Below are 57,671 nucleotides of genomic sequence, written 5' to 3' on the forward strand. Positions count from 1 at the left end.
CGGCTGTGGGGCCACTGCTCATTGTGCGTGACAGCGGGCACCGCGGGCATGCCCATCATGCGCTGGGCCGCCGGGTTGAGGTACTCGAAGCGGAAGTCCACGATGTCGCCCGAGCCCTGCGGGTCGTAAATGGGCGTGTAATAGATAACGCCGGTCATCGACACCGCCAGCAGGTCGCCCAGCAGGGCATCGGCAGGCAAGGAGCGAAGCGGAGCAGGTACCGGCGAAGCAGGCATAGGGGACAAACTGGAAATCGGTAAACCTGTGAAAAACTTGAGCCGGCGGAGGCGGCTGCACAACCCGTGGTACGTAAGGCGCGGCGGAGTGGGCGAGCCAGCCGCTACGCCACCACGCCAGGCTTATTCGTAAAAAGCCGGCTCCGGGTCAGCCTCGTTAGGCCGACCCTAACCGAATCCGGAAGGTAGCACCCTCGTCCGGCTGGCTGTTTACCTCGATTGAGCCGCCGCTAGCTTCCACGATGCGGTTAACCAAATAGAGCCCGACACCGGTTCCAACCGTGTGCGTGTGCAGCCGTCGGAAGAGCTGAAACAACTCCGCGCCGTGCTTAGCGGCATCGAAGCCCAGGCCGTTGTCCTTAACCTCCAGCACAGACTGGCCCCGTTCCACCCACACCGAAACGTGGATGCGCGCCGGCCGCGCCGGGTTGGCGTACTTAAGCGAGTTGCCCAGCAGGTTGAGCAGGATGGTGCGCAGGTTGGCGCGGGCAAAAGACAGGGCTGGCCGCGCCTGAAAGTCGGTGGTGATGAGCGCCTGGGCCGCCTGTATCTGCGGTTCCAGCGTTCCTATCACTTCTTCCGTGAGGTCGGCCAGGGAGACAAGCTCCTCGGGTGCCTGGCTCAGTTGCTGGGCCTGGCCCAGTGCAGCCAGGTCGTCGATGGTGACGCTCAGCTGTTGCAAGGCCTCCTGCACCATGGGCACGAGCAGCTGCTCTTCTTCCGGAGCGACAAAGGTGGCACTGCGGCGTACCTCCTGGAATAAACCGGCCAGGTTGTTGACGGGCTGCTTCAGGTCGTGGGAGGCGGCGTACACGAAGTTGTCCAGGTCCTGGTTGGTGCGCGTGAGCCGCTCGTTGGCTTGCTTGAGCTCCGTGATGTCGATGGCCGAGCCCACGTAGCCGTACAGCTCGCCGTTGGGGTAGAAGCTGGGGGCTCCTTGCGCCAGCAGCCAGCGGTACTCGCCGTCGTGGCGGCGCATGCGGTGCTCCAGCGTGTACAGCGAGCGGGTGCGGATGGCCTCTGACAGGGTACGGTGGGCTAGGTCCACTTCTTCCGGAGGCAGGTAAGCCGACCAGCCCGTGGCCACGTACTGCTCCAGACTCACCCCCACAAAGTCCAGGAAAGCCTGGTTGGCGTATCGAATGGTGGTATCCGGGTTCACGGCCCACACTTGGTTGGGCGCCGCATCGGCCATGATGCGGAAGCGCGACTCACTTTCGCGCACAGCGGCAATGGCCTGCTGATGCGCCGTAACTTCGAATACAAACGCCAGAATGCCGTCTACTTCGCCTCGTTCGTCGCGGCGGGCCTGGTACACAAAGGTGAAGTAGCGGTCTTCCAGGGCCCCGTCTGTGGGCCGGGCTACCCGAATGTGCAAGGCCTGTTCTTCGTGCGTCTGCCCGGTGGCGTACACCCCGCGCAGCATCGCCGCAACGGGAGTGCCCTCGATTTCGGGCAGCGCCTCGAAGATGGGCCGCCCCAGCAGGTCCCGGCCTGGCAGCAGCAGCTGGTAGCTGGGGTTGATGAAATCAAATACTAGCTCGGGCCCGGCCAGAATGCAGATGCCGGCCGGAGCCTGCGTAAACAGGCCTAGCAACCGCTGCCGTTCCTGTTCGCGGGCTTGCCGGGCCAGTACCTGATCCGTGACTTCAAAGGCAAAAATGGTAACCCCGGCAACGGCCCCGTTTTCCTGGTACGTTTGGTAGGTGAAGGTGAAGTACAGGTCCCGGTCGGGCTGGCCATCGGCTTGCGCAACGGTTAAGCGCAACTCATTGCCGTAGAAGGTTTCACCCGAGTGGTAGACGTTGTTCATGAGGGCCAGAAAGCCTTGCTCCACGGTTTCGGGCAGGGCCTCAGCCAAGGTCAGGCCGACGAGCTGACGCCCGGGGAACAGCGCCTGGTACGCCTGATTCACGTATTCGTAGCGGTGCTCGGGCCCACTCAGCAGCGCAATCAGGGCCGGTGTCTGCTCGAAGATCTGGTAGAAGGTTTCGCGCTCCTCGGCCCGGCGCTCAGCCGCCTCCAGCAGGGCTTCCTGCGTGCGCACCAGCTCGATGTGGTGGGCGCGCAGCTCCTCGTTGGAAGCTTCCAGCTCTTCGTTGATGGCGGCCAGTTCCTCGTTCAGGGCCTGTTCCTGCTCGCGGGCCAGCACCTGCTGCGTCACATCCGAAACCAGTGTGTAGAAGCCTATCACCTTTCCATCGCGCACGTCGGGCACGTAGCTGGTATGGATGTGCTTGGTGAAACCCTCACGGTAAGGCATTTGGGCGGTGAAATCCAGCCGCTCCCCGGCCAAGGCCCGGGCGATGTAGCGCTGGACGCCGGCGTAGGCCATTTCGCCTACTACCTCGCGCACGGGCCGTCCCAGCAAGGTTTCCGGTTCCTGATCAAACCAAGCCTTGTAGGCGTGGTTGGCAAAGCGGTACCGCTCCTCGTGGTCGAGGTAGCCGATGAGCACCGGCAGCGCGTCGGTGATAATGCGTAGCTGGTGAGCAGTGGCCGCGCTGGCCTGCTGAGAGCGTACCTGCTCGGTCACGTCGAAGGTGAACACAACCACTCCATCGATGCGGCCCTGCTCGTCGTAGCGGGCCTGCTGGATGTAGTTGAAGTAGTAATCCTGCAGCGGGGCGCCCTCATAGGGGGCCACCGGAATACGGATGCCCGTTTCCTGGTGCGTCTCGCCTGTCCGGTATACGTGCTGCAGGGTGTGCCACACGGGTTGGTCGGTGAGTTCGGGCAATGCTTCGAGTAGCGGTTTTCCTTGCAGGGCGCGGCCGGGAAACAACTGCTGGTAGCCCGGATTTACCAACTCGTACACCAGGTCCGGCCCGCTGAGCATGCAAATGGCGGCCGGAGCCTGCATAAACAGGCGCTCCAGACGCTGACGCTGCTGATCGGCCTCCTGTTGGGCCTGCGCCTGAGCCCGGGTACGCTCGACCACGCGCGCTTCAAGTTCCTGGTTGAGCTGCAGCAATTGCTGCTGGGCATTGAGCAATTGGATATTGCTGGCCTGAACCTGCTCGTTGGCAGCCAGCAGTTCATCATTCAGATCTTGCACCCGGCGCCGGGCCAGCACCTGCTCCGTAACGTCGTAAGCAAAGATGAGGATGCCCGCCACCTGGCCTGCCGCATCGCGGGTAGCCTGGAAGATAAAATTAAAATAGAAGGCTTCCCGCTTGCCTGAGTTGGTCCGGTCGATATAGGCCAACTGCTCGTTGCCGTAGTACGTCTCGCCGGTGCGGTAAACTTCGTCCAGCAGCGTGAAGAACGGCTGGTCCGCAAATTCCGGAACGACTTCCCGGTAGGGCTTACCTACCAGCGCACGGTGGCCAAGCATGCTTTGAAAGCCCTCGTTGGCCAGTTCCACTTCGAGCGTCGGCCCCACCAAGCTGGCAATGATGGCCGGCGCTTGCGTGATGAGGGCGTGCAGCCGGGCACGTTGGGCTTCGGCCTCGGCCAGCGAGCGAAGCTCGGCGCGCTGGCTGGCGCGCAGCCGAGCTTCGCCAACCACTGTTTGGGTAACATCGGTCGTTACGTGCAGAATGTGGCTTACCCGCCCCTCCTCGTCAAGTACGGGTACATTGCGCGACAGCCAGTAGCGCTCCACGAACTGATTTGGACGGGCTCGATCGGGCACGTCGTAGCGCAGCAGGGCCATCTCGTGGGGTTGCCCGGTCTCCAGCACATGCCGCAGCGAGGCCCGCAGGTTCTCAACGCCCCGGACCTCAGGAGTAGCAGGGTTATCGGGAAAGGCTTCGAATACAAGCCGACCGAGCAGGTGCTCCCGGCGGGTAAGCGTCACGGCCAGGTAAGAGTCGCTGGCCGCCTCAATGCATAGGTCCGCGGACAACAACAAGGAGGCGTCGGGCAGCGCGTGAAAGAGGGCGGTAAGGGAAGCAGTTGGGAGCACGAAGCAGGTAGCTGTTAAGCCAGGCAAGATAACCGATGGACCGCCGTGCCCTAGCCAAGTAGGGGCTTCGGTGACGGAACAAACGGGCGGAAAGAATTAAATGGAGTGCTGGCCAGGTGCTTCAACCATAGCGGCAGCTAAGTCTGCCACTGCTTTGGAGCGCACCCCGGCAAACAGCTTGCTCTTTGATACATTGGGCAGGTGTGCCAGTTTTTGCGGCTCACCGCTAGTACAGGTACCCGGTTTGCGCGTGTCGCGGGTGCCGGGCGTTTCCGGCAGCTCAGCCCGGATGGTGCCTGCACGATGGCGGATTAGGGCTAGGTGAAGGCACCGGTAGAAGCAGGCACTTTAGGCATCGAAGAAAGTCTAAAAAAGCACAGCATACGATGTGCAAGTTAGCGCTTTTACGGCTTGCCTTGCTGATGCTAAGGTCCTCGCCGGCAAAACCAGACACTGGCCTAGCCCAAGCTGGATCTTGCTGATGGACTGGCTTAAGCAAGGGCTTTTCAATCTGGGTTGATGCCCCGGCGTAGCATGGAGTTACTTCGAGCTGTCGACCGAAAGCAAAGCAGGCAAACGCAGCTTGACCTGACGCTAGTGTCGCCCCGCTGGAGTACAGCCCATCCTGTGGCCAGGCGCTGGCCGCATGTCAGGAGTTGCTGTAGTTGACCCCGAACCAGTAGGCGACTAGCTGCGCCACCGTCTCCACAAAGTGGCGGTATTCCGTAGGCTTCACAACGTAGCTGTTGGCTCCTAGTCGGTAGGCTTCCGCCACGTCGCGCTGTTCCTGCGACGAAGTAAACATGACCACTGGTAGTTGCCGGGTCCGGTCATCGGTGCGTAGGGTGGCCAGCAGCTCTAGGCCGGTGCCAGTAGCCAGGCGCAGATCCAGCAGCAGCAGGCGGGGCAGTACGGGGCGCTCGGCCAGCAGGGCCAAGGCCTGCGCGCCGTCGGGGAGGGCGTGGTAAGCAGGGGCGTGGGGCAGCCGGCGTAGCGCCCGCTGCATCAGCTCGACGCAATGCGGATCGTCTTCCACGTGCAGCAAGTCGAGGGGCGTCATGGCAGCTGGGCTGGAGCTGGGACCGGGGTGGCCGGCAGTGCAAAGTGAAAAGTGGCTCCCTGGCCGGGCGAGCCTTCGGCCCAGATGCGGCCACCGTGATTGGAGAGGATGCGGTGACAAATGGCCAGTCCCACGCCGGTGCCGGCAAACCCCGTGGCCGAAGGCAGGCGCTTGAACACCCCGAACAGTTCCCCAGCGTGGCGCGGTTCGAAACCAACGCCGTTGTCGGCTACCGAATAAATGGTTTCGACCGGCGTACGGAGGCAGAGCACCTGCAGGCGGGGCTGGGGTTGGACTGAGGCGAACTTCACGGCGTTGCCGAGCAGGTTAAACCACACTTGCCGGATGAGCTGGCGGTCGGCCCAGGCTGTACCCAGTGGGGCCAGGTCCAGCGCCGGCAGCGGGTGCGGCCCCGCTTCGAACTCGGTCAGCAGCCGTGACACCAGCTGGTCCATGTCGACCAGCTCGGGGCGCACGGCGGTACGGCCCAGCCGGGAAAACTGCAGCAAGGCTTCGATGAGCTCGTGCATGGCGCGGGCGCTGTCCAGCACGATGTCGAGCAGCCGGCGGCCCTCGGCGTCCAGGGCAGAGCCGTACTCGTCTTCCAGAATGCTGCCGAAGGAGAGCACCGAGCGTAGGGGCGACTTTAAATCGTGCGATACAGAGTACGAAAAGGCCTCCAGGTCTTCGTTTTGCTGCTCCAGCACCGCGCTGTACTGCTGAATCCGGCGGCTGGCGGCCGAAAGCTCCTCCAGCGCCGCCGACAGCTCGTCGTTGGTGGCCTGCAGGTGCTGGTTGAGCTTCTGCAACTGCTGAGCGGCTTGTTCACGGTCGGTCACGTCCATTACCGTGCCCTGGAAGTGCAGTGTGTCGCCTTCGCGCACGGGCCGGCCGCGCGCTTCCACGTGGCGCACCGCGCCGTCGGGCAGTACAATGCGGTACTGCATGAAGTAGGACGCCGGGGCGTGGGTCAGCTCTTGTATTTGTCGCTGCAGGCGGGCCCGGTCGTCGGGGTGAACGGCCACGCGGAACAGGTCGGCCATGGAGGGCTGCCCGGCCCTGACGGTGTCCCAGCCGTAGATGCGGTACAGCTCCGGAGTGCCCGCGAACTGCGTCCCATCTGCGCTCAGGTCAAAGGAGCCTACCCGGGCAATCCGCTGGGCTTCGTGCAGGCGGTCGAGCAGCCGCTGCAGCGTGGCGTTGAGCGTGCCCAGCTCCAGGTTTTTGGTGGTCAGCTCGGCCTCCAGTTCCTGCTGCCGCAGCAGGTCGCGGGCAATGGTGGTGGCGGCCAAGCCGAACAAGGCCACCAATACGGCCAAACCGGTCAGGGTGGCGACGTTATTGTGCCAGGCCCGCACCTCCACCTGCTCGAGTTGAGCGGACAGCTGCTGGCGTTCATAAGCCTGCATTTGGGCTATCAGCCGGCGCATGGCGTCCAGCAGGCGCTTGCCCTCACCCGCCGACACGCGCGCCACCACGGCGCGGTGCTGCCCCTGGCTCTCCAGGGCCACGTTTTCGCTCAGAAACTGAGCCTGCTCGGCCGCCAGGGCCCGGAACTGCCGCAGGCGCGCGGCATGAAACGGCACCCCCCCAATCAACTCATCCAGCTCGCCCAGCTCGCGCAGCAGATACATTTGGGCCAGTCGGAAGGGCTCCAAAAAGCGTTCTTGCCGCGTGATGACATAGCCTCGCTCCCCCGTTTCGGCGTCTTTGGCCAGTGAGAGTACCGTTTCGAGCTGGCGCAGGTGGGCCTGGGTACGCTCGACTTGTAGTACCGTAGCGGCGTACTGCCGTGAGCTAACCACGAAAAAAGCGCTGGTGACGGCCAGCAGCAAGGCCGCCGCCGCAAAGCTGATGTACACTCTGCGACGCAAGGACAAAGGTTTCATGCTCAATCAAGCCGGGCCAGGGAAACGGAGCGCCCATGAGTGCTGCCGCAACCCATGTACGCCCCGAAGCCGTAACGGGTGATAAATAGTTGAAGGACGCGGCAAGGAAAATACGGTCGGCCGGAATACTTGGTAGCGCGACCGATGTGATTTCCTAGTTTTGCGTGCCTCCTACTGCCCTTAATGCGTCTGCCATGGTTCCGCCCCGCCCCGAGATATTGTTGATTGAAGACAGTGAGCAAGACGCGGAACTGACCTTTCGGGCGCTACGTGCCAAAATGCCGGCCCTGCAGTGCCACCACGTCAACGACGGGGAAGAAGCCCTGGACTATCTGCTGCGCCGGGGCCGCTACCAAAACCAGTCCTACGAGCTGCCCCTGCTGATCATGCTGGATATGGACCTGCCCAAGATCAAGGGGGAGCATGTGCTGGCTACGCTCAAAACCGATCCGGTCACGCAAACTATTCCGATAGTGGTGCTTACCATATCGACTTCCATCGCCCAAATGAAGGAAGCGTACCGGCTGGGTGCCAATAGCTACATTATCAAGGCGATGAACTTCGTTAAATACTCCCTCACCATTGCTGAGGTGGTACACTACTGGCTGCTCATCAACGACCAGCCCAACCACGTCAAAGCTGAACGCTGAGTTGCCCTACCGCCGCTTCATGGCTCCCATTTCCTCTGCGGCTCCTGCCTCCCTCCCCGATGCCCATGCTTGCTGCGATGCCGAGCTGCGCCTAACCGTCGCTACTGAGGCCTTTGCGCGCCTGCTGGGGCAGCCCGGGGCGGCACTACTGGGGCAAACAGCCGCGGTGGTAGCGCAAGGCTCAGACGCCGGTGCGGTTTGGTTGGCCGCTCTGAAGCAGGTGCGCGGCTCTGGTGAGGCCACTGCGGTAGTGCTTGCCTCGTCAGATGCCGACGCTTCTGGTGCCCTGCCCCCAACGCTGGAAGTATGGCCAATGCTGGCCGAAGGGCGAATAACGGCCCTGCTCACGGTGGTGCGCCCCGCCTTACCTCCCCAGGCGGAAGCGGAGCTGGCCCGGCAGCGTGAGCAGCTTGCACGGGTCAGCGGCCACCTGGAAAACTTCTTGTACACCGCTGCGCACGACCTGCAAGGGCCGGTGGGCAACCTGAACACGCTGCTTAGGCTCGTGCACCAGTCCGCCGCCGAAGCGGAAAGAGAAGTACTGCTCCAGCACATGCACGAATCGGTGCAAAAGCTGCAAGGCACGATTGCCGACCTGGTAGAAGTGCTGGAGGTGCAGAGCACGTTCCGGGTGCGGGCCCACCGTCTGGATTTGGCACAGGCGTACGCCCAGGTACAAGCCGAGCTCAACGCCGAGTTTGCGGAAGCCGGCGCGGTCATAGAGGCCGATTTCAGCGCCTTGCCGGAACTAGTGTACGTACGCAGCTACCTGCACAGCATTCTGCGGAACCTGCTCGGCAATGCCGTGAAGTACCGTGCTGTCGGCCGGCCGCTACGCATTCAGGTGCGCAGCGGGCGCGAAGGAGACTTGGTGCTGCTGTCGGTGCAGGACAACGGGCTGGGTATCGATCTGGCAGCGCATGGACACAAGCTGTTTCGCCCGTTTTCCCGCCTCAACACCCGAGTCAGGGGCAGAGGCATGGGGCTGCATCTGGTGCAGAACATCGTGCAGCGCAACGGGGGGCATATCCGCGTCGAGAGTCAGCCTAACCAAGGCTCCACGTTTACCTGTTTGCTGCGCGAATACGAGTTGTGAGCAATGGCTCTGCGTCGGTGAAAGTTTGACCATAGCTGGCAGTAATGCGGTCCTGCCAGTACGAATGCAGCCCCGGCACTAACGCGCAGCGCTGGAAAGTCGGCTGACAACTTCAAGCGCTGTTTCGGCGCAACCTAGCCGCACCTGCTGATCATTATTTGCGCCTTGTAGAAAAACTTAAGATCTGCTCGGCTAGCCTAGGCCGTGTAGACATAAAGCCGCTAAAACTTCATGCTGAGTGCAGCCGAAGCGAAGGGAGGCGTAACCAAGCAGCTCAACCGGTTGTTTGAGGTTAGTGTACCCAGTAGAAATGACTTTTCTGCTGCTGCACACGGACCTTGGTTCAACTGAACGAAGTATTCGATTGACGGCGTCCTGTAACAGGTCGACCGTGCTAAGGCATAAGCGAACTGTTCCAGAGTAGGATACATTCGCGTGGCTGCAAACTAGCCTCTGCCTACGCTGTTCGTCATGGGCATACTGTGGCCAAATACGCCTATATTCCAGCGTAGGCTAACCTACTCCCTTGCGAAGCCGTCGTGGTCGGTGCCGGTGCGCGAGCAGCACCCCGTCGGGGGTTGGGTTTTATCTCACCTTGCTATGCCTGCTTCCCGCACATCCGTTGACTTGCCCCCTCCAGCGCCCCGCCCTGTCACGGGTGCAGCAGCTGGTTCGGCCCTGGACTGGACGCACCTGGTGCAGACCATGCCCTGGGGTGTGTTGGTGCTGACCAGCGAGGGCGTCGTAGCGCTGCTCAATGCCGAAGCCGAAGCTCTATGGGGCGTGCCCGCCGCCGCTGTCTTGCAGCGGCAGCCCGCGGCCGTGCGGCCCGCCGTGTTGCCCCCGAGCCTGCTGCAGGCCCTGGCCCACGCCACCGAGCCCGGTACCGTCGGCGGCGGCGACTACTGGCTGCCGCACACCCGGCAGTGGATCAACATGCGCACGGCGCCCGCGCCCGATGGCCACGTGTGGGTGTACTGGGAAAACGCCACGACCCGCCGGCAGGCTGAGCAGGTGGCCTGGCAGCACCAGGCCGCGCAGCAGCAAACCAGCCAGTTGCTGCTGGCGGTGGAGGAGGTAGCCCGCACCGGCAGCTACGAGGCCGAACTGGCCACGATGCGCTTTCGGTTTTCCGACGGAATGTTTCGTTTGCTCGGGGAGGAGCCGCAGGCGTTTGAGCCTACACTGGCCTTTATCGATGCCCGCTCGCACCCCGATGACGTGCCCTTGGTAAGAAAAGTGCTCGACGAAGCCGTGCGCCTCCGGCGCCCCTACCACTACCTGCGCCGCATCTACCACCCAGATGGTGCCCTGCGCATTCTGGAGGCCCACGGAACGGTCATCTGCGATGCGGCCGGCACGCCCGCGCAACTGCTGGGGCTGGTGCAGGACGTGACGGAGCGCCAGCAGGCCGAGGAGGCCATCCACGCGTCTTATCTGCAGCTGCAGCAATCCAACGCGACCATTCACCAAATGCTCAGCGGCTCCATCGCTGCCATCAGCATCGTGGAGGCGGTGCGCGACGCGCAGGGGCAGCTGGTCGACTTCGTGTACCGCGGCATCAATAAGGCGGCGGAAGCGCTGCACCAGCTCCCCGCGGAGCAGGCACGCGGCCGGCGGATGCGGGAGGTACATGCGGGCTTTGCAGAGCTGGTGTTTGCTGATTGTGCCCGCGTGGTGGAAACGGGCCAGGCCAGTCGCGTGCTGTACCGCTACCCGCACGCGAGCGAGGAGCATTGGGTAGACCTGAGCGCGGTGCGCAATGGTGACGGGCTTATCCTGACCATGCTCGACATCACTGCCCTGAAGCAGGCCGAGCAGCAAGCGCAGGAAAGCAAGCGGCTGGCCGAGCAGATTATGGAAGCCACGCCGGACTTCATCATGGTCTTCGATTTTGCCGTCAATCGCACCGTCTTCGTGAACCGCGCGGCCTACAAAGGCGACGAAGCCCGCTACCGCGAAACGTTGCAGCTCGACTACGAGCAACTTCTGGCCCGGGCCCATCCCGACGACCAGTTGGGGCTGCGGGCCTTCATCGAGGGGTTCCGGACTGCTGCCGACGACGAGGTGCGCGGCTTCGAGTATCGCGTCATCAAGGGCGAGCAAGTGCTGTGGTACCGGGCGAGCGGCAAGGTGTTTAAGCGCGACGCCCAGCAGCGGCCGCAGCAGTACATCAGCGTAGTGCAGGACATCAGCACCCGCCGGCAGGCCAAGGAGCAGCAGCGCCAGCAACAACAGGCAATGTTCAACGCCGTGCTGGCGGCGCAGGAAGCCGAACGGCGGCGCATCGCCGAAGGCCTGCACAACGGCGTGGGACAAATTCTGTACGCCACCAAGCTGCAGCTCGACCAGTTGCGGGCCATTGCGCCGGAGCCGGCCTTATCCCGCGCCCACGAGCTGCTGGCCGATGCCATTCGGCAGACCCGCGTGATTTCGCACGAGTTGGTGCCCACGGTGCTAACTGAGTTTGGCTTGGAAGCCAGCCTCTGCGACATCTGCCACAAGCTTACCGGCAAATCCTTGCATTTCGGTTGCAGCGTGGAGCTGGACGGGCAGACGTTGCCCCCGCCGCTGCAGCTGGCCTTGTACCGCATGGCGCAGGAGCTGGCGCAGAACATCGTCAAGCACGCGCAGGCTACCGAGGCGCATCTGACCGTGGAAACGGTGCCGGGCTACGTGCTGCTGCGCGCTGAGGACAACGGAGTGGGCTTCACGTCCGACCCGACGAGGGCCTCCGGCCTCGGCCTGCGCAGCATCCGCGACCATGTGGCGCTGCTCGGCGGCGGCATGGACATGGGCTCCTTTCCTACCTCCGGCGCCTACGTCCGCCTCCGCATTCCCCTCACCAACTTGGCATGGGCGGATGCTTCAAGTATGATTTTCAAAGTATAGGTTCTTAACAGCTTAGGTACCCGCCGAAGCAGAAGGCCAGGGCATCGGCCGACGCCTATGCCCTGGTAGCTGGATAATCACGCTGGGTGGTCCACACAACAATACAATTAATGGGGTGCGACAAAGCTTAAGCAGTAGGCTGCAAATGCGTGTTTGGTGCGCATTCGCACGGGCACAACTTGGGGTGTACTTCGTTTGAAGGTGTCGGCTCTCGAAAGTTTCGACTAGTGCACAAGCGCCCCTCCCGGTTTAGCTCTTTTGTTTCCAACTAGGCGCTGGCAGCGCCCAGTACCGGCCTACGCTGGTGGATACTTGAGGCGGCACCGGACCAAGTGCTGCACGCCTGGTCGCGAAGGCCGGCTGCGGAAAGGGGGCTCGGAACCCAACAAGCGCGATGCTACCCAATCGTAATGGCCACGTTGCCCTTCTTGTGGCCTTGATCCACGTACCGGTGCGCTTCAACAATGTCCTCCATCGGGTAGCGTCGGTCAATCACCGGCCGGAGGCTGCCTGCTTCCACCAAGTCTTTCAGGAAACGCAAGTCCTGCGCTGATTCGGGTACCTGTTCTCCCACCACGATGCGGCATCGGCCCCGCAGACGGGCCCACCACATCGGCAGGCTTTTGACGGGTGCCGTTACGTCCACGTACGCGCCCTGCGGGCGCAGGAGTCGGGCGCCGAAAGTGAACGAATACCGGTCAACGGCCACAAACACCACGTCGTAAGTCTTTAGGTACCGGGCGTAACCGGCGGCGGTGTAATCGATGACTGTGGCGGCGCCCAGGGCGTGTACCCACGTAGCGTTGGAGCCGCTGCACAGCCCCGTGACCTCCGCTCCGAAGTAGCGGGCAAGCTGCACCGCATACGAGCCCACGCTGCCTGCGGCCCCGCAGATTAACACATGCTGCCCCGGCTTGACTGCTGCCTGGCGCAAGTAGTGCAAAGCCGTGCGGGCGCCGATCGGCAGGGCTGCGGCCTCCTCAAAGGTGCTGTTCACCGGCATCGGGCTGATGGCCGCGCGGGCCGGCAGGCAGATGTATTCGGCGTAGGCGCCGAAACCGGGCAACGTCGAGGCGAAGACCCGGTCGCCGGGTCGGAAACCGCGCACGTCCTGGCCGACTGCGGCCACTTCGCCTGCCAGCTCCACGCCCAAAATGGGCTGGCGCGGCTTGCGCCACCCCAACGCCAGGCGAGCTGGTAACCAGTAGGCCCGCGGGACGGTAAAGCTCCGGACCCGGGAATCGGCCGCCGTGACGGTGGTTGCCCGGATCTGAATCAGGAGTTCGTCGGGCCGGGGCGTGGGCCGGGCCACCTGCGTCAGCTGCAGGACTTCGGGCGGGCCGTATTGGGGGCAGATTACCGCTTTCATCAGCGAAGGGGCGTGGGGTTTTGTTGGTGGGCCAAAACTAGGAGGCACCCTGGCCCGGGTTCGTTGACTTGGGTTAAGAACCACTCAGCGGCCGCTCCCCAGCTGCCCGCGCAGTGCTGGCTCCTGCGCGCCGCTCCCTGCTTGGCAGGGCTTCGGCAACCCGTACCTTTGGCCCAGCCCAGCTAGCTGCTTCCTTGGGCCAGCTTCGTGCCCACGCCTGCCGGCAGCTGCTCCTCGCAGCCATTCCTCCCTTGGCCATGCCGTCGATGACTGACCACGTCCTGCGCCTGCTCGCCCGCTACCTTCCCCTCACGGCGGAGGAAGCCGGTGCCGTGGTAGCGCACGGACTTATCCAGCAGTTTCCCAAGGGCGCTGTGCTGCTGCGGGAAGGCACTGTTGCCCAGGAGTGTTACTTGGTGCTGCAGGGCTACGTCCGAAGCTATTTCCTGCAGGATGGTCACGAGAAGACCGCCGCATTTTACACCGAGGGCCAGCCCATCCTGACGGTGAGCTACACCACGCGGCAGCCCGCCGCGCATTACTTGGTCTGCGAAGAGGAGTGCTGGCTGATGACCGGCAGCCCCGAACGCAACCAGGCCCTGTTCGATCAGTACCCGCGCTTTGAAACCTTGGGCCGGTTGATCAGCAGCGCGCTGCTGGCCGATACGCAAACCTTGCTGGACAGCTACCAAAACCTCTCGCCGCAGCAGCACTACCTGCGGCTGCTGAAGACCCGCCCCGATCTGGTGCAGCGCGTGCCCCAATACCAGCTGGCCAGCTACCTAGGCATCCAACCCGAATCGTTAAGCCGGATCCGCAGACGCCTCCAGCAAGAGCAGGGCTAGGCGACTCGCGGCCGGGGCTCCGTCTACCTGGCTGGGACTTTCCACCTGGTGGGCCTGAGGCGTGCGACTATTTGCTTAATGGCGGTCAGGTAGAGAAACGTAGTTCTGAAGAACTCCACCCCGACTTTTGATCATCTTGAGCATCTGCAAGGCGATGCCCTTCTAATGGGCTGGGCTGGGCACATACACCCGGAACTCGGAGCCCATGCCGGGTTCGCTCCGCACCTCGACCCGACCGCCCAGGTTCTCCGCTATTTTCTTGACCGTGTACAGCCCCAAGCCCGAGCCTTCCACGTGATTGTGGAAGCGTCGGAACAAGGCAAACAACGAGGCCTGCTGGCGGGCCTCCAGGCCTAGTCCATTGTCCTGCACCGCGAGGCACCAGTAGCCGTCTTGGGTACGGCACGTCAGGCGCACGTGCGGCGGCCGGTCGGGGTGGCGGTATTTGAGGGCATTGCTGAGCAGGTTGTAGAGCACCGAGCGCAGGCTCTTGGCGGGCACGGCCACCACGGGGCAGGCTTCGGCATCCACCTCCAGCTGGCCCCCCAGTTGCTGCAAGGCGGGCAGCAGGTCCTGGCGCACGTCCTCCACCACGGCCGCCAGTTCCACCGGTGGGGCAACCGGGTCATGGGCTTGGTGGAGCTGCAGCACCTCGCTGAGCTGCTCGAGCGTCCGCTGAAAGCGCATCACGGCCTCCTGCATCATGTGCAGCACCGCGCCGGCGGCGGGCGGGTTCGATAGCTCCTCGCGTAGTGCATCCACGAGCCCCTCCAAGTTGTTGATGGGCCCTTTCAAGTCGTGCGCGGCCATGTACACGAAGCTGTCCAGGTCGGCATTTACGCGGGTGAGCTGCTGGTTGAGGTCCTGCACCTGCTGCCGGGCCTTCACCTGCTCGCTTACGTCGAAGGCGAAGACGTACACGCCGTCCACCTGCTGGTGCTCGTTGTACCGCGCCTGAAACGTATGGTTGAAATACCCCACTTCCGGCTCGCGTTCCGCCGTAGGGGCCACGACGATCGGCACCTCTTGGTCCTGGTGGGACTGTCCCGTGCGGTACACCTCCTGCAGCCGCTCCCACACGGCGGTGTGCTGAAATTCGGGCACCGCTTCCAGCAGCGGTTTGCCCAGCAGCGTGCGGCCGGCGAACAGCTGCTGGTAGCCGGGGTTGACGAGCTCGTACACAAACGAAGGGCCCTGGAGCAGGCAGATGGCTGCCGGCGCCTGCAACACGAGCTGGCTGAGCCGCTGCCGTTCCCGCTCCGCTTCGAGCAGCGCCTCGTGCTCCCGGTCTTGTGCCTGCACCATTGCTCGCCGCGCCTGCACCTCCTCCGTCACGTTGATGGAACTGTGAATGATGTAGCAGAGCTTCCCGTGGTCGTCAAACACGGGCGTATTCCGCGGAAGCCAGTGGCGTTCCACAAAGTGGCCCGGCCGTTCCGGGTCGAGCACATCGTAATGTTGCAGGTCCATCTGGTGGGGCTGTCCCGTGGCGATGACGTGTTCGAGCGAGGCGCGCAAGTTGCGCACGGCATGGGCCTCGGGCGCGGCCGGGTTATCCGGAAAAGCGTCAAACAGGTAGCGCCCCACCAACTCGTCGCGCTGTTTTAGGGTGTCCGCCAAATAAGCGTTGCTGGCCGTGAGAATACGCAACTCGGGTGAAATCACGAGGTACGAGTCGGGTACCGTTTCCAGGGCGCGTAACGGGTCGGCAACGGGGGCGGTGGGGGCGGTCGGCTGCATAAAGCAGATTAACGTAGCCCGCGAAAAAAGGCTGGGCTTAGGCTGGTACTGGTGGAAGGCAAGCAAGCATACATAGGCAGGGGAAGAAACAGGCAGCCCTCTTTGGAGAACTTGTAGACGCTGTAGTTCACCCAGACACAATTCGAGCACCGAACCGGTATTGAGCGGTTCCAGTACTGATGCAGGGACAAGGTGCCTTTTCCGATTCGGGTTTTCTTCTTCCCGTTCGTTGTGCAGGCATCCCCGTATACGCCTATGCCGGGTTTGCGTGGACGGCTACCCGACTTGCCTTCTTCTCCCGGGCTCCGCATATGCGCGGCTGCCGGCACCCCTTATCGCCCGCAGACTTCGCCGCTGCCTTCCTGGCCACTGTTTTCTTTTGGCGCCCTTGCGCCGTTATGTCTACTTCCCCCTTCGGGCCCCCCGCTTCCCTGCCCGGTGCTGCGGGCTTCCCCGAGCAAGTACAGCAGAACCCCGGACTGGCGGCCGTCAACAGCACCGGGCAACATGCCAACCCAGACCTGTTGACTGGTAACGCTGGCCTGCAGCACGACCTGCAAAGTCTGCTTGCGCGCATCCAAGACTTGGAAGTTCAGGTGCAGACCTCGGCCCAGCTTGCCCAGGCCGCCCAAACCGAGGCAGAGCATCAACGCGCCAACCTCGAACGCTTCCTCAGCCAGACCCAGGCCGCCGTATGCATCCTGCGTGGCCCCACCCACCAGCTCGATTACGGCAACCCCGCCTTCCAACAGCTTTTCACGGACCATCCTATGCCCCTCGGCCGGTCCGTGGCCGACTGGCACCCCGGAGCTGTGGCGATGGGCCTTATTACGCAGCTCGACGGCGTGTTCCGCTCCGGCGTTTCGTATTTCGGCGTTGAGGCTCCCCTGGCATTGGTGCTACCCGCGGGGCAGGCAGCCCACACCCGGTACTTCACCTTTTCCTGTGACGCCTACCAGGAGCAGGGGCACACGGTGGGCGTGTCGCTTTTCGCCTACGACGTGACGGAGGCCGTGTTGGCCCGGCGCCTCAACGAAACCCTGCAGGCCGACGCGCTGGCCGCCACCCGGCGGCAGTTGCACGAGCGCGAAGCCTTTCACCAGGTGTTCGAGCAAACCCCGGCCCTGATTACCCTGCTGCGGGGGCCCGACCACCGATTTGACTACTTCAATGCGGCCCAGGAACGAGTGTTTCCCGGCCGTCAGCTACTGGGCTACCCCCTGGCGAGCGTGCGGCCTGATGCCGCCACGCCGGGCTTCGTGGCCTTGCTCGACCGGGTGTACGCCACCGGCGAGCCGCAGGCGGGAATCGAAGTGCCCGTTGATCTGCACCAGGCCGATGGCCTGCCCGTCAAGCGCCAGTACTTTACATTCAACTACCACCGGTTCGAGGAAGCCGGCCAGCCGGCGGGCATCTCCGTGTTCGGCATCGACGTTACCGAGCAGGTGCTGGCCCGAGAGCAACTGGCCCAGGCCAACGACGAGCTGACCGCTGCCAATGCCCAGCTCATGCGCACCAATACCGACCTGGACAATTTCGTCTACACGGCTTCACACGACCTGAAGACCCCCATTGCCAACCTCGAAGGGCTGCTCCAGGCGCTAAAGGAAGACCTGCCCGCCGCCGGGCAAGCCGACATCCTGCAGCCTCTGCTCGAGCACATGCAGCTCGCTGTCGACCGCTTTAAGCTCACCATTGCTCAGCTCACCGACGTGTCTCAGCTGCAGCGGTGCCAGGCTCACCCCCCCGAAACCGTAGACCTGGAAGCCCTTGTCGAAGACATCCGCCTGGATTTGGCCACCTTGCTGGCCGCCACCCACGCCCGTCTTACCGTGGAAGTAGCAGCCTGCCCCAGTATCTGCTTTGCCCCCCAACACCTGCGTTGCATTGTTTACAACCTGCTCAGCAACGCTGTCAAGTACCAGCGCCCAGGCTGCCCGCCCGACGTGCAGCTACGCTGCCGCCGCACCGCTACGGCCATTGTGCTGGAAGTGCAGGACAACGGCCTGGGGCTCAGCGAGGACCAGCAGGGCAAGCTGTTTGGCATGTTCCACCGCCTGCACGACCACGTCGAGGGCTCGGGTATCGGATTGTACAGGGTCAAGCGCCTGGTGGAAAACGCCGGAGGCACAATTGTGGTGCAAAGTCAACTGGGTGTGGGCTCCACCTTTATGATTACCCTACCCGCCTCTGCTGCCGGCGCCCGGGCTGCGCCCTAGTGGCCACGACCCTCGTGAACCTGGCAGGCATGGAGGAGCTAGCCCCGACGCTTGGTAGCACAAAGAAGCGGCTGCGGCAGGCGACCATTCGCCAGGTCGCGTAGTGGGCTAGGGGCACTGAAAAGGCCAGAATGAGCCTGCTTCCGCGGTTTGCGAAGGCGCGGCAGGGCGGGGGGTACGCGTTTATTGACTAGGGCTTGTTGGCCGCAATGCTCAAGAGTAGTTTCACACCTTGTTGGCCCAGCCGAAATAAGCGTCAGCGCCCGTTGGCACGCGCCTGGATGTCGATGGCAATGACCGGCCGCAAGGAGAAAATACCCATTCCGGCGAGGTCCGGTCCCTGGCCTGGCTCTTGCACTTAACAAATTGGTTAAAAGTAACCTGGGACAAGCTACTAAGAACTCAAAGGCTTATCTTTAAAGGTTAGCGGGGTGCGGTAATTGTTGTCCGAGCACCACCTGCCTTCTTCCGCTCGATTTGCTGCCGCGCCTTTCTGGTGCGGCCCCACCAACGGCTGCATGATAGATTATCCCTTACTGTTTCGCTCCCTGCTGGACCGCGGCAAGGCTGTGCATTTCGCATACCACATCACGGAACGACGCGTGGACTATGTCAGCCAGGCCTACGAACAGGTTTTCGGCAGCTCCCGGGCGCAGGTCAACGAAAACCTGCCGGGCTGGCTGGCGAGCCTGCACCCCGAGGATCTGCTGCACCTACGCCAGCGCATGCGCCACGCCATACGCGGGGAACTGGTGCAAGATGTCGAGGTGCGGGTTGGGCAGCCCAGCGGCCGTATTCAGTGGCTGTGCTTTTCGGCGGCTCTGGAGCAGCTCTCCGACGGGCAGACCTACCTGAGCGGCACCGTGCTGGACATCACCCGCAGCAAGGAGGCGGCCATCAATGCGCAGAAGTTCAACACCAAGAAAGACGCCACGCTCGAAATCCTCTCGCACGATTTGGCTTCCCCGCTCACGCTGCTGCAGCAGCTGGCCGAGGAGCTGCGCCTCGAGGCCCAGGGACGTACCACCGACACCATGCAGCACCTGCTCCAGCTTATGGAGCGCACCTGCACGCACGGAGTAAACCTGATCCGCGACTTCGTCGACAACGAATTTATGGAGTCCGTGAACGTGGAGCTCAAGCTAGAGCGCGCCAACCTGGTGGACTGGTTCGCGGCTATCATGGAAGAGTACCAGCAGGCCGAGCAGCACACGCACCTGCGCTTTGACTTCCAGGCCCCGGCGCAGCCCGTGTACGCGCTAGTGGACGTAAACAAGTTTCAGCAGGTCATCAACAACCTGATTTCAAACGCCATCAAGTTCACCCCCGACGGCGGGTGCATCACCCTGGGCTTAGAGCAGCCAACCGGACGGATTGTCATTAGCGTCGCCGACACCGGTGTGGGCATTCCCGCCGCGCTGCAGCCGTCGCTTTTCGATAAGTTCACCAAAGCAAGGCGGCCCGGCCTGCGCGGCGAGAAAACCACGGGGTTGGGCATGTCCATTATCAAGACCATTGTCGCTCTGCACGAGGGCACGATTCGCTTTACCAGCGCTGAAGGCCAGGGCACCCTGTTTGTCCTCGAACTACCCGCCTTGACGGAATAGGGCTTTCAGACCGTCGGGCCGGGTCGTTTACTACAGCTCCACCACAAAGCAGGTGCCAGCGCCCTCGCAGCTTTCCACTCGGATTTTGCCCCGGTGCAGCTGCACAATCTGCTTGGTAATAAACAAGCCCAGGCCGGTGCTGGCTTCGCCGGCCAGCCCGGGACGGGCCGCGGGACTGAACTTCTCAAACAGTTCGGCCTGCAGGTGCTCGGGAATGCCGATGCCGGTGTCCTGCACCCGCAGGCGGGCCGTGCCCGCCTGCTCCTGCAGTCCCACCGTAACGCTGCCGCCGGAAGGGGTAAATTTCAAGGCGTTGCTCACCAGGTTGTCCACCACCCGGCCAAAGGCCCCGGCGTTCAGGTTGGCCTGCACGGCGTGTTCGGGCACGTCCAGCTCCAAGGCAATGCCCCGGTCGCGAGCCACCAGGGAGTGGGCCTGCAGCCGCTCGTCCAGCAAGGCGTTGAGGTCGGTGGGCTGCTTTTTCAGGTGCGTAGCGTTGAGGGAGCCCAACAGCAGCACGTCCCGCAGCAGCTTGTCGGCTTCGCGGCACGCGCTGCGGATCAGGGTCAGGTACTGCCGCGTGTCGGCCAGGCCCTCCGGCGGCGCTACCGCCTGGCGCTCGAGCAGGTCGGCCAGCAGCTGAATGTGGGCAATGGGCGTTTTCAGGTCGTGGGTTACCAGATACAGAATGGTTTCCTGCGCGTCGTAGAGACGCTTGAGCGACAGCTCCAGGGCTTTTCGGTCGCTGATGTTCTCCAACAGGGTGTAGCCCAACACTTCGTCCCCGTCCGGAAAGCAAATCGACGTCACCTGGCACCAGAACGTCGATCCATCGCGGCGCACCAGGCAGGTTTCCAAGGTGAAGTGCGGCAGCTTGTGGGCCCACAGGCGTTGCTGCAGAAAGCGCCAGTCGGCTTGGTAGTCCGGGTGCGCAAACTCCAGAATCCGCCGGCCCACCAACTCCTCCTTGCTGGCGCAGCCCAGCATCTCCACCACCGCCGGGTTGACTTGGCGAATTATTAGGTCGGGGGTAATGATTTTCTGGCCGAAGGGGGAGTTTTCGAATACCGTTCGAAAACGACTCTGGGACTGCGTGTGCTCGTCGGAGTGGATTTGCTGCGCCTGCGCGCTGGCCAGACGGGCCCGCAACTGCTGGTTTTCTTCGCGCAGGGCCTCGTTTTGGGCTTCGAGGGAAAAAAGTTCGGTAGGGGACAGCACAGCGGAATATAACAAAAAGCGCTGACTAACAGGCTAGGCCGTGGACGCCGGATAGTTAAAGTGCTCCTGCAGAATCTGCTGGAGTTTTTCGCGCGTCAGGGGCTTGGTCAGATAGCTGCAATGGTCAAGTTCTCCATCCGCGCCACGTCGTGGGGATTAAGCGAGGTGGTGAGCATGATGACTACGGCCGGGTTTTGGTCGGGGGGCGCTGCGCGTAAGCTTTGAGAAGCTCCACGCCATTCATCAGCGGCATTTTCATGTCCAGCAGAATCAGGGCCGGGCAGGTGGGGACGGGGCGCAGTGGGTGTGGAGCAGGTCCAGCGCCTCCTGCCCGTTCACGGCCACCAGCACCGTGTCGGTGACGGCCATGCGCCGCAGCAGGGCTTGGTTGAGGTAGTTGTCGTCTTGTCGTCAACGAGCGGGAAATAGCGGCCATCAGGAGAAGACGTTAGGAGCTGGGAAAGCCCGGGCCAGGGTCGTCGTCGGCGTGGGGAAAGTGTACGAAAACGGTGGTGCCGGCGCCGGGCTGGCTGTGCACCTCGATGCGGCCGCCGGCATTCTCCACCATGCGCTTGACCATGTACAGGCCGATGCCCGAGCCTTCGACGTGGGTGTGAAAGCGCTGAAACATGTTGAACAGGCGCGGCAGTTGATGGGCATCCAGGCCGAGGCCGTTGTCGTGCACTTCGAGCACGGTGTGGCCGTCGCGCACGCGCGCCCGCACGTCGATGTGGGGCGTGCGGTCGGGCGAGCGGTACTTGAGCGCGTTGCTGAGCAGGTTGTACACCACCGAGCGTAGGTTTTTCTCCGAAAACCGGACGGGCGGCACTGCGGCCACATCGACGAATAGCTTGGCGCCGGTTTTCTGCAGCTGGGGTTCCAGGTCCAGGCGCACGTCCTCAACGGTGGCGGGCAGGCTCACCAAGGCCACGGAAGCAGCATGCTCTTTCTGCAGCTTGGACACGTCCGTCAGGTGTTCAATGGTGCGCTTGAAGCGCTCCACGGCCTGCAGCATGCGGGTCAAGGTGGGGGCCACGTATTCGCCCTGCCTCACATCGGCGGGCAGCTCCTCCTGCAGCAGGTACAGCAGGCCTTCGATGTTGGAGATGGGGGCTTTCAGGTCGTGCGAGGCGGTGTAGATGAAGTTGTCCAGGTCCACGTTGGTGCGCACCAGCTGCTCGTTGACCGCGCTGAGTTCCTGGGCCAGCGCCTGGGCTTGCTGGCCACTTTCCTCCACCACGCGCCGGGCCTGCACCTGCTCGGTGACGTCGGTGGCTACGCACACGATGCCCGTCACCTGGCCGTGGGCATCGACCAGGGGCTGGTACACGAAGTTGAAGTAGCCCGGGGCTCCCGGAAGGTGGCGGGCCAGTTGGATTTCCTGTTCCTGGGCCACGAATGGTGTGCCGGTGTGGCGCACCGTGGCCAGCAGTTCGGGCAACCCCTGGTTGCGCAGCTCCGGCAACACCTCAAAAAAAGGCTGGCCTACCAGGGCCGGCAGCGGGTGCCCCAGCATCTCGCCCATGGGCGGGTTGACGATGTCAAGTACGTAGTCTTCGCCCCGGAACAAGCACACGGCTACCGGCGCCTGCGCGAACACGGCCTGTAGTTGTTGGCGCTCGGTTTCGCGCTGCTCACGGGCCTGCACCTGCTCCGTAACATCATAGGCAAAAATGGACACGCCGGCAATCTCGCCGCCCTCGCGGTAGGCCTGGTAGGTGAAGTTGTAGTAGCGCTGCTCGGCGGACGAGTCCTGGGCTGGGAGCGGCGCGAACGGCTGCTCCGCGCCGAAGTACGTTTCGCCGGTTTGGTAGACCTGGTCAAGCAGCTGCACGTAGCCCTGCGCTTGCAGTTCCGGCACGGCCTGGGCTGCGTTAAGGCCCACGAGCTGGCGGCCGGGAAACAGCGCCTGGTAGGCGGGGTTCACGTACTCGAAGCGGTGCTCGGGCGCGCGCAGCAGGGCAATCAGGGCAGGGGCTTGCTCGAAGACGTGGTAGAAGGCCCCGCGCTCCTGCGCCTGGCGCTGGGATTCGGCCTCGGTGCGGGCCGCCTTTTCGCGGGCCTGGCTTTGGCGCAGGGCGAGTTCCACGGGGGAGCGGGGCTGGTCGGCCGTGTCGGTGAAGCTCACCCACAGGCCTTGGCCGGAGCGGCGGGCGGCCAGGCGGTAGTAGTTGTCGTAGCCGTCGGCCTGGTAGTTGACGTTGTACTGGCGCGGCTCGCCGCTGCGGTAGGCCTCGACGTGGAAGGCGAAGGTGCCGTGGGCCTGGCTGTGCGGCCACTGCTGGTTGTGGGTGACGGTGGGCACCGCGGGCATGCCCATCATGCGCTGGGCCGCCGGGTTGAGGTACTCGAAGCGGAAATCGATTATGTCGCCCGAGCCCTGCGGGTCGTAAATGGGCGTGTAGTAGATAACGCCGGTCATCGACACCGCTAGCAAGTCGCGCAGCAGCTCGTCGGGTGGGGCAACTGCGGTAAGCAGCCCTAAGGTGTCAGGCATAGGATGGAGAATAAGGCAGACCGTAGGAGTAGCTCTACGCAAGTAGCTGGGGCCGCGCTGCGTTGGATAACGATAACGACCGTCTGGATTAACAGGACAGAAGGTTATTCACGTAGTATCCAGATGGATTAGAAAAGCCACTCGCCCTAATTGCTTATGCGGTTGGGGTGTTTTGTTTAATTCCCTTGGCCGGAAAGCACCCGCGTGTAAATGAGCGGAACTCCTACCGAAGCCCCCGTCGAGTTGCAGACCAACCACCCTCACGAATCTATCTGGACTTTCCAATGGTCGCCGCCCCACCAACGCGCCTTAATGCGGGTGTTGTGGCACCGGAGGCTCCGCTTCTTGATTCAACCTAAACTCTCACCAGTGCCTTCATACGGTCGAAAACGCATGGCTGCGCTCGGCAACACGGGCACCTTGGAAAGGATCTGGGATGGGAGGCAGAAGGTGCAGCCGGTGCTTTTGCTGCTTGGTTTTTCGGCGGTGCACCTTGGATCATGTACTGGTTTGGTTACCGGCTTCTATACTGGAATAGGGAAGAATACCGATTTGACCTCCTAGATAAAGCCTATGCTCTGGGCTAAAAACACGAATACCCGCCGGTTCTCGGCGGGTATTACGGTTGTTGTGCGCTCCCTCCTGGGCTCGAACCAGGGACCCTCTGATTAACAGTCAGATGCTCTAACCGACTGAGCTAAGGAAGCGGTTGGCAATTGCTTTGTGGCTGATTGCGGGTGCAATACTACGACGGGATTTAATTTTCTGCAACCCCTAGCCGGTAAATTTTTTGAAAAAAGCTGCTAATTCGTGATATACAGCAAATTACCGCTGATGGCAGTGTTGTACTGACGCAGTGGCCGGAAGGCTGGGCCGCTGGTTACCTGGCCGCGCAGGTCAAAGCGAGAGGCGCAACAGGAGTCGATCATAAAGAACCCCGAACGGTCCACGCTGACCTTAGCGCACGGATCGTAAGGCTGGTAAGGACAGTTACGCTCGAAGGCGAGGTACTGCTGCGCGTTCTGCCGCACCACAATGATGCCGCGCACGCCGGCCCCGTTGATGTACACGTACCCGTTGTCGAAGCGCAGGGCAGCGTACTGCTGGTTGCTGAGCGGTACTACTTCGTTGACGACGGCCGACGGAATGGCCGGCTCCGCAGCGGTACCCGACGAGCCGCAACCGCTCACAGCAGCCGATAACAGCAGCCCAGCGGCAACAGGCAAACCCAGGAGCGAACGAAGCGGAGTAGTCATGCAGGTACTAACGTACGGCTGGTAGTTTTCTGTTCAGCGCGGGGCTAGTATTGGTAAAAACCGCGACCGGTTTTGCGGCCGTGGTGGCCAGCGTCCACCTTCTGCTGCTGGATGCGGCTCGGACGAAACTTCGGGTCGTAATGGAAAGACTCAAACAAGGAGCTGGTTACGGCAAAGTTGGTGTCGACGCCGATCAGGTCCATCAGTTTAAAAGGGCCCATGCGGAAGCCCGCCGACTCCAGCAGCTCGTCGATGGTTTCCAGCGGGGCCACGTTTTCCTCCAGGGCCTTCAGGCTCTCCACGTAAAAGTGACGGGCCACGCGGTTGACGATGAAGCCTGGCGCATCGGCGGCCAGTACCGGCTTTTTGCCAAGTTTCAAGGCTAACTCGCACACAGTTTCGGCCACGGTGGGCGCGGTGGCGGCGCCGCGTATCACCTCCACCAGTGGCATCAGCGGGGCCGGGTTAAAGAAGTGCATGCCCACCACGCGCTCGGGGTTGGGCACGGGGGCGGCCAACTGGGTGATGGGGAAGGTGCTGGTGTTGGAAGCCAGAATGGTTTCGGGGCCGTTAAACATGGCCAGGTCGATGAACAGCTGGTGCTTGACGTTCATCTTCTCCACCACGGCCTCGATGATGAGGTCGGCCCGCACTTCCTCCAGGTCATGCGTCAAGCGTAGGCGCTGCAGCGCGGCGTCGCGGTCGGAGGCGCTCAAGCGGCCTTTCTCCACCAGCTTGCCGAAGCCGGCTTCGATGCTTTGTTGCCCCCGCTGCAGCATGTTCTCGCTCACGTCATAGAGCAGGGTGGTGAAGCCGGCTTGCAGGCAAAGCTGCGCAATGCCAGCGCCCATGGTGCCCGCGCCTACTACGGCGATGGTGTTTAAGGTATGGTGCATAGTGGAGTGCCGAGCTAAGGTTAGTGCCGGGCGCTTGCCTCCTTAAGCGGAAGCGCCCGGCACTGAGGCCTTAGTGAATGAATTCAAACTGACGCAGGAAACGCATGTCGTTCTGCGTGAACAAGCGCAGGTCTTTGATCTGGTACTTGAGCATGGTGGGGCGTTCCAGACCCATGCCGAAGGCGAAGCCGGAATAACGCTCCGGGTCGATGCCGCAGTTGCGCAGCACGTTCGGATCGACCATGCCCGCGCCCATGATTTCCACCCAGCCGGTGTACTTGCAGATGTTGCAGCCGGCGCCTTTGCAGATCAGGCACGAAATGTCAATCTCCGTGCTGGGCTCGGTGAAGGGGAAATAGGAGGGGCGCATCCGCATCTTCACGTCGGCGCCGTAGAACTCCTGCGCGAAGTAGTAGATGGTTTGCTTTAGATCGGCGAAGCTCACGTTTTCGTCGATGTACAAGCCTTCGATCTGGTGAAACACCATGTGGGCCCGGGCCGAAATGGCCTCGTTGCGGTACACGCGGCCGGGCATGATGCTCCGGATGGGGGGCTTCTGGCTTTGCATCAGGCGCACCTGCACCGTGCTGGTGTGCGTGCGCAGCAGGTGCGAAGGTGATGAGGAGACAGGTGACAGGTCAGACGTGTTACTTGTTGCCTCATCACTTGTCACCGGAGAACCCAGGAAAAAGGTATCCTGCATTTCGCGGGCCGGGTGATTTTCGGCAAAGTTCAGGGCCGAGAAGTTATGCCAGTCGTCCTCGATTTCCGGGCCATCGGCCACGTTGAAGCCGATGCGGGAAAAGATGCGCACTACCTCGTCGCGCACCAGGCTCAAGGGGTGGCGCGTGCCCAAGGCGCCGGGCACCGGCGGCAGGGTATAGTCGTAGCCGGCATCGGCGGGTTGGCTGGCGGCTTCTTCCTCAAGCTGCTGGCGGCGCTGGTCAAACTTGTCCTGCGCCAGCTGCTTCAGGGCATTGAGCTGCTGGCCCACGGCGCGGCGCTCTTCGGCCGGCACGGTTTTGAGCTGGTCGAAAAGATCGGCAATGCGGCCTTTACGGCCGGTGTAAGCAATGCGAAACTGGTCGAGCCCGGCCGCCGTCGTGACGTCGTAGGCCTCTATTTCCTGCTGAAGCTGTTGGATCGTATCCTGCATAACAAGAGCAAAGATAGGCCTCGAAAGGGCTTTGGTGCGCCAATTGGCTTGCAAGGGGATAAATCAATTATGTATTTGAATTATTCTATGAATGTCCGTTCCTCGGGCACCTGCGTATGAGGCACAGTACTAGTTGCCCACCCACTAATCTGCCTAACTCATGCTACGCCGTCTACTGCTGCCGTCCTTGCTTACCCTGCTCTTCGTGTGGGCCGATTTGCCCGCCCAAGCCCAGCAAAAATCTCGGACCGGCCGTGGCTACCGGGCGCGTACGCAGCCTCGCTCCTCTGATGACGTAAAGCTGGCTCCCGGGATGCGCCTGGGCCGCCCGCTTGCCTTGACGACCGACTACATGGGTCGGCCGCTGAAACCGAAGCCGGCCAAAACGGCTCCGGCGCAAGGTGCCTCGTCCATGTCGGCCAAAACGACTCCGACAACTGCTGCCCCAGCCACCCCCGCCAAACCTAAAACAGCCGCGCCTGCAGCCAAGAGCAAACGGCGCTGAACTGTTTTCGGAAGCGAGCGGTTAGCGGTGGCACTTATGCTTGCCTGAAATGCCGGTAGATTACGTGTTTATCGCGTAGCTGCTGAGTGCTTTTTGGCGTACATAAATCTGATACCCTTCTCTTTAACCTCACCAAGCTTCAGACTCAGACCATGATACGGTTGGCTTTTATTGTGTTGGCGACAGGCCTGATTTCGCTCGAATCCCAGGCTCAAACGGCGCCTAAAAAATCGACTTCCAAAGCCAATGACGGCTGGGGAAGCAGCTGGGACGCCCCAGCACCTACCAAGAGCACCAAAACCAAGGCTACCAGCACGAGCTCCGGCGCCAAGGCAACTGCCTCGGAACCGGCTCCGGCTACTGCCCCCACCACTACCGACCCGGCAACTCCAGCCCAGCCGAACAATGCCGATGCGGCGGGTGGCGGTTTTGGCGGCTATGGTGGCATCGACCGCACTCCCGACCGCAGCGAAGGCATGAGCGTGGCACCGGGCCGTCCGTTGCTGCCCTCCAGCCGCACCCGCTCCGACTACATGGGCCGCCCCATTCAGCAGAAGCCCTCGATGCGTCCGCGCAGCGTGGACTATAACAAAGTAGACCTGCTGAATACAAATCCGGGCCAGCAGTAAAACTACCGGCCCGGATCAGGATTCATCCTGGCGTCAGTTCTTTAAGCCGAGGCTTCTTCAGCCTCGGCTATTTTTTTGGCTGCACGCTGGGGTAAGGCTTCGTAACGCAGCGTGGTGCTGTTGTCGGGGCGCAGCACTTCGCGGGCGGCGGCCAGTACGTCGGCAGGCGTTATGGCCTGCACGCGCTGACTTTCCTCGTTGACGAGGTTTGCATCACCGATGAGCTTATAGTACGCGAGGTTCATGGCGCGGTGCAGTAGCTCCAGCTCACTGAACACGATGCTGGCCTCAGCCTGGTTTTTCACCTTTTCCAACTCGTCGGCGGGGATTTCCTGCTGGCGCAGCTCTTCCACCACTTCGGTTACGGCGGCATCGGCTTCTTCCAGACTCACGCCTTGGTTGAGCTTGCCGCTGATGACGAGCAAGCCAGGCTCCAACGAGCCCATGGCGGAGGCTGAAATGGAGTTGAACAGCGGCCGCTCCTTTACCAGGCGCTGGTACAGGCGCGACGATTTGCCGCGGCCCAGTACGTCACCCAGCAAGTCGGCGGCCTGGTAATCGTCGTCGGCGCGACCGGGCATGTGGTACACTTTGTACAGGGCGCTCAGCGGCACATCGGCCTCTACGGTGAGCAGGCGGGCTTCGGTCTGGCGGGGCTCCTTGGGCAGCTGTCGCTCGTAGCGCGTACCGCCCGGAATCGGGCCAAACCACTTTTCAGCCAAGCGCTTCGCCTCGTCCAGGGGCACGGCGCCGGCTACTACCAGAATGGCATTGGCAGGCGAGTAGTGCTTCTGAAAAAAGTCGCGCACCTGCTGCATCGTAGCGTTTTCGATGTGGCTGATTTCCTTGCCGATGGTGGCCCAGCGGTAGGGGTGGTGCTGGTAGGCGAGGGGCCGCAGCTTCAACCACACGTCGCCGTAGGGCTGATTCAGGTAGTTCTGCTTGAACTCTTCCACCACCACCTTGCGCTGCACTTCCAGGCCGTTCTCGGAGAAGGCCAGGCTGAGCATGCGGTCTGATTCGAGCCAGAAACCGGTTTCGATGTTCTGGGCCGGCACGGTGAGGTAGTAGTTGGTAATGTCGGGGGAGGTGAAGGCATTGTTTTCGCCGCCCACGCGCTGCAAGGGCTCGTCGTAGCTCGGAATGTTGATGGAGCCCGAGAACATCAGGTGCTCAAACAAGTGCGCGAAACCGGTATGCTCCGGGTCCTCATCGCGCGAACCGACGTTGTACAGGATGTTCAACACGGCCATGGGCTGCGTGAGGTCTTCGTGCACGATGCAGCGCAGGCCGTTATCGAGGGTAAATTCCTGGAAGTTTATCATGAAAGGCAGTAGATGCTGAGTAGGATGCCAAATGAAAGCTTAACCTACGAAAAGGCTGGCAGGTTCGGCTGATGCTAGTGGGCAGCGGGCCAAAAACTGCCCATGCACGCCCAGTTGCCAGATGCGGGCCCGGAATTAGGTGCGCCGCAGAAGAGTATAACACTTTGCCCTACCGCCGCCGTCCTAGCTCAAGGGTTACGCACGAATCGGTTTGCAGCAGCACCCGGGTTTCAAACTGTTGCATCAAGGGCTTGCTCACCGCAGCGCCGCAGGCCACCACCACGCTGCCGGGCGCCAGCTTGTTCACTTCGTAGGAGGTGGCCCGGCTGATGAGGTGGCCGTGCTGCAGCTCGGCAGCTGTGCGGTAAAACTCTGGGCTGTCGTTGAATTCGCCACCCCGCACCAATGTATAGGTGTGCAAGGTAGGCAGTTGCGCCACCTGCTGGCGTAGGTGCTTTCCGTAAAGCAGGGCTGAAACCTCCCAGCGGCGCTGGTGCAGTTCGCGCAGGTGAGCTAGCCGGTCGGCGTAGGGGCCTGCCACGGCTAGCAGCACCAGCAGCAGCAATAAGCCAGACCGGGGGCGCCAACCATATGCTGTAGCAACTGCCCGGGCGGCCCAGCTCACGCCTGCGGCGGCCAGCAGCGCCAGCAGTGGGTAAATGGGAGCATCGTACCAAGAGAGCTTTGTGCGGGCCAGGGAAAGAAGCAGTAGGTGACAGCCCGCTGCGCAAGCAGCGCCTCGCACAAACAATTGCCCGGGCAGCGGCGGTGTGGAGCGGCGCCAGGCCAGTACCACCGCCAGTAGAGCTGGAGCCAGCCATGCCGAGAAGTTAAATTCGAGCAGCCGGCCCACGTACCAAAGCACATGACGGCCGTTGGATTCCAATTCTTCGGTGGCCATGTTCAACTCGAACTGCCGCACGGCGGCCAGGTAGCCCGGCGCAGCCAGCTCGCGAACCATGTACCATGCTCCGGCTGCAAGCAGAGCCAAGCCGCCAGCCAGCCAGGGTGCCGGGCGGCGCAGGCGCCCCCCGTGTCCGGTAGCCCAAGCGGCCAGCAGGAGTCCGGGCGCCGGTAGCGCGCCGGCCACGCCCTTGGTAAGCATGGCTAATGCAAAGGCCAAGCCCGCCAACCCGGCCCAACGCGTGTTGCCGCTGCGCAGGTAGGTCAGCCAAGCCAGTGTGCCCGCTGTGGTCCAGAGTGTAAGCAGCGCGTCGAAGTCGCCAGATCGGGCCACGTGCAGGGAGGTAAAGCCTCCAGCCGACACCAGAACCAGCGCGGCCAGAAGCCCGGCGGCCGGGCTGCGCAAGGCGCGGCCCGCGGCCAGATACGTTAGCAGTACCGTAGCTAGGGCGGCCAGGGCGGAGGGCAGGCGCAAAGCCAGTTCAGTAGGGCCCAACAGGGCAAAGCTCAGACTCAGCAGCCACAGGTGCAGCGGCGGCTTGGAGTTCCACAGGTCGGGCTGCCCCTGGTAGCGTATCACCAGCCAATCGCGGTGCAGCAGGGTTTCTAGAGCATTGATGCCAGTGCGGGACTCGTCCCATTGCTGTACCGGCAGGCCGTCGAGCTTCCAAAACAACAAAAAGCCAGCGGCAATCAGCGCCAGCAAGAAGGGGAGAATACGGGTAATCCAGCGCAAGGCGTGAGAATAGTAGCGGTCAAGGAGGTCGTAATGTACAATGTAAGCACGGAGTGGCCCTGCTGCGCCAAAGACTACGTCAACCTTCTACCTTTGCCATCAGCACTTTCCCGAACCCCTTCCACCCGATGAACTTCGACCGCAAAGACTACTCCAACGACGACCTGCTTCGCCTCTACGAGGGCCTGCTGAAGCCCCGCATGATTGAAGAGAAAATGCTTATCCTCTTGCGCCAAGGCAAGGTGAGCAAGTGGTTTTCGGGCATCGGGCAGGAAGCTATTTCGGTAGGTTCCACGCTGGCCCTGCAGCCCGACGAGTACATTCTGCCCTTACACCGCAACCTGGGCGTGTTTACCTGCCGGCAGCTACCGCTCGACCGCCTCTTTGCGCAGTGGCAGGGCAAGAAAACCGGCTTCACCAAGGGCCGCGACCGGTCGTTTCACTTCGGTACCAACGAGCACCACATCGTGGGCATGATCAGCCACCTGGGCCCGCAACTGGCCGTGGCCGACGGCATCGCGCTGGCCAACGTGCTCGACAACCAAGGCAAGGTGACGGTGGTGTACTCCGGCGACGGCGGCGCTTCCGAGGGTGATTTCCACGAGGGCCTGAATGTGGCCGCTGTGTGGCAGCTGCCGGTCATTTTCATCGTTGAAAACAACGGCTACGGCCTTAGCACGCCAAGCAACGAGCAGTTTCGCCACGGCTACTTCATCAACAAAGGACCGGCTTACGGCATCGAGGCCGTGCAGGTGGACGGCAACAACGTGCTGGAAGTGTACGATACCGTGCGCCGCCTCGCCGAAGACCTGCGCCAGAATCCGCGCCCCGTGCTGCTGGAGGCCCTCACGTTCCGCATGCGCGGCCACGAGGAAGCTTCGGGCACCAAGTACGTGCCGCAGGAACTGTTTGAGGAATGGAGCCGGAAAGACCCGGTCGAAAACTATGAGCGGTGGTTGATCGAGCAAGGTGTGCTCGATGATGAAGCCAAGCAGCGCTACCGCCGCACCATTAAGGACGAAATCGACGAGGCCTGGCGCCTGGTGTTCGACACGCCCGAAGTCACGCCCGACCTGGATGAGGAAGTGGCCGATATGTACCGCCCCTTCGAAGCGCCCGATCAAACGCCCGCGCCTGATGCCCCCAGCACCGAGCGCCGCTACGTAGATGCCATTTCCGATGGCCTGCGCCAAAGCATGGAGCGCTTCCCGGAGTTGGTGCTCATGGGCCAGGACATTGCCGAGTACGGCGGTGTCTTCAAGATTACCGAAGGCTTCGTGCAGCAATTTGGCAAGGGTCGCGTACGCAACACGCCGCTCTGCGAGTCGGCCATCATCGGCGCAGGACTAGGCCTGAGCATCAAGGGCAAAAAAGCCATGGTGGAAATGCAGTTCGCCGATTTCGTGACCTGCGGTTTCAACCAGATTGTAAACAACCTCGCCAAGAGCCATTACCGCTGGGGGCAGAACGCGGATGTGGTGGTGCGCATGCCCACCGGGGCCGGCTCGGCCGCCGGCCCGTTCCACTCGCAGTCCAACGAGGCGTGGTTTGTGCACACGCCCGGCCTGAAAGTGGTGTATCCCGCCACGCCTTACGACGCCAAAGGCCTACTCTGCGCCGCGCTGGAAGACCCCAACCCGGTTATCTACTTCGAGCACAAAATGCTCTACCGCTCCATCAGCGGGCCGGTGCCCAACGACTATTACACGCTGCCCATCGGCAAGGCCCGCCTCGCCCGCGAAGGCTCCGAAATGAGCATTATCACCTACGGCATGGGTGTGCATTGGGCCGCCCGGGTGGCCGAGGAACTTGACCTCGATTGCGACATCCTGGACCTGCGCACCTTGCTGCCCTGGGACCAGGAGGCCGTGCGCGCGACGGTGGAGAAAACTGGCCGCGTCATCATCCTGCACGAAGACACGCTCACCGGTGGTATCGGCGGCGAAATTGGTGCCTGGATTGCCGAGCACTGCTTCACCTCGCTCGACGCGCCCATCCAGCGCGTAGCCTCGCTGGATACAGCCATTCCCTTTGCGCCTGGCCTGGAGCAGCAGTTTCTGGCCGACAACCGTTTGCGCCAGTGCTTGGAAAAGCTGATGGCATACTAAGAACAAGCTAGGAGCTGGTGGTCAGAGGAAGACAGTGCAGCATGGTTGTATTCTGCACTTCCGCCCCCCGACTGCTAGCTCCTAACTTCTTCCTTTGTATTTTTCGGACTGAGTTAGACTTTCTTACCCGCTGCCTTTCGTGATTGAGTTGCTTCGTGTGCGCCGCATGGGCTGGCGTTTGCTGATACTGGTGCTGCTGCTGGGCCCCGCGTTGGAAGGCTGCCGGCCGTACCGTATTCCCAATCCGCAAGGACCGGTAACTAAGAAAACCAAGAAGACTAAAAAGAAGGACCCCGACGCGGCTGAAATGGCCGATGGCTCTACCGGCGACACCAGCAGTGAGCCGGCCAAAGTCCAGAAAAACGGCTACGACAAAAACGGCCTGCTCAAAAAGCCCAAGTACAAGCGCCGCCGCCTACCCAAGCCCGGCGACAAATTCGTGCTGGGCGTGCGCATTCCCGCCTGGCCATGGATTTCGTTCAATAAGAGAAGAGGGCCCGCTTCCACTTCGAAGACCGGCAAGGCCAAACGCGGTGCCAAGGCCAAAGCGGCCGAGCCCGCCGCCGACGAATAATTCTTTATCCGCTTATGATACCACGTTACGCCTTGTTACTGGGCCTGTTGCTGGCCTTTTCTGCTGCCTCCGCGTCGGCTCAAACCACCGATGAATCGCCCAAGCGGGCGGCGCGCAAGGCCTTACGCGAGGCCCGGAAGTATCCTGCGGCTGAAGACCTGCGCAAAAGTCACCTCGCAGTGGAGAAGCGCGACCTGCGCGCTGGCGAAAGCAATGCCCAGAAGCGAAACCCAATCAACGGCAGTGAACGTTACAAGTTCGACAATACCGGCACGCCGCGCGTCAGTGACCCGAAGCAGCGCGTCGGATTAGGCTTGTCCAAGTCGAAGAAAAAAACCAAACTACCCGAATAATGCAGTGGCATCCGCTTACCCAGCCTGAGCAGCTCACCGACATCGTGCGCGAATCGGCCGACCAGCCAATTGTGATTTTCAAGCACAGCACCAGTTGCTCTATCAGTGCCATGGCCAAGAGCCGGCTGGAGCGCCAGTGGGCTGATGCAGGTCTTGACAACGTCAAGCCGTACTACCTCGATCTGCTGCGTTTTCGGCCGATTTCCAACCAAATTGCCGAGCAGTTCGGCGTTCGGCACGAGTCGCCGCAACTGCTGCTGATTCAGGGTGGGGAGTGCTGCTACGACGCCTCGCACATGAGCATTCAGCTCGGCGAAATCAAGAAAAAGCTGGCTTAAGGACCTCAATTTCCGCTTCTTGCCTCGCCTATACGCGGCATTGTAATAAGCGTAAAGCTAGGTTTTAGAAAAGCCAAACGGGGCCGCTGAACTTAGGTTCGGCGGCCCCGTTTGGCTTTTCTTCTATTGGCAAATGTCCGGTCCCGAAGCAGCCGCCGAGGCGTTAACCACCGCCGCTGCAATCGTTGCTAACGTTTGGCTCCCCTCTTTACGGTATAGGGGACGTGGGTCAGGCCCACAAGGCGTCGTGACGCCCTGCAACGAAGCCACTTAACCTGCGTACGTGAACTGAACCGATTGACGTATTTCCGGGTTCAAGCTTAGAGCAACGGGGCAAGTACGCGCCGCATTTTCCAGCAGCGTCCGCTCTTTGGGGGAAAGGCCAGCAGGCATGCTGAAATTGACCCCGATTTCGGCAATGCGCCGGGGCTCGGAAGTCATGTGCTTGGTCACGTCAAATGTTACTCCGGTAAGGTTCAAGCCGTGCCGCTCTGCTACAATACCCATAATGGTCATCATGCACGAGCCCAGCGCGGCACTGACCAGGTCGGTAGGTGAAAATGCTTCGCCCCGTCCGTGGTTATCTACCGGAGCGTCGGTTTGAATGGTAGTGCCCGAGGCTACGTGAGTGGCTTCGGTACGCAGTTGGCCGGCATAGCGGGCGGTGGCAGTGCTCATATTTTAGAAATCTACAGACGTATGCGTTCAAATTTACGTACTTTCGGAGAGGCACTGCCCGGGGGGCGCTGCTTCCTTTCTTCTGACCTGCCAGCCACCACTGCCGTGCGCACGCTACTTTCTACTGGTTTGTTGCTCGCGGCGGGCTTGGCCCTGGCTCCTGCTGCGCGGGCACAAGAAGCCCAAGAAGGGCCTCTCTACGATAAAGAATTCACTTACGGTATCAACCTCAACTCTAACGCGGGGCTGATTGGCGGTGCTGCCATTCGCTCCACGCGCATGCTCAATGACAATTGGGCGCGCTTCTGGCTGTTGGAGGGTGTAGAAGTCAAGAACCGCAAGGAGCAGCGGCGCCAAACCTACGTGGGCGGCGTGTACGTGACCGGCAAAAGCAACTACCTGTTTGTGCTGCGCCCCACGGTGGGCGTGCAACGGGTGATTTTCCGCAAAGCGGCTGAATCGGGCGTGCAGGTAAATGGCCTCTTGGGCGCTGGCCCTTCGCTGGGTTTGCTAATGCCGTACTACGTGTACTACGATTACACGCCGCGTGCCGACCCCGGCAACCCCAACCCGCCCGAAGACATTCGGGCTGAGCAGTACGACCCGGTTAAGCACCTCGATAACAACCGCATTTACGATCGGGCGCCGCTGTTCTCCGGCATCAACGACGTGAAGCCTAATGTCGGTGCCCACGTGCGCGGAGCTTTCACCTTTGAGTACGGCCGTTACCGCGACGCCGTGGCGGGCCTGGAGGCCGGCGTGCTGCTGGAAGCTTATACCAAGCGTCTAACCGTGCTGCGGGCGTTGAACACGCCCGACGACCAGATTAACAACAACATCTTCTCATCGGTGTACGTGACCTTGTACATCGGTCAGCGCAAATAACCTCAGCAGCTAGCTGCTGGTTGATAGTCGGTATCGGGTAATTGGCGGTCAACTTCTGACCAACGACTACCCGATACCGACTACCTTTGTATTATGGATACTCTCCTGACTTTACCCGTCATTCAGCCCGAAGCGGCTGCTCCGGCCAAGCCCCGCAAGCCCGACTGGCTGCGCGTGAAGCTGCCCGTGGGCCCGGCCTACGCTAATGTGCGCCGCCTAGTGGACGAACATAAGCTGCACACCATCTGCGAATCCGGCAACTGCCCCAACATGGGCGAGTGCTGGGGCGCCGGCACGGCTACCTTCATGATTTTAGGCAACGTGTGCACGCGCTCCTGCTCGTTTTGCGCTGTGGCCACGGGTCGCCCCAACGAGTACGACCTCGACGAGCCGCGCCGCGTGGCCGAAGCCATCAAGCTGATGGGCGTGAAACACGCCGTAATCACCTCCGTCAACCGCGACGAGCTGAAGGACCGCGGCGCCAGCGTGTGGTATGAAACCGTGGTGCAAACCAAGCAGCTCTCGCCCGAAACCACCATCGAAACGCTGATTCCCGACGTGAAAGCCAATTGGGAAGCGTTGCACACGATGATTGCCGGTGGCCAGGAAGTGGTGTCGCACAACATCGAGACCGTGGGCAGCCTTTACCGCCTCGTACGGCCCCAAGCCAAGTACGACCGCAGCCTCGAGCAGATCCGTCGCACCAAGGAAGCCGGCAAGCGCACCAAGTCGGGCATCATGCTGGGCCTCGGCGAAACCAAGGACGAGATGTACCAAGCCATGGACGACCTGGTAGCCAATGGCCTTGATATCCTGACGCTGGGCCAGTACCTGCAGCCTACCAAGCGCCACATCGAAGTAGCCGAGTTCATTCACCCCGACCTCTTCGCCCATTACAAGGAAGAAGGCCTGCGCCGGGGGCTGAAGTACGTGGAAAGCGGCCCGCTAGTGCGCTCTAGCTACCACGCCGAGCGCCACGTAAACGTGCCGATCTAGCATTCTGCTTTTAAGACATATACTCCGCCCGGTTCAATAGAGCCGGGCGGTGTTTTTTTTGGTGGATTAGTGACTGCGACATGGCGAAAGACCATAGAAAAGTAAGCCCCGCCACAAAGGGCGGGGCTTGGTAAAAGAACAGTGCCGATTAACGTTTAGCGCACGAGTTGCTTGGTTTGCTGTTGACCATCGGCGGTAAGTAAGCGGAGCAAGTAGGGACCGGCGGGCAACGCCTGCAACTCATCAAACGAAAACTGCTGTACCGCCGGGGCTACCCGAATGCTGCGCACCACGCGGCCGGTGCCATTGAGTAGTTCCAGCGTAGCGGCGCTGTGCAGCGGGCGGGCCAGTGTTACGTTCAACTGGTTGCCAAAGGGCACCGGAAAAGCCGACAAGCCTAGCTCAGTAGCGCGTGGCACGTGCGTCGACAGCACCGTAAACTCATAGGCGCCAATGTCAGAAGTGCTGCTATTTCGCGAAGCACCCGTCACATCGGTTGTCACCTCCGCCAAGGCGGTACCGCGGTTGTCCAGGACTGCATTGGAAGGACGCAGCAAGGTGACTGAGGCAAATTGCGGGTCTACCGACAAGCCATTGGCTTCTTGGCTGGTGGCCGTGCGCCAGTCGGCCAGCGTGGCGTATTCACCGGCCGTGGTGCGGCCCACGAAGCCGTTGGTGGCCGTGGCGAGGTACAGGTCATTGTGGTTGGCCACGGAACCATTCGGGCCAATGCCGGCTACCGCTGTGAAGTAGGCGTAGTGTTTGCCGCTGCTGCGGGCGCCGCTTACGTTGGCGAAAATGTTGTTGCGCACGTCCACGGGGCCACTTGTCGCTACCGTACCGCTGTACTCAAAGGCGGTGCTGTTGATCAGTGCCGGGCCAGCGTCTACCAGTACGGTATTGTGCCACACGCCCATTTGGCTGCCGGTGGGGCCACTGGCAGTTACCTGCAGGCCCCGAATCAGGCGGAGGGTCGGTGCCGTGGTGCCGGCGAAGTCCCGGACCAACCCTTGAATGATATTGTTGTAGGCCATTACGTTGACGGGGCCCGCGGAGCCGGCGGCGTCGAGCACCAGTCCGTTGACGGAAATAGCCGTGCCGGTATTGGTGGGATTGTTGTAGCGGATGTCGGCAATGCGGTTGTTGTAAAGGCGACAAGTGCTGCCGCCGGAGCCTTGTAGCCCCAGCGTGAAGATGCCGAAAGTAGCCGCATTGATCGATTCGACCCCGCGCACTAGGTTGTCGTGCACTAGCAGCCCGCGCTGGTGTTCCAGCCGCAAGCCGTATCCGAGGCCGCTGCCGCTGATGTCCCCGCTCGTGCCGTTGCCGATGGTTACGTTGGCCACCTCGGTGTTGGCGTCGGGGAAAGTTGCCGCATTGGCCAGCAGCCACAGGCCGCTGCTTGCGTTGCTGACTACCAAGTTCTGGTACAGGTTGCCACGGTTGGTGCCCGCGACATCGGTAGGCGCTATGCCCCCGGCCGACAAGCTGGTGGTCTGCACCACGCCCACCGAGCCAGGGGTGGCCCGGTTCAGCGTGACGGCTGCATCCCGAATGATGATGCCACGCGTTCCGTTGGTGACCGAGTAACTGCGTACCCGGTAGCCATACAGCGGCCCCGCGCCGCTAGCGCGTACATCGATGCCCTCAAACGTAACGTAATCGGTACCGGCCAGGTCAATGGCGGCTACCCCGGTGCTGGCCTCCACCACCGGGTTGGGGCCAGTACCCGTTTTGCGGAAGCGGATATGCCCGGTGGCCGTGCCGCTCGCCAGCAGCGGCGGAAGTGGTTCGGCGAAAGTTTGACCAGCCGGAATATCAAAGGTTACCGCGCCGGCCGGGTCCGTCTGGTTGAGGCGTTGAAAAGCGGCGGCCAGGCTAGTGAAATTGGTGGCGCTGGCCGGCTGCGCCGCATCGATGGTGTACGCGCCGCTGAGCGGCTGCGCGGTGCCGCCGCTCAGCGTGATGTTGTCGACGGCTGCGGGCGGCTGCGTGCCGTTGATCAAGTTGTTGCTCCAGGTGAAGATCAGCCGATGCGTGGTGCCTGCCAAGGTGCCACCGCCGGGCAAGGGCAGCACCAGCCGGGCATAGCCATCCTGCTGATACAAGCCAACCGGCGTAATCGGTACTACGCCGGCGCCCGTAGGCACCGTACCGGCCACCGGTGTAAAGCTGGTAGGCACCAGGTACACCCGCAGTACATCCCGATCCAGGCCTTCGCCGAGATTCTTCCAATCAAAAGTCAGCTCAAAGAAATCTTGGCCGGCAGGAAGCATCACATCACGGTAAAAGTGTGCCACCGAAGTAGTGGCCGGGTTGTAGCCGTGCGTAGTGCCGTTGTCGTTGCTGATATACAGCGCCTTGCTACCAGCTATGCTAGGGCCATTGGAAGCTGCCGAGCCCAGCACCCACTGGTTGGTCTGGCTGCCATTGACGGCCGTGAAAGAGCCGAAACCGCTGCCTTCGAAAGTTTCGGTAAAAATCGTGGTTTGGGCTTGGGCCATAACTGGCCCCAACGCCAGCATGGCGGGCAGCCATAACCGCCGCCGCAGTACAGTAGAAAGCATAAAGCAGAGATAAGAGACCGGCTCGAATAGGGCAAAATTAGCCTTTCGGTGGGGAATGAAGCTGAGCCAGTCGTTCCCTGCTGGTGAAGCCAGCACGATGCGGCGAATGAACGTTGGCTAACTCGCACGGCATCAGTTCAAATAAAAACAGCCCCACCAGAAGCTGACGGGGCTGCCCAAAAGGGTTGCGGAGCCGATTAGCGGCGAGCAGTATTGGCATCGGGCGGATAGGTGCCCAGCACGCCCGTTACGATGCGGTTTACTTCCTCATCCGACAAGTTAGGCTGGTCTACCTGGCTTTGGCCGTAGCCGCGCCACACCAGTTCCTTACGCTTGGCGTCGATGATGTCAATGATGATGTTGCCGGCTTTGTACTCCACTACAGGCTGCTGGTACATACCACGGCCCCAGCCGAAGCCCCAGTAAGGGTACCACCCATATGGACCGTAAGGCACCGCAGTATTGGTGCGTTGCTTATCCTCCACGCGGGCCGAATACGCCACGTAGACGTCAGGATTCTTCTCCACCTTGGCCAAGCCCTTGCGTACCATTTCGGCTTCTACCGAACGGCGCATGCGCTTATCAAAGAAAGAATTGTAGCCTTTGGCCGGACCGCCTTCAGCATCGGTAGGCTGCTCGGGGTACCAAGCCCAGGACTTGTATGCGCGAAAGTTAACGGCGTGGTCAAAGTCAGACGTTACGCCGACGCGGGGCACGGAGGCACAGCCAGCCGAGCCAAGCAGCACTGCCAAGCCAAGGGCCACCAGCGCTACGGGACGTGTCAAAAACTGAGTGAGAGCTTTCATAGGATAGTGCAGGTTCTGGAGAGCAGATGAATCGCCGCTGGCGGTACGCCAAGGGGCTTTTTCTACTTGTTTATTTAACATTAACACCCTGCCGGACGTTCCCTGGCTCTTGGATATGCACAAGATTGTTGAAAGGCAATAAGACAATTGAATTTTGATATAATGCTGTTTTTTGTACATATTGAAACCCATCTTTTCCCCCTGCTCTTTCCCTTCTTATGACACGCCTATTTCTTCCTGCTCTTTCACTGCTGTTAGGAGCTTGCGTCACTTCCAAAGACGACGTGGCCCGCATTCCGCACATCCCGAAGGAACCCGTAAGCCGTACTACCGGCACCACCTGTGGCCTTTACACGCAGGCCAGTACCCAATCCGAAATGCTGACCATGATTGACGCTGGAGCCAATGTGCAGGTGCTAGACTCGTCAAACGCGCACTTTGTGCGGGCCATGATGAAAAAGGATGGCAAAATGCTGACGGGCTACATGTATAAAGCCTGTTTGAGCGGACGATAATTCCAGCTAGACATCCTGGCAAAAGCCAAATTCAAGGCAAACCGCTCGGCTTATTTGCTTATATTCCCGACGTAATCCACCCTGTATGAACAAATCTTTACTTTTCCTTTCCTTGCTGACTTTAGCTGCCTGTAGCGCGGCCAAAGACGACGGCTCCTCGTCCCGGAGTAACCGGGCCCCCGTAGCGCACAACACCGTGGTAGAGTGCGCTCTGTACGACGGCATGAAGAAGGAGTCGGCCCAGCTCATGACTGTTACCTCCGGTACGGAAGTGCAAGTAATGGACACCATCGACACGTATTTTTTGAAAGCTCGGGTAACCACCCCCGAAGGCCAAACGCAAACGGGCTACATGTACCGTACCTGCTTCGGTCGATAACCAGTACCACCACCCAGCAAAAAGGCCCGCCACCATCCGGTAGCGGGCCTTTTTTATGGCCAGTCGGCTAAAAGCTTAAGCCTTGTCGGTTGCAGCCAGTTCCTGATCGGCGTACGCCTCGATGGGCGTGCAGGCGCAGATCAGGTTACGGTCGCCAAACGCGGAGTCAATGCGCGACACCGAAGGCCAGAACTTGAAGCGGCGGGCAAAGTCGGTGGGGTAGGCGGCCTGCTCACGCGAGTAGGGGCGCGTCCACTCTTCGGCCAGCAGCACGGCAGCGGTGTGCGGCGCGTGCTTCAGCAGGTTGTTCTTCTGATCGGCGCGGCCTTCTTCAACTGCGCGGATTTCCTCGCGAATCTTGATCATGGCCTCGCAGAAGCGGTCCAGCTCCTCCTTGCTTTCCGACTCGGTGGGCTCCACCATCAGCGTGCCCGCTACCGGGAACGACACGGTGGGCGCGTGGTAGCCGTAGTCCATCAAGCGCTTGGCAATGTCCTCTACTTCGATGCCAGCTTTCTTAAACTGACGGCAGTCAAGGATCATTTCGTGGGCGCAGTGGCCGTTTTCGCCGGCGTACAGCACCGGGTAGTGCTCCTGCAGGCGGGCCTTGATGTAGTTGGCATTCAGGATAGCAGTTTGCGTAGCCGCCTTCAGCCCCTCGCCGCCCATCATGTTGATGTAAGCGTAGCTGATGGGCAGAATGCTGGCCGAACCCCAGGGAGCCGCCGATACGGCACCTTCCTTGCGGCCGGTTTCTACCACCACGTGGCCGGGCAGGTAGGGGGCCAGATCAGCTACCACCCCAATGGGGCCAACGCCGGGTCCGCCACCGCCGTGAGGAATGCAGAAGGTTTTGTGCAGGTTCAGGTGGCACACGTCAGCCCCAATGTTGGCGGGCGAAGTCAAGCCTACCTGGGCGTTCATGTTGGCGCCGTCCATGTACACGCGGCCGCCGTGCTCGTGGATGATGTTGCAGATGTCGATGATGCCCTCCTCGTACACGCCGTGCGTGCTGGGGTAGGTTACCATCAGGCAGCTCAACTTATCGGCGTACTGAGCGGCTTTTTGCTTCAGGTCTTCGATGTCGATGTTGCCTTCTTCGGTGCTTTTCACCACTACCACCTGCATGCCGGCCATTACAGCGGAAGCGGGGTTGGTGCCGTGGGCCGAAGCCGGAATCAGCGCTACGTTGCGGTGCTGGTCGCCACGGGCATCGTGGTAAGCCTTGATGACAAGCAGTCCGGCGTATTCGCCCTGCGCGCCGGAGTTCGGCTGCAGCGAAACGGCCGCGAAGCCCGTTACCTCACACAGCCACGCTTCCAGGTCCTCGAAGATCTGCTGGTAGCCCTTGGCCTGATCGAGCGGCGCGAAGGGGTGCAGCTGACCAATCTCGGGCCAGGTCACCGGAATCATCTCGGCGGTGGCGTTGAGCTTCATGGTGCAGGAGCCCAGCGCAATCATGGAGTGCGTCAAAGACAAGTCTTTGTTCTCCAGTTGCTTCATGTAGCGCAGCAGCTCGTGCTCCGAGTGGTGCGTGTTAAATACTTCGTGCTGCAGGAACTCCGACGTCCGAATCAGGCTCTTAGGCCAGGTCAGCTCAGTTTCAGCTGGCGTTTCCGCCGCCGCAGCAACCGACTTGCCTAGCACCTTGCCGAATACGCTCAGGATATCGGCCACGTCTTGGGCCTCCGCGTTTTGGTGCAGCGAGATGCCTACGTTGCTTTCGCCGAAGTAGCGCAGGTTGATTTCCAGTGCCTCGGCTTCGCGTTTCACAGCGGCTTGCAGCTCTTGGCTTTCCAGCTTCACCGATACGGTGTCGAAGAAGTTTTCCACCAGCAGCTCGGCGCCCAGCTCCCGCAGGCCGGTAGCCAGCTGGCGGGTGAGCAGGTGTACGTTGGCAGCAATCTGCTTCAGGCGCTCCGGGCCGTGGTACACGGCGTACATGCCGGCAATAACCGACAGCAGGACCTGCGCGGTGCAGATGTTGGACGTAGCCTTCTCGCGGCGGATGTGCTGCTCGCGGGTTTGCAGAGCCATGCGGTAAGCGCGGCCGCCGGTAGCGTCCACGCTCTGGCCGATGATACGGCCGGGAATCACGCGCTTGTAGGCGTCCTTGGTAGCAAAGTAGCCAGCGTGCGGGCCGCCGTAGCCCATCGGCACGCCGAAGCGTTGGGAGTTGCCCACCACGGCATCGGCACCCATCTCGCCGGGCGAGGTGAGCAGGGTCAGGGCGAGCAGGTCGGCGGCCACGGCCACAAACTGGCCGCGCTCGTGCGCCTGAGCAATAAAGTCGGTGTAGTCAAACACCTCGCCGTCGGCGGCGGGGTATTGTACCATCGAGCCGAAGATGGCTTCGTCGGACAGGTCAGCCGAGCGGTGGTCACCCACGATGAGCTCAATGCCCAGCGGTGTGGCGCGGGTGCGCAGCACGTCCAGGGTCTGGGGCAGCACCTGCTCCGAGACGAAGAACTTGGTGGCGTTCTTTTTCTTGGTGAGGCCGTGGAACATGTTCAGCGCTTCGGCGGCGGCGGTGCCTTCGTCGAGCAGCGAGGCGTTGGCAATTTCGAGGCCGGTCAGCTCAATTACCATCGTCTGGTAGTTGATGAGGGCTTCGAGACGGCCTTGCGCGATTTCGGCCTGGTAAGGCGTGTAAGCGGTGTACCAGCCGGGGTTTTCCATGATGTTGCGCAGGATTACCGGCGGCATCTGGTTGTCGTGGTAACCCAGGCCGATAAAGGAGCGGAACACCTTGTTCTGGCCGGCAATCTGCTTGAACTTCCGCAGAAACTGCCGCTCCGTGAGAGCTGCGGGCAGATTCAGCTCGCGCTTCAGCCGAATGCGGGCCGGCACGGTTTCATCAATCAGCTGCTCCACCGACGCTACGCCGATGGTTTGCAGCATCTCGGCCACAGCCGCAGCATCAGGACCATTATGGCGGTCAACAAATACGTCGGCAGGCTTGAAAGACAGCTTCATACAGGGAATGGATGGTTGGCAGGAATGCGGCCTGAATTGGCCCTAACAAAGGTAGGTCGAAATGAATGACTCCCCCTAAACCAAAATGAAGGCGAATTTGTGCGGCCACGTTCATATTCTTCGTCACTATGGCGGCAAGAGGCTGAAAAATGAGTGCCGGAACCGGATTCGGTAGAGACTAGTAACTGGCGCGCAACGAAGGATGCGGGCTATGAACAGGCCTGTTTGGTCATTAGAATATATAATTCTATCGATAGTCTAGCTGAATGCCGGTAAAATCCGCTTGTTTTGAAGGATAGGGTGTTTGCTGCTAATGCTGAACCCTCGCTGCACACCCTCCTTTGCCACGCTATGCGCAAACCTTTACTCCAACTTGGCTTTCTAATGCTGCTATTCGGCGGCTCATTGCCCGCCTCTGCCCAGGGGGTCAGCATCAACACTGACAACAGCAGCGCCGACAACTCGGCCATGCTTGATGTCAAGTCGACTTCCAAAGGGATGCTCATTCCCCGCATGAGCACCGCCCAGCGCACGGCCATTACTTCGCCTGCCACGGGCTTGCTCGTGTACGACAATACGACCACTTCCTTCTGGTTTTATAACGGCACGGCTTGGACGCAACTAGCCTCCGGCTCAACCACCCAGATTGCCGACGCCGACAACAACACCAAAGTGCAGACGGAAAAGAATGCCAACGAAGACATCGTGCGCATCGACATTGCCGGCATCGAAAACCTGAAGATTACCAGTGGCGGACGCTTGCAGGTAATGAACTCCGGGCAATCGGTGTTTCTGGGCGAAAACGCCGGGACTGCCGATGACCTGACGGACAATGCCAACGTAGCCGTCGGCTACAATGCCCTGCAAACCAATGCAACGGGCAGCAACAACGTGGCCATTGGCCGACAGGCGATGAGCAGCAGCACCGGGTCCAACAGCGTGGGCATCGGGTACAATGCCCTGGCGGCCAACACTGCTAATGCCAATGTCGGCATTGGCTACGCTGCGCTTGCGGTCAACACGACGGGAAGTGCCAACGTGGCCTTGGGCTTCAACGCCCTGACTGCCAATACCACAGGTGGGGGGAACGTAGCTGTCGGTAGTGGTATACTTACCTCCAATACGACCGGGACCCGGAACATCGGTCTGGGCGTGAATGCTCTATCAGGCAATCAAACGGGGGGCGACAATATCGCCATGGGGTACTATGCCTTGTCCAGCAGCACAGCTTCCGACAATATTGCGATGGGCTACGCGGCACTAACCGCCAACAGTACCGGTACTTATAGTGTAGGCCTCGGTAGGCAGGTATTATTCAATAATACCACTGGCAGCCGCAACATTGCATTGGGTTTTGCAGCATTACAAAATAATACCATTGCCTCGGATAACGTTGCCTTGGGGCACCGGGGGTTGCTTGCCAATTCGACGGGTACACGCAATATTGCAATAGGCAGCAATGCGGTGGATGCCAATACCACGGCCAATGACAACATCGGTATCGGCTATAATGCGCTGACCAACCTGCAGACAAGCAGCCAAAACGTGGCGGTGGGTTCTTGGGCGCTGTCGGCCAATACGGCGGCCGATAACACGGCAGTTGGTTTTTTCGCCTTGTCGGCAAACTCAACGGGTACGCGCAACGTCGCGATGGGTACCAATGCGCTAGATGCCAGCTCAACCGCCAGTGACAATACCGCCGTGGGTTATAACTCGCTGACTTCGATTGCAACGGGCGGCACCAACACGGCCATCGGCTCTTTGGCCGGGGCCAGCAACAGCGCGGGCAGCGGCAACGTGTTCATCGGCTATTCGGCGGGCGGCAACGAAACCGGCAGCAACAAACTCTACGTGGCCAACAGCAATACCGCCTCCCCGCTGGTGTACGGCGACTTCAGCACAGCTCATCTTAATGTGAACGGCGGCCTTGGAGTCGGAATAGGTTCGGCGGCGCCTGCCACCAAACTCGACATCGACGGGGCCCTGAGCGTGCGAACAGCGGCATCAACTACCTCCTTGACAGGTGACAACCAAACTGTAACGGTAGGGGACCGGACGTACCTGCGCCTTACCTCAGACAACAACACCGCTACCAGCCGGACTGTAAACCTATCGGACGGGTTACAAGTCGGGCAACTGCTTATCATGGAAAACGCCGGCGCCAGCAACAACTTTGAAGTGGGCGACGGGGGCTCAACCAATGCCAACACCAACGGCAGTCGCTCCCTCGGGCCCGCCGATACCATCACGCTAATCTGGAACGGCACCGACTGGCTCGAGGTCAACTATGCCAATAACTAACTTCTTTCTCGGCAACTTGCTACCGCCCCGCAGCCGAAAGGCTGTGGGGTGTTTTATTATAGCCTTGGTAGTGCCAATGAGCTACTTCGCAGGCCATCTGAGCTAAAATCTTAGCTTTGCCCATCCCCACCTGAACGCATTCTCCCATGACTACCCTAAAGCTAGGCCTCATCCGCGAAGGCAAAATTCCCGTCGACCGCCGCGTGCCGCTTACGCCCAAGAAGTGCGTGGAAGTGCAGCAAACTTGGCCGCAGGTGCAGGTAGTAGCTCAGAGCAGTGACATTCGCAGCTATGCCGACCGCGAATACGCCGACCTGGGCATTCAGGTGCAGCCCGACGTGACGGACTGCGACATCCTGCTTGGTGTGAAGGAAGTGCCAATTGATCAGCTCATCCCCGGCAAAACGTACTGCTTCTTCTCGCACACCATTAAGAAGCAGCCCGCCAACCGCAAACTGCTACGGGCCGTTCTGCAGAAGAACATTACGTTGGTCGACTATGAGGTGCTGACCAACGCCAAGGGCGAGCGAATTGTGGCCTTCGGCTACTGGGCCGGTGTGGTGGGAGCTTATAATGGGCTGCTGACCTACGGGCGCAAGCACAACCTCTTTCAGCTCAAGCCGGCCTACCTCTGCACCGACCTCGATGACATGCAAGAGGAGTATTTTAAGGTGCGGGCCCTGCCACCCATCAAGATGGCCGTAACGGGCTCGGGCCGGGTAGCCCAAGGGGCCCTGCAAGTGCTTGATAAAATGGGTATCCGGCGCGTAAGCGTGTACGATTACCTGTACCTGGACTTCGACGAGCCGGTGTACACGCAGTTGCGCTCCTCCGATTATAACGCCCGCAAAGATGGCCGAGTATGGGACACGCCCGACTTCCACCGCCATCCGGAGGAGTACATGTCGACCTTCAGCAAGTTCTTGCCCGTCACCGACCTGCTCATCGCCTGTGCTTACTGGGACCCCAAAGCGCCCAAGCTCTTCACGGAGGAAGACACGCGTCAGCCCAACTTCCGCATCAATACCATTGCCGACGTGACCTGCGACGTGGACGGCTCTGTTCCTGTCACCAAGCGCAGCACCAGCATCCCCGAGCCGGCCTTTGATTACAACCCGCGTACTGGGGAATTGGAGGCCCCGTATTCGCACCCCCTCAACCTCACCGTCATGGCCGTCGACAACCTGCCCTGCGAACTGCCGCGCAACGCTTCGCGCGACTTCGGACGCCAGCTGATCGACAACGTGTTCCCGCATCTGTTCGGGTCCGACCCCGATGGCATCATCGAGCGGGCCACCATTGCCCGCGCTGGCCACCTAACCCCGCGCTACGAGTACCTGCGTGACTATGTAGGTGAAGACGTAGTGACACAGATGCATTAGCCGCCACCCGTAGCTCAACAAAAAGGGCACCCGGTTGAACCGGGTGCCCTTTTTGTTGAGCTACGGGTGGGCCTACACGCCCCGTAGGATCGGGTACTTGGCCCGTACCAGCATGTATATGCCATAGGCAACAAAACCAAGCGCTACTACCAGCAGCACCCCAGGCCCTAGTGAGTCAAGGAAGCTGAATGCACCTTCGGTGCTTTGCGCGGTGGCAGCATTGGAGTTCATGGCGGCCTGAATTAGGAAGTAGCCGATGATGCCCCACACGATGCCGCGGGCCGTGTGGCCCAGCTGACCGGTGCGGTGCACCAGCCGTTGCTGATCAGCTGGCAAGCGGCTGGTATTGATTTCCTTCGCGAAGCTGCCGGAATAAGCCCGAATGATTTGGTATATGCCCGTGCCGATGACAATCAGGCCGATAAGGCCCAGCAGCCACTGGCCGTACGATTGCTCTAGCAGCGTGGAAATAAGCGACTGTTGCGTATTACCGCCTTGGCTTGAAGCAGCTCCATCAAGGGCTGTACGGGCGGCGTAGTATGCGAAACCAACGTGAATGAGGGCGCTGAGGAGGTAAGCGCCGCGTCGGGCCAAACCTTTGGCATCGCTGCCGTGGTTTTCGGTGTCGCGGAAGGCCTGAACCAGCCGCCAAATGGTATAGCCGGCAAGCCCGATGGCCACCAAGCCGAGCAGCCAGCGGCCAAACGGCATTTCCAAAATGGTGTTCAGGGCCTGATGCTGGGTTGCTATTTTGCCGCCTTGCATGCCGGTGGCGGCCATGACGGCCAGGCCGCCTACTACGCAGTACACAATGCCTTTAGCAGCGAAGCCGAAACGGGCCAGCGTACGAACGCCGTCGGATGGCGAAGTGGGCAAATGCCGAGGAATATGAGAGCTTAGGGTTGCCATGGTTGTGTGGTGTATGCGAAACTGAATACCTAGCATACGCAGCAACAGCTCAATGGGGTTAGCGTGAATTTGGGCTTCGGCCCAGCAATATGCGCGGCTGGAACACTTTGGCACCCAGGTGAAAAAGGGGTTGGTTTTCGGGGAGGTTTAGGGTCAAGATAGGTTTGTTGTGGAGCAGCTCGCTTTGCAGCAGCCGGGCCAAGTTGCCGCCGGGCGTGAGGTAAGGAATAAAGAACTGATCGGCCAGATCGGCCACGAGCAGGTTGCGGATATCGGCCGTATCCTGGGTTATCGAGTGCACCTCCGGCTCAAATGGCGTGATGAACAGCAGCCGCCCGGCCATTACCGGAACTTCGTATTCAAAGCGGGTACTGGGCTGTATGCCACGGCCCAAGGCGTAGATGATCGGCTGCCAGTCGCCCTGCAGCAAGTAGCGCAACACCGATTGCTCCAGCCGCGAGTGAAAGCCCGAAAGGATGCATTGACTGCGGTAGCGCTGCTCCAGCGCCCAGAGGTATACAGGTCGCTCAATTACAGAAGGATAATCGCGCGAACAGAAGAAAGCGGTTTTGGGCAAGCGCATCAATGCCTTATTGCCCAGGGTGTGCAGCTCGTCCGGCGTGATGCGCATTCGATAAGTCTTAAACCGTGGGAATAGAACTGTATTTTGATAAGCTAACAAGTACAAAAAAGCCCCACGTATAGTACCGCAGGGCCTTCTGTGGCATACGCTTGTTGTACGCAGCCAAGGTATCAAAGTTGAGCTGCTTACATGTGACGAAAGCTGGTAATAACTATGATAACACCTGCCACCATCCACGTTCCCAACCCAGCTGCGTAGCCTCCAAAGGCGCTGCCTGCCTTCTTTCGCTTAGCCTCACGCCGATAAGCTTCGTTGTACGCTGGGTCGAGGAGTAGTTCAGGGTTAGGGGCGCGTAGGTTGTGGGTTTTGGGTGACGTAACGGCAAGGCCGGTAGCGGTACCCGCTCCTGCTACTAGGCCGAGGCCCGAGGCAGGCGTGAGGACTACGGTGGTCGCGTAGGTTCCCCAAAAAGCGCCAGATGCTTTGTAATAGGTGCGGGCATCGGCTTTGCCCTGCGCTTTTAGATCTGCAGCGGTTTGGGAAGTGGCCACGTTTGTTGCTGGTGTCTGCAGTACTTCTTTACGGCCATCAGCAAAGCGAATAAGAAATACGTCGGCACGGGCCAGCGTCAGGGTATCAGGCGAAACCGTGCCTTCAATGAGTGGTAGCAAGCGCACCACATCAGGCGTGATGAGCAGCACCCGGCCAGCTAGTTCCGCGCCATCGGTGCGTAGCAGCGCGTCGGTTGTAACAGTAGGAGCCGTGGGCTGCTGAGCATGGGCCGTAAACAGCGGCAGTAGTAAGAGAGCTAAAAGGAGTCGTTTCATAGAAGTATTAGTAGCGGCTGCGGGTATTGAAGCCCACGAGTAAGCTCACGCGGGCGCCGCCGTTACCGGGCACCACTGCTAGGTTGATCGGGAAGTTGACGCCGCTGCTGCTGCGAATGGTGGCCCCCGCTGCCAGCGTGATGCCTACGGCAGTCGGGGTAAGGTTGGGGCCCATCCCAAGCTCAAAGCCTTTGGGCGTGCGCAGGCCCAGCAGACCGTTGATGCTTGGCACAAACTTGCCTTGCTCCAATCCGCCAATCAGCGGCACAAACTCGAAAAGGCCGGCCATGCCGTTGTTCATTCGAAACAGACGCGTTTCAAATTGCCAGCCAAACAAAGTCAGGAACGGGTTAAGATTGTAGGTTTCTTCGGCCTTGCGGCGTACCCCGCCGGTAAGCACCACAGCGCCTACACGTGGGCCGCTCAGGTGCACACCATCGTGGGCCGATGGATCGTCGCCGGGCACCCGTGGGCCGGTAGTAGGCGATGCGGGCGCGGGTGCTGTCGTGATGGCCGGCGGGCCTTTGGGCAGTCCGAACACTTCCTTTACACCCGACGCATAGCGAATCATAAATGCCTCGCTTTTGGGCATGATGATGAGCGGGCCGTCGGGGTTGTCGAAGCGCTTGTAACGGATTTCCGTGGGGCTGATTTCCAACACCTTCACCTGCAGCTCGTCGCCATTAGTTTTGGTAAGGATGTCTTGCGCCTGACTAACGGTGCTCAGCAGCAGAACCAGCGTCAGGAAGAGTAGGCGTGTTATCATACAGTTCAAAAAAGGCCGTGACTACTGCTCCAAAGGTATGCGCGCCTTGGCTCCAGTGAGCAGACATTTATTGGCGTTATCTGACTTTGTAAAGATGTTATTGGTGATATAATTGGCTGTATTTCAGCTTGCAATTGCCGCACTGAAGGATATTAAGATATAGCCAAAAGTTTCGTAGCATTGGGAGGCGTTAACAGCCACTGCTCTATGGACGACTTACGTACCACTCTTGCCACCTTCTCCCCAGATGACCGAAAGGAGTTTTTGCGTTTTCTGCAGCGGCAGCGCCGCAAGGAAAAGGGCCGCAAAGACGCGCAGCTTTGCGAACTGCTATGGCAAAAGCGTGAATACGAAACCGCCGAGCTGTTGCAGAAGCTCTACCCCGACGAGCCCAATGCAGTAGCTTATTATGCCCTGCGCAAACGCTTGTTGCGCCAAGTCACCGATTACCTGCTGCTCAAGCAGCGCGACCAAGACCTCACTGCGGCTTCCACTGTGCGCGGGCAGCTCAGTCTAGCCCAATACCTTTTTGATGCCGGCATTCCCCGGCTGGCGTGGGCCACCTTGCGCAAAGCCGAAAAGCTAGCCAGCCAAAACGAGCAGTACGAATTGCTCAACACCGTTTATAACCTGCAGATCGAGCACGCGCACAGCGAGCATGCCGAGCCGCTGGCAGATATAATCCGGCGGCGCAACCGCAACAAGCCCGCTGCGGAAGAAGAGGAGCGCGCAGCCATTGCCTACAGCCTCATGCGTCAGCGTCTGCAGCAGGCGCGTGCCCTGGGCCGCTCGGCACCCGCCTTCGATCAGATCATGCAGGATGTGCTGCGCGAGTACGATTTGCAGGAAGCTTTTGCTCGCCGGCCTTCCTTGCTGTACCGCCTGCTGTCCATTGCCCGATCGGCCATGCTGGTGCGCCGCGACTTTGCTTCCTTCGAGCCCTTCGTGCGGCGCTGCTACCACCTTATGGAAAAGCGCCACGGCTTTCAGCCCGCGCACCGCGAGTACCAGTTGGGCTTGTTGTATATGATTGCGCACGCATTGTACCGCAACCGTCGCTTTCAGGAGTCGGTGCAGTACCTGGAGCAGTTGCACCAGCTGTTGAGCACGGGGCCGCGCAGCCACCAAAACGAGTTTTATCCGAAGTACATTTTCCTGCTGGCGGCCAATCTGGCCTTTCTGCGGCGCAACAGCGAGAGCATTCGGTTGCTGGAAGAACTGCTGCGCACGCACCCGCTCACCCCGCGCGACCAGCTCACGGCTCGTCTTGGCTTGGGCTTTCATTACTTCGCCGAAGGCCAGTACCAGCGCACCAGTCAGGTGCTGATGGCCATTGGCCGCTCCGACCATTGGTGCGAAGAGAAAATGGGCGTAGAATGGCTGCTCAACAAAAACCTGGGCGAGCTGCTCACCCAGCTGGAAATGGGCAACGCCGACGTGGCCGCTCACCGGCTACGGGCCGTAGAACGCCTCGTGCGCGACCGGTTCGGGCACGACGGCGGCACGTACCGCTACGTGCTCAGCTACCTGGCCTTGGTGCGCGACATCATTGCCGATCCGCGGGCGGCAAAACAGCCAGAGTTTGCGGCCCGTATCGGCGAGCTACCGCGCTTTCATCCACTGGAGCGTGAAGACCTGCAGGCCCTTAGCTTTTACGCCTGGCTCCAGGCGCGGGCATTGGGCCGTCCATATTACGACGAGCTGGTGGAGCTAGCCGCTACCCCACCCGCCGGAGTAGTCGTAACGGCATAGCAAAAAGCCCGCTTTCCGGTAGGAAAGCGGGCTTTTTGCTATAAGCAAGCGTTATACTATTGCTTCGGAGTTTCTTCTACTACACCATCAGCGGGACGGTTGCGCACCACTGCGGTGTCGCCGTTTTCGGGAGCCACGGTGTTTTGGCCGTCGCCATCCGGGGTAACAGCATCTTCAGCTGCGTTAGCCGTGGCATCAACGGCATTTTCGGTAGCTGCTTCGGCGTTATCCTCCGTTTTCTGGCTGCAAGAGGTAGTGGCAAAAGCGGCAAAAGCGGCTACTGCCAGCAAAGTTTTGAAGGTCGTTTTCATGGGATTTAGGTTGTTTTGGTGGACTGATCAGGGGTTAATGCTATTATCAGTCAGAAGGTAACCCGCACGCGGCCGCAACCGGTGAGAATGAGGCGTAAAACAGCACAGCTTACGGCAGGAGCAAGCGTATGGTTGAATCTGCTTTATTCTATTTTCGTCCGAATGCGTTGGTAAGGGCTACTGCTGATCTGTTGGAGACCTGCTCCTCAGCAACCGAACCGACGGCGCCATTATAGGAAAACCAAAATCCACAAGGTCGACGCAGAAGACCTCAACTTTTTAGAATCAGGGCTAGTATACCAAGCGGCTGTCGCCTCATTCGGATTGTTTTCCCTTCTGACCTGTTCTTATGGATTCGCTCACGCCCACGCCTGCTCATACGCCTGAATTTCAAGCCCCTCTCGAAGTTACTGACGGCCAGCACTCAGCATTGATCGATGACACTTTGGCGTTGCTGAACGACGGGGTGCCTACCCAAGCCAACCAGTACGGCCTTACCGAAATCGACCGGTGGACGGAAGTGCTCCGCGCCAGCGAAAAAACGGGCCTCGCCAAAATCATCCAAGAACTGGCTACGCTTCGCGAGCAGCTTACTTCCAACGACACCGAGCCCCACGCCGTGGCCGAAACCCTGGCTACCCTGGGCGCCGAAACCAGCAAAGTGGCCGATGACGCCTCCGCTGGTTACGGACCACCGCTGGCCCAGCTCGGCAAGCTGCTCATCAAGCTGGGCTCCACGCTCTCGCGCTAGCAGTCAGCCCGATACGAAGGATACGACGCGTTGCCCGGCGCACCGATGACTTTCGGTGCGCCGGGCAACGTATTTTTGTGCCCTATGGCAGCTGACTCCACGCCCGACTTGACGCTTTACGACCCGTTTGCCCGCATGCAGCTGGTCGCCCCCACGTGTTTTCTGTGCGGTACACCCGTAGAACCGACCCAGGAAAAGGTGCCGGTGTTTGGGGCGTGGCTGATGCAGCGCTATGGGTTAGAAAGCAAGCAGATACACTTGCTCGATCAGAGCACCAGTACTTTTGGCGAGCTGACCATTCCGTGCTGCGACCAATGCCGCAGGCACAGCGTAGAACCCTTGGAGGCCCGCATTGCGCAAGCCACTGCCGATAGCCCTGAAGGCCTGCGCGCACTTGATCAGCAAACGCTGTTCTTGTGGTTGGGAAAGATGTTTTATGGCATTTTCGTCAACGAACTTGCGCGGGAGCAGGAGCCGCTAATTAAGCCGCGCTACCCACTGGCCGAAAACCGACAGCTGTTCAGCCGCTTCCGCTCGTTCTACCAGGTGCTGCAAGCTTTGCGCGTGCCCATGCAGTACGACGATTTCACGCCCGGCTCCATGTTCATTGTCGACGTGGCTTTAGGGCCCGACGAGCCGGCCTTTGCCTACGATGACGACTTGGCTACTATGGTGTTCAGCATCCGCCTCGGCCACGTGGCTGTGGTAAGTTGCCTGCTCGACAACGCCATGCTGCTCGATGTGATGCAGCGCGTGTACGCCGATGCCCGCACCCAGCCCCTGCATCCAGTGCAGCTTGCTGAGTTCAAAGCTCGTGTGTATTACGGCGCTTACTTGATTAGCGCCATTCCGGAGTATTTCCCACGCCCGGTGCGCCCCGGCGACGAAGTACTGGTGATGGATACTTTCCTCGACGATGTAACCGGCGCCGTGTTCAATCCTTGGAGCAATATGGCTTATGCCCAAGCCCTGGAAGAGCTGTGGCGCCCTTGGAACATCGGGTTGCCCGATATCATACGCAACCCTCATCAGCCATTAAGCTACCTGTACGACGATGAAGGCCAGCGCCGCGTGCTGACTGATTTTACTACAACAAAGCCCCTGTAACAAGCCGGCGTCATAAGAACAGCGCCTGCTACAGTCAGCAAGAAAAGAAGGAGGGAGTAAGTATAGGCCGAGGCCTGGGGGCATTAACCAGCCTGCCATTCCGGCTCTACTGGCTCACGCTTAGGTATTGGAGTGATGCGGACGTTGGTCCATCGTCCGTAATGGTCTTCGTGCTTGCTCACGAGCAAATCGATGCCGCGTTTGAAACGGCGGTTCATCGTATCGTGAATAATATAATTGCCGTCGAGCTCAGGCGAAATGCCTTGCACGCGCACAGAATCACCATAGTTGAAGGGGCCGCCCCAGCGGTCCAGTAGGTCGCGCGACAGCGCAATCCAGCGGGTTTTGCTTGAGGCGCGGTGGGGGATGCGCGAGTTATCAGCCGTAATCAGGGGTTCGGCATCCGTCTGACGCGGGTCGGCCATGTATACGGTGGCCGTAACGCGGTAAGTGGGCAGCTTTTCAGGTGCGGGTTTAGCTACCAAAGCTGGCGTTGAGTTCACTGCTACCATGCGTGATGCCAGGGGCACGATGGGCAAGTTCCGGGAGGTCGAATCTGAGGGGGAGGAGGGGAGAAACAGATACAGAAGGAAAAGTGCGATAGACATGTCTTAGGGGTTCGTTCACTCCCGCTTTCACCTGGGGAGGATGAGGTCCGGCCGTCGCGCGGTCGGGTTTTCATATGATGAAGTAAGTCCCGGTTGGACTTGGCTTGCCGTTATTAAGGAGGTTTAATATAAAAGGTTTAATTGAATATGTTTAAATTTTTAAAAATAAAATCATATAAAATGGCTCTGAAAGTAGAATAAGACCTTCACAGAGGTAGCTTAAACGAGTAAGTTAGTGTGGGGTTATGGCAGGGCTTCCGCCGACTTAGCAGGCTAGTTACCGATGGCTTTAACCATGCTCAGCAGCCCTCGTGCTTGTAGCAAAAACCAGCCGAGAGCTAAAAGGCCGGCTGGTCTTAACCATACCACAACACCTTTGTTCATAAGCATCTTGCCAATTGTTTGGTCTGCCGCCGCCGCTGGCTTTGTAATTATTGCCAAGATGCTCGGCTGCTAGAGCCCTAGCACGACCGTGCTGCTAATGACAACACTGCCGGAGCAGTGAGGCGGCGAAAACGCTGGTAGTAGTGTCGAAGTTCCAGCATGCTTCCTATTACAAGTGGTAGCCGAGTTTCAGGAGCCCCAAACCATGAGCGTAGTCGTGGTGCCGGTGGCTCCTTAATCAGGTGTATTTCCGCGCTGGAATGACAACCCCGTAACTACCATGCGGTAGTCGGTCCGAATAGTTCGCTGCAGCCTACCCGGACGGCCACTTGACCGCGCTCGAGCAGAGGCCCTTATGCGTCGCACGCCACATGGAAAGCTGGAAGAGTTGGTAAGAGTCTGCGCTTGCATGGGCCCGATACTCACTTTTTAACTCCCGTGAGTACTATATACGTAACTACCCCGGCTATTCACAAAACGCCAACGTGGAATAAGGAAATAGCAAAGAAGATCTGCCATACCGCATCTTCATGATGTCTCCACCCCAATAAACTCACAACTTATTGGCTGGAAGGCCTATGTTATTACTGTTATTAACCCTTGCAAACGCAAAGGCCAGCCAACTCTAGGCAGGCCTTTGCGTTTGTATATGCTTATTGCGTAAGCAGTTGTCATTTGGATGTAGGGTCAATAACAGTTGTACAACGATTTGCTACAGCTGTAGACAACACTCAGCTGGGTGTACTATATAGCTCAATAGTTGAAGATTAAGGACATTCGTGTATGCGAATGTGTATTTGTGCTTGTTTGAAATGGGCTTACTTTTGCCTTTTCCAACATAGCCGTTCTCCATGGACGCATACTCCTATATCGCCAACGCCCACGGCGACTACATTGATCAGCTGTATCAAGCCTACAAAAACGACCCAGAGTCGGTAGACTTCGGCTGGCGCAAGTTTTTCGAAGGTTTCGACTTCTCCCAGGCTTATCCCGAGGATGGGCAGGGCGAGCAGACCATCGGTTCCGGTGTGCTCACCAAATCGGCCTCTACTATCGGCTCGACGGCTATTGCCCCGTCCGATTCGGTATCGGCGGACAAGGAGACGGCCGTACGCAACCTCATTCACGCCTACCGCAGCCGCGGCCACTTGGTGGCCCGTACCAACCCGGTGCGTGAGCGGAAAGATCGGAAAGCGCGCTTGAGCCTCTCCGATTTTGGCCTGAGCGACGCCGACCTCGATACCACGTTTAAAAACGGTGAGCTGCTAGGCCTCGGCAGCGGCTCCAAACTGCGCGACATCATCGATGCGCTGCAGAAAATATACACTCGGACCATCGGCTTCGAGTACATGTACATCCGCGACCCGCAGGTGCTGGACTGGTTCCGCAACAAGGTGGAGCGCGACTCGCTGAGCTTCAACCCCGGCGTGGAGTACAAAAAGCGCATCCTCAGTAAGCTGAACGAGGCCGTGGTATTTGAGAACTTCCTGCACACGAAGTTTCTCGGCCAGAAGCGCTTCTCGCTGGAAGGCGGTGAAACCACTATTCCGGCCCTGGATGCCATCATTCAGAAGGGCGCTGAGCTGGGCGTGGAAGAAGTCGTTATCGGCATGGCTCACCGCGGCCGCTTAAACGTGCTGGCCAACATCATGGGTAAGACGTACGAGCAGATCTTCTCGGAATTCGAGGGCACGGCCGTACCGGACCTGACCATGGGCGACGGCGACGTGAAGTACCATATGGGCTACTCGTCGGAAGTGGATACTACTTCGGGCACCAAGGTGCACCTGAAGCTGGCCCCGAACCCCTCGCACCTGGAAGCGGTGAACCCCGTAGTGGAAGGCTTCGTGCGCGCCAAGCTAGACTCGCTCTACCAGAACGATTACAAGCGCATCATGCCCATCCTGATCCACGGCGACGCTGCCGTGGCTGGCCAGGGCATTGGCTTCGAGGTAACGCAGATGTCACAGCTGGAAGGTTACAAGACCGGTGGCACGCTGCACTTCGTGATTAACAACCAAGTGGGTTTCACCACCGACTTCGAAGACGCCCGCTCCTCTATCTACTCGACCGACCTGGCGAAGATCATCGACGCGCCGGTGCTGCACGTAAACGGCGACGACCCCGAAGCCGTGGTATTTGCCGTGCAGCTGGCCACGGAATACCGCCAGCACTTCCACG

Annotated in this window: 45 protein-coding genes and 1 tRNA gene (1 of these 46 running past the window's edge); 22 read left to right on the top strand and 24 right to left on the bottom strand. The window is 60.4% G+C overall.

The genetic code is table 11. The features are described 5' to 3' along the window. From AC5FXY_RS14640 to AC5FXY_RS14655, 4 genes are all read right to left on the bottom strand, one after another. Positions 1-236 (bottom strand): hypothetical protein (locus tag AC5FXY_RS14640; RefSeq protein ID WP_493557440.1); only part of this gene is annotated, 236 nt, incomplete at its 3' end. A gap of 157 nt (positions 237-393) precedes the next feature. Continuing rightward, entirely contained in the window at positions 394-4,146 is a 3,753-nt protein-coding gene (locus AC5FXY_RS14645; RefSeq protein ID WP_493557441.1) for a PAS domain-containing protein, read from the bottom strand. Positions 4,147-4,795: 649 nt separating this feature from the next. Then, a complete protein-coding gene (locus tag AC5FXY_RS14650; RefSeq protein WP_493557442.1) occupies positions 4,796-5,206 on the bottom strand; it encodes a response regulator in 411 nt (136 codons plus the stop codon). Beyond that, positions 5,203-7,095: a sensor histidine kinase gene (locus AC5FXY_RS14655; RefSeq protein ID WP_493557443.1), complete on the bottom strand. Its 1,893-nt coding sequence runs from the start codon at positions 7,093-7,095 to the stop codon at positions 5,203-5,205. Before AC5FXY_RS14655 ends, AC5FXY_RS14650 begins: the two co-directional genes overlap by 4 nt. Before the next feature lie 194 nt (positions 7,096-7,289). On the opposite strand from AC5FXY_RS14655, the gene AC5FXY_RS14660 reads away from it, so the two are divergent. The 3 genes from AC5FXY_RS14660 to AC5FXY_RS14670 all read left to right on the top strand — a co-directional run bounded on the left by AC5FXY_RS14660 (position 7,290) and on the right by AC5FXY_RS14670 (position 11,733). After that, the gene (locus AC5FXY_RS14660) at positions 7,290-7,745 is read left to right on the top strand and encodes a response regulator (RefSeq protein ID WP_493557444.1); all 456 of its coding nucleotides are present in this window, start codon (positions 7,290-7,292) and stop codon (positions 7,743-7,745) included. Between the two features lie 19 nt (positions 7,746-7,764). Beyond that, positions 7,765-8,841: a sensor histidine kinase gene (locus AC5FXY_RS14665; protein ID WP_493557445.1), complete on the top strand. Its 1,077-nt coding sequence runs from the start codon at positions 7,765-7,767 to the stop codon at positions 8,839-8,841. A 600-nt stretch (positions 8,842-9,441) separates the two neighbouring features. After that, entirely contained in the window at positions 9,442-11,733 is a 2,292-nt protein-coding gene (locus AC5FXY_RS14670; protein WP_493557446.1) for a PAS domain-containing protein, read from the top strand. A 397-nt stretch (positions 11,734-12,130) separates the two neighbouring features. Here AC5FXY_RS14670 and AC5FXY_RS14675 read toward each other — a convergent pair whose 3' ends face one another. Beyond that, positions 12,131-13,102, bottom strand: coding sequence for an NAD(P)-dependent alcohol dehydrogenase (locus AC5FXY_RS14675; protein ID WP_493557447.1), 972 nt, complete (start codon positions 13,100-13,102; stop codon positions 12,131-12,133). 266 nt (positions 13,103-13,368) lie between these two features. Here AC5FXY_RS14675 and AC5FXY_RS14680 point away from each other — a divergent pair, with 266 nt between their 5' ends. Further along, positions 13,369-13,947, top strand: a complete 579-nt coding sequence (locus tag AC5FXY_RS14680) for a Crp/Fnr family transcriptional regulator (protein WP_493557448.1) — start codon at positions 13,369-13,371, stop codon at positions 13,945-13,947. 162 nt (positions 13,948-14,109) lie between these two features. Here AC5FXY_RS14680 and AC5FXY_RS14685 read toward each other — a convergent pair whose 3' ends face one another. Next, the gene (locus tag AC5FXY_RS14685; protein WP_493557449.1) at positions 14,110-15,687 is read right to left on the bottom strand and encodes an ATP-binding protein; all 1,578 of its coding nucleotides are present in this window, start codon (positions 15,685-15,687) and stop codon (positions 14,110-14,112) included. A 398-nt stretch (positions 15,688-16,085) separates the two neighbouring features. On the opposite strand from AC5FXY_RS14685, the gene AC5FXY_RS14690 reads away from it, so the two are divergent. Continuing rightward, the gene (locus AC5FXY_RS14690) at positions 16,086-17,906 is read left to right on the top strand and encodes a sensor histidine kinase (RefSeq protein ID WP_493557450.1); all 1,821 of its coding nucleotides are present in this window, start codon (positions 16,086-16,088) and stop codon (positions 17,904-17,906) included. A gap of 518 nt (positions 17,907-18,424) precedes the next feature. Continuing rightward, positions 18,425-19,513, top strand: a complete 1,089-nt coding sequence (locus AC5FXY_RS14695) for a PAS domain-containing sensor histidine kinase (RefSeq protein ID WP_493557451.1) — start codon at positions 18,425-18,427, stop codon at positions 19,511-19,513. 30 nt (positions 19,514-19,543) lie between these two features. On the opposite strand, the gene AC5FXY_RS14700 is transcribed toward AC5FXY_RS14695, so the two are convergent. The 6 genes from AC5FXY_RS14700 to pheS all read right to left on the bottom strand — a co-directional run bounded on the left by AC5FXY_RS14700 (position 19,544) and on the right by pheS (position 26,536). After that, complete coding sequence (locus AC5FXY_RS14700; RefSeq protein WP_493557452.1) at positions 19,544-20,731, bottom strand: PAS domain-containing sensor histidine kinase; 1,188 nt, start codon at positions 20,729-20,731, stop codon at positions 19,544-19,546. 448 nt (positions 20,732-21,179) lie between these two features. Beyond that, positions 21,180-23,228 (bottom strand): PAS domain-containing sensor histidine kinase, encoded by a 2,049-nt coding sequence (locus AC5FXY_RS14705; protein ID WP_493557453.1) that lies wholly within the window; start codon positions 23,226-23,228, stop codon positions 21,180-21,182. A 633-nt stretch (positions 23,229-23,861) separates the two neighbouring features. Then, positions 23,862-23,935: transfer RNA gene (locus AC5FXY_RS14710), tRNA-Asn, on the bottom strand. 96 nt (positions 23,936-24,031) lie between these two features. Next, positions 24,032-24,484 (bottom strand): hypothetical protein, encoded by a 453-nt coding sequence (locus tag AC5FXY_RS14715; RefSeq protein ID WP_493557454.1) that lies wholly within the window; start codon positions 24,482-24,484, stop codon positions 24,032-24,034. Positions 24,485-24,528: 44 nt separating this feature from the next. Next, entirely contained in the window at positions 24,529-25,380 is an 852-nt protein-coding gene (locus AC5FXY_RS14720; protein ID WP_493557455.1) for a 3-hydroxyacyl-CoA dehydrogenase NAD-binding domain-containing protein, read from the bottom strand. 70 nt (positions 25,381-25,450) lie between these two features. Further along, positions 25,451-26,536, bottom strand: a complete 1,086-nt coding sequence (gene pheS / locus AC5FXY_RS14725; protein ID WP_493557456.1) for a phenylalanine--tRNA ligase subunit alpha — start codon at positions 26,534-26,536, stop codon at positions 25,451-25,453. 160 nt (positions 26,537-26,696) lie between these two features. Here pheS and AC5FXY_RS14730 point away from each other — a divergent pair, with 160 nt between their 5' ends. Together AC5FXY_RS14730 and AC5FXY_RS14735 are read left to right on the top strand one after the other, a co-directional pair. Beyond that, positions 26,697-27,041: a hypothetical protein gene (locus tag AC5FXY_RS14730; RefSeq protein ID WP_493557457.1), complete on the top strand. Its 345-nt coding sequence runs from the start codon at positions 26,697-26,699 to the stop codon at positions 27,039-27,041. A gap of 152 nt (positions 27,042-27,193) precedes the next feature. Further along, complete coding sequence (locus AC5FXY_RS14735; protein ID WP_493557458.1) at positions 27,194-27,670, top strand: hypothetical protein; 477 nt, start codon at positions 27,194-27,196, stop codon at positions 27,668-27,670. Between the two features lie 41 nt (positions 27,671-27,711). On the opposite strand, the gene AC5FXY_RS14740 is transcribed toward AC5FXY_RS14735, so the two are convergent. Both AC5FXY_RS14740 and AC5FXY_RS14745 read right to left on the bottom strand, forming a co-directional pair. Continuing rightward, entirely contained in the window at positions 27,712-28,995 is a 1,284-nt protein-coding gene (locus AC5FXY_RS14740) for a M16 family metallopeptidase (RefSeq protein WP_493557459.1), read from the bottom strand. A gap of 169 nt (positions 28,996-29,164) precedes the next feature. Further along, positions 29,165-30,634 (bottom strand): ArnT family glycosyltransferase, encoded by a 1,470-nt coding sequence (locus tag AC5FXY_RS14745; RefSeq protein WP_493557460.1) that lies wholly within the window; start codon positions 30,632-30,634, stop codon positions 29,165-29,167. A 128-nt stretch (positions 30,635-30,762) separates the two neighbouring features. Between AC5FXY_RS14745 and AC5FXY_RS14750 the strand changes: the two genes are divergently transcribed. From AC5FXY_RS14750 to ytxJ, 4 genes are all read left to right on the top strand, one after another. Further along, the gene (locus AC5FXY_RS14750; RefSeq protein WP_493557461.1) at positions 30,763-32,742 is read left to right on the top strand and encodes an alpha-ketoacid dehydrogenase subunit alpha/beta; all 1,980 of its coding nucleotides are present in this window, start codon (positions 30,763-30,765) and stop codon (positions 32,740-32,742) included. A gap of 139 nt (positions 32,743-32,881) precedes the next feature. Next, complete coding sequence (locus tag AC5FXY_RS14755; RefSeq protein ID WP_493557462.1) at positions 32,882-33,316, top strand: hypothetical protein; 435 nt, start codon at positions 32,882-32,884, stop codon at positions 33,314-33,316. Between the two features lie 14 nt (positions 33,317-33,330). Next, positions 33,331-33,669, top strand: a complete 339-nt coding sequence (locus tag AC5FXY_RS14760) for a hypothetical protein (RefSeq protein WP_493557463.1) — start codon at positions 33,331-33,333, stop codon at positions 33,667-33,669. Continuing rightward, positions 33,669-34,007 (top strand): bacillithiol system redox-active protein YtxJ, encoded by a 339-nt coding sequence (gene ytxJ / locus AC5FXY_RS14765; protein ID WP_493557464.1) that lies wholly within the window; start codon positions 33,669-33,671, stop codon positions 34,005-34,007. Before AC5FXY_RS14760 ends, ytxJ begins: the two co-directional genes overlap by 1 nt. 270 nt (positions 34,008-34,277) lie before the next feature. On the opposite strand, the gene AC5FXY_RS14770 is transcribed toward ytxJ, so the two are convergent. After that, positions 34,278-34,685 carry an OsmC family protein gene (locus AC5FXY_RS14770; RefSeq protein WP_493557465.1) on the bottom strand — a complete coding sequence of 136 codons (408 nt, stop codon included), beginning with the start codon at positions 34,683-34,685 and terminating at the stop codon, positions 34,278-34,280. Positions 34,686-34,706: 21 nt separating this feature from the next. Here AC5FXY_RS14770 and AC5FXY_RS14775 point away from each other — a divergent pair, with 21 nt between their 5' ends. Both AC5FXY_RS14775 and lipA read left to right on the top strand, forming a co-directional pair. Further along, positions 34,707-35,570 carry a hypothetical protein gene (locus tag AC5FXY_RS14775; RefSeq protein WP_493557466.1) on the top strand — a complete coding sequence of 288 codons (864 nt, stop codon included), beginning with the start codon at positions 34,707-34,709 and terminating at the stop codon, positions 35,568-35,570. Positions 35,571-35,663: 93 nt separating this feature from the next. Next, a complete protein-coding gene (lipA, locus tag AC5FXY_RS14780; protein WP_493557467.1) occupies positions 35,664-36,566 on the top strand; it encodes a lipoyl synthase in 903 nt (300 codons plus the stop codon). Between the two features lie 155 nt (positions 36,567-36,721). Here the strand turns inward: lipA and AC5FXY_RS14785 are convergent, their stop codons facing one another. Together AC5FXY_RS14785 and AC5FXY_RS14790 are read right to left on the bottom strand one after the other, a co-directional pair. After that, positions 36,722-39,133: a T9SS type A sorting domain-containing protein gene (locus AC5FXY_RS14785; RefSeq protein ID WP_493557468.1), complete on the bottom strand. Its 2,412-nt coding sequence runs from the start codon at positions 39,131-39,133 to the stop codon at positions 36,722-36,724. 197 nt (positions 39,134-39,330) lie between these two features. After that, entirely contained in the window at positions 39,331-39,939 is a 609-nt protein-coding gene (locus tag AC5FXY_RS14790; protein WP_493557469.1) for a DUF4136 domain-containing protein, read from the bottom strand. A gap of 218 nt (positions 39,940-40,157) precedes the next feature. Between AC5FXY_RS14790 and AC5FXY_RS14795 the strand changes: the two genes are divergently transcribed. Together AC5FXY_RS14795 and AC5FXY_RS14800 are read left to right on the top strand one after the other, a co-directional pair. Next, the gene (locus AC5FXY_RS14795) at positions 40,158-40,454 is read left to right on the top strand and encodes an SH3 domain-containing protein (RefSeq protein WP_493557470.1); all 297 of its coding nucleotides are present in this window, start codon (positions 40,158-40,160) and stop codon (positions 40,452-40,454) included. Positions 40,455-40,539: 85 nt separating this feature from the next. Further along, entirely contained in the window at positions 40,540-40,833 is a 294-nt protein-coding gene (locus AC5FXY_RS14800) for a hypothetical protein (RefSeq protein WP_493557471.1), read from the top strand. Positions 40,834-40,908: 75 nt separating this feature from the next. On the opposite strand, the gene gcvP is transcribed toward AC5FXY_RS14800, so the two are convergent. Continuing rightward, positions 40,909-43,809, bottom strand: coding sequence for an aminomethyl-transferring glycine dehydrogenase (gene gcvP / locus AC5FXY_RS14805; RefSeq protein ID WP_493557472.1), 2,901 nt, complete (start codon positions 43,807-43,809; stop codon positions 40,909-40,911). Between the two features lie 351 nt (positions 43,810-44,160). Between gcvP and AC5FXY_RS14810 the strand changes: the two genes are divergently transcribed. Beyond that, a complete protein-coding gene (locus tag AC5FXY_RS14810; protein ID WP_493557473.1) occupies positions 44,161-46,110 on the top strand; it encodes a beta strand repeat-containing protein in 1,950 nt (649 codons plus the stop codon). Between the two features lie 146 nt (positions 46,111-46,256). Further along, complete coding sequence (locus AC5FXY_RS14815; protein WP_493557474.1) at positions 46,257-47,492, top strand: NAD(P)-dependent oxidoreductase; 1,236 nt, start codon at positions 46,257-46,259, stop codon at positions 47,490-47,492. A 72-nt stretch (positions 47,493-47,564) separates the two neighbouring features. Here the strand turns inward: AC5FXY_RS14815 and AC5FXY_RS14820 are convergent, their stop codons facing one another. From AC5FXY_RS14820 to AC5FXY_RS14835, 4 genes are all read right to left on the bottom strand, one after another. Next, a complete protein-coding gene (locus tag AC5FXY_RS14820) occupies positions 47,565-48,368 on the bottom strand; it encodes a DUF1206 domain-containing protein (protein ID WP_493557475.1) in 804 nt (267 codons plus the stop codon). A gap of 91 nt (positions 48,369-48,459) precedes the next feature. Next, a complete protein-coding gene (locus AC5FXY_RS14825; RefSeq protein ID WP_493557476.1) occupies positions 48,460-49,032 on the bottom strand; it encodes a hypothetical protein in 573 nt (190 codons plus the stop codon). Positions 49,033-49,169: 137 nt separating this feature from the next. Then, positions 49,170-49,811 carry a hypothetical protein gene (locus AC5FXY_RS14830; RefSeq protein WP_493557477.1) on the bottom strand — a complete coding sequence of 214 codons (642 nt, stop codon included), beginning with the start codon at positions 49,809-49,811 and terminating at the stop codon, positions 49,170-49,172. Positions 49,812-49,818: 7 nt separating this feature from the next. Continuing rightward, positions 49,819-50,577: a hypothetical protein gene (locus AC5FXY_RS14835; protein ID WP_493557478.1), complete on the bottom strand. Its 759-nt coding sequence runs from the start codon at positions 50,575-50,577 to the stop codon at positions 49,819-49,821. A 207-nt stretch (positions 50,578-50,784) separates the two neighbouring features. Here AC5FXY_RS14835 and AC5FXY_RS14840 point away from each other — a divergent pair, with 207 nt between their 5' ends. Continuing rightward, positions 50,785-52,329 (top strand): tetratricopeptide repeat protein, encoded by a 1,545-nt coding sequence (locus AC5FXY_RS14840; RefSeq protein WP_493557479.1) that lies wholly within the window; start codon positions 50,785-50,787, stop codon positions 52,327-52,329. Between the two features lie 56 nt (positions 52,330-52,385). On the opposite strand, the gene AC5FXY_RS14845 is transcribed toward AC5FXY_RS14840, so the two are convergent. Continuing rightward, on the bottom strand, positions 52,386-52,640 hold the full coding sequence (locus AC5FXY_RS14845) for a hypothetical protein (RefSeq protein ID WP_493557480.1): 255 nt from the start codon (positions 52,638-52,640) through the stop codon (positions 52,386-52,388). A gap of 349 nt (positions 52,641-52,989) precedes the next feature. Between AC5FXY_RS14845 and AC5FXY_RS14850 the strand changes: the two genes are divergently transcribed. Then, positions 52,990-53,391: a hypothetical protein gene (locus AC5FXY_RS14850; protein WP_493557481.1), complete on the top strand. Its 402-nt coding sequence runs from the start codon at positions 52,990-52,992 to the stop codon at positions 53,389-53,391. Positions 53,392-53,475: 84 nt separating this feature from the next. Then, positions 53,476-54,498, top strand: coding sequence for a hypothetical protein (locus AC5FXY_RS14855; RefSeq protein WP_493557482.1), 1,023 nt, complete (start codon positions 53,476-53,478; stop codon positions 54,496-54,498). A gap of 83 nt (positions 54,499-54,581) precedes the next feature. On the opposite strand, the gene AC5FXY_RS14860 is transcribed toward AC5FXY_RS14855, so the two are convergent. Then, the gene (locus AC5FXY_RS14860) at positions 54,582-55,028 is read right to left on the bottom strand and encodes an RlpA-like double-psi beta-barrel domain-containing protein (protein WP_493557483.1); all 447 of its coding nucleotides are present in this window, start codon (positions 55,026-55,028) and stop codon (positions 54,582-54,584) included. Between the two features lie 1,313 nt (positions 55,029-56,341). Between AC5FXY_RS14860 and AC5FXY_RS14865 the strand changes: the two genes are divergently transcribed. Then, positions 56,342-57,671, top strand: partial view of a 2-oxoglutarate dehydrogenase E1 component gene (locus tag AC5FXY_RS14865; RefSeq protein WP_493557484.1) — the 5' end (the start) only. 1,523 nt of this gene lie beyond the right edge of the window; 1,330 of the gene's 2,853 nt are visible here — the first part of the coding sequence; its start codon is at positions 56,342-56,344; its stop codon lies off the right edge, out of view.

The sequence above is a fragment of the Hymenobacter sp. FMD4 genome, assembly GCF_058932745.1.

Excerpts from the sequence above, each read along its gene's own strand:
- AC5FXY_RS14650 (WP_493557442.1), bottom strand. The coding sequence starts at position 5,206 with ATGACGCCCCTCGACTTGCTGCACGTGGAAGACGATCCGCATTGCGTC.
- AC5FXY_RS14655 (WP_493557443.1), bottom strand. The coding sequence starts at position 7,095 with ATGAAACCTTTGTCCTTGCGTCGCAGAGTGTACATCAGCTTTGCGGCG.
- AC5FXY_RS14660 (WP_493557444.1), top strand. The coding sequence starts at position 7,290 with ATGGTTCCGCCCCGCCCCGAGATATTGTTGATTGAAGACAGTGAGCAA.
- AC5FXY_RS14665 (WP_493557445.1), top strand. The coding sequence starts at position 7,765 with ATGGCTCCCATTTCCTCTGCGGCTCCTGCCTCCCTCCCCGATGCCCAT.
- AC5FXY_RS14670 (WP_493557446.1), top strand. The coding sequence starts at position 9,442 with ATGCCTGCTTCCCGCACATCCGTTGACTTGCCCCCTCCAGCGCCCCGC.
- AC5FXY_RS14675 (WP_493557447.1), bottom strand. The coding sequence starts at position 13,102 with ATGAAAGCGGTAATCTGCCCCCAATACGGCCCGCCCGAAGTCCTGCAG.
- AC5FXY_RS14680 (WP_493557448.1), top strand. The coding sequence starts at position 13,369 with ATGACTGACCACGTCCTGCGCCTGCTCGCCCGCTACCTTCCCCTCACG.
- AC5FXY_RS14685 (WP_493557449.1), bottom strand. The coding sequence starts at position 15,687 with ATGCAGCCGACCGCCCCCACCGCCCCCGTTGCCGACCCGTTACGCGCC.
- AC5FXY_RS14690 (WP_493557450.1), top strand. The coding sequence starts at position 16,086 with ATGTCTACTTCCCCCTTCGGGCCCCCCGCTTCCCTGCCCGGTGCTGCG.
- AC5FXY_RS14695 (WP_493557451.1), top strand. The coding sequence starts at position 18,425 with ATGATAGATTATCCCTTACTGTTTCGCTCCCTGCTGGACCGCGGCAAG.
- AC5FXY_RS14705 (WP_493557453.1), bottom strand. The coding sequence starts at position 23,228 with ATGCCTGACACCTTAGGGCTGCTTACCGCAGTTGCCCCACCCGACGAG.
- AC5FXY_RS14715 (WP_493557454.1), bottom strand. The coding sequence starts at position 24,484 with ATGACTACTCCGCTTCGTTCGCTCCTGGGTTTGCCTGTTGCCGCTGGG.
- AC5FXY_RS14720 (WP_493557455.1), bottom strand. The coding sequence starts at position 25,380 with ATGCACCATACCTTAAACACCATCGCCGTAGTAGGCGCGGGCACCATG.
- pheS (WP_493557456.1), bottom strand. The coding sequence starts at position 26,536 with ATGCAGGATACGATCCAACAGCTTCAGCAGGAAATAGAGGCCTACGAC.
- AC5FXY_RS14730 (WP_493557457.1), top strand. The coding sequence starts at position 26,697 with ATGCTACGCCGTCTACTGCTGCCGTCCTTGCTTACCCTGCTCTTCGTG.
- AC5FXY_RS14735 (WP_493557458.1), top strand. The coding sequence starts at position 27,194 with ATGATACGGTTGGCTTTTATTGTGTTGGCGACAGGCCTGATTTCGCTC.
- AC5FXY_RS14740 (WP_493557459.1), bottom strand. The coding sequence starts at position 28,995 with ATGATAAACTTCCAGGAATTTACCCTCGATAACGGCCTGCGCTGCATC.
- AC5FXY_RS14750 (WP_493557461.1), top strand. The coding sequence starts at position 30,763 with ATGAACTTCGACCGCAAAGACTACTCCAACGACGACCTGCTTCGCCTC.
- AC5FXY_RS14760 (WP_493557463.1), top strand. The coding sequence starts at position 33,331 with ATGATACCACGTTACGCCTTGTTACTGGGCCTGTTGCTGGCCTTTTCT.
- ytxJ (WP_493557464.1), top strand. The coding sequence starts at position 33,669 with ATGCAGTGGCATCCGCTTACCCAGCCTGAGCAGCTCACCGACATCGTG.
- AC5FXY_RS14770 (WP_493557465.1), bottom strand. The coding sequence starts at position 34,685 with ATGAGCACTGCCACCGCCCGCTATGCCGGCCAACTGCGTACCGAAGCC.
- AC5FXY_RS14775 (WP_493557466.1), top strand. The coding sequence starts at position 34,707 with ATGCGTTCAAATTTACGTACTTTCGGAGAGGCACTGCCCGGGGGGCGC.
- lipA (WP_493557467.1), top strand. The coding sequence starts at position 35,664 with ATGGATACTCTCCTGACTTTACCCGTCATTCAGCCCGAAGCGGCTGCT.
- AC5FXY_RS14785 (WP_493557468.1), bottom strand. The coding sequence starts at position 39,133 with ATGCTTTCTACTGTACTGCGGCGGCGGTTATGGCTGCCCGCCATGCTG.
- AC5FXY_RS14790 (WP_493557469.1), bottom strand. The coding sequence starts at position 39,939 with ATGAAAGCTCTCACTCAGTTTTTGACACGTCCCGTAGCGCTGGTGGCC.
- AC5FXY_RS14795 (WP_493557470.1), top strand. The coding sequence starts at position 40,158 with ATGACACGCCTATTTCTTCCTGCTCTTTCACTGCTGTTAGGAGCTTGC.
- AC5FXY_RS14800 (WP_493557471.1), top strand. The coding sequence starts at position 40,540 with ATGAACAAATCTTTACTTTTCCTTTCCTTGCTGACTTTAGCTGCCTGT.
- gcvP (WP_493557472.1), bottom strand. The coding sequence starts at position 43,809 with ATGAAGCTGTCTTTCAAGCCTGCCGACGTATTTGTTGACCGCCATAAT.
- AC5FXY_RS14810 (WP_493557473.1), top strand. The coding sequence starts at position 44,161 with ATGCGCAAACCTTTACTCCAACTTGGCTTTCTAATGCTGCTATTCGGC.
- AC5FXY_RS14815 (WP_493557474.1), top strand. The coding sequence starts at position 46,257 with ATGACTACCCTAAAGCTAGGCCTCATCCGCGAAGGCAAAATTCCCGTC.
- AC5FXY_RS14825 (WP_493557476.1), bottom strand. The coding sequence starts at position 49,032 with ATGCGCATCACGCCGGACGAGCTGCACACCCTGGGCAATAAGGCATTG.
- AC5FXY_RS14830 (WP_493557477.1), bottom strand. The coding sequence starts at position 49,811 with ATGAAACGACTCCTTTTAGCTCTCTTACTACTGCCGCTGTTTACGGCC.
- AC5FXY_RS14835 (WP_493557478.1), bottom strand. The coding sequence starts at position 50,577 with ATGATAACACGCCTACTCTTCCTGACGCTGGTTCTGCTGCTGAGCACC.
- AC5FXY_RS14840 (WP_493557479.1), top strand. The coding sequence starts at position 50,785 with ATGGACGACTTACGTACCACTCTTGCCACCTTCTCCCCAGATGACCGA.
- AC5FXY_RS14845 (WP_493557480.1), bottom strand. The coding sequence starts at position 52,640 with ATGAAAACGACCTTCAAAACTTTGCTGGCAGTAGCCGCTTTTGCCGCT.
- AC5FXY_RS14850 (WP_493557481.1), top strand. The coding sequence starts at position 52,990 with ATGGATTCGCTCACGCCCACGCCTGCTCATACGCCTGAATTTCAAGCC.
- AC5FXY_RS14855 (WP_493557482.1), top strand. The coding sequence starts at position 53,476 with ATGGCAGCTGACTCCACGCCCGACTTGACGCTTTACGACCCGTTTGCC.